This window comes from Saccharopolyspora antiqui (assembly GCF_052246905.1).
Taxonomy (GTDB): domain Bacteria; phylum Actinomycetota; class Actinomycetes; order Mycobacteriales; family Pseudonocardiaceae; genus Saccharopolyspora.
The window spans coordinates 1-56,455 of record NZ_JBQQBO010000015.1; the positions used below are offsets into that span (position 1 = coordinate 1).

Annotated in this window: 54 protein-coding genes and 1 pseudogene (1 of these 55 cut by a window edge); 34 read left to right on the forward strand and 21 right to left on the reverse strand. The window is 67.7% G+C overall.

The genetic code is table 11. The features are described from left to right. Positions 1-232: 232 nt before the first annotated feature. Positions 233-466, reverse strand: a complete 234-nt coding sequence (locus ACTWQN_RS22665) for a DUF397 domain-containing protein (RefSeq protein WP_443205549.1) — start codon at positions 464-466, stop codon at positions 233-235. A 425-nt stretch (positions 467-891) separates the two neighbouring features. On the opposite strand from ACTWQN_RS22665, the gene ACTWQN_RS22670 reads away from it, so the two are divergent. After that, positions 892-1,098 (forward strand): HC3 family zinc finger protein, encoded by a 207-nt coding sequence (locus tag ACTWQN_RS22670; RefSeq protein WP_443205550.1) that lies wholly within the window; start codon positions 892-894, stop codon positions 1,096-1,098. Between the two features lie 224 nt (positions 1,099-1,322). Here the strand turns inward: ACTWQN_RS22670 and ACTWQN_RS22675 are convergent, their stop codons facing one another. Next, entirely contained in the window at positions 1,323-2,186 is an 864-nt protein-coding gene (locus ACTWQN_RS22675; RefSeq protein WP_443205551.1) for an SAM-dependent methyltransferase, read from the reverse strand. 288 nt (positions 2,187-2,474) lie between these two features. Continuing rightward, a complete protein-coding gene (locus ACTWQN_RS22680; RefSeq protein ID WP_443205552.1) occupies positions 2,475-3,929 on the reverse strand; it encodes a helix-turn-helix domain-containing protein in 1,455 nt (484 codons plus the stop codon). A gap of 42 nt (positions 3,930-3,971) precedes the next feature. Between ACTWQN_RS22680 and ACTWQN_RS22685 the strand changes: the two genes are divergently transcribed. The 5 genes from ACTWQN_RS22685 (at position 3,972) to ACTWQN_RS22705 (ending at position 8,346) form a co-directional block, all read left to right on the forward strand. Beyond that, a complete protein-coding gene (locus tag ACTWQN_RS22685; protein WP_443205553.1) occupies positions 3,972-4,607 on the forward strand; it encodes a hypothetical protein in 636 nt (211 codons plus the stop codon). Positions 4,608-4,641: 34 nt separating this feature from the next. After that, complete coding sequence (locus ACTWQN_RS22690) at positions 4,642-6,498, forward strand: WXG100 family type VII secretion target (protein ID WP_443205554.1); 1,857 nt, start codon at positions 4,642-4,644, stop codon at positions 6,496-6,498. 17 nt (positions 6,499-6,515) lie between these two features. Continuing rightward, entirely contained in the window at positions 6,516-7,265 is a 750-nt protein-coding gene (locus ACTWQN_RS22695; protein ID WP_443205555.1) for an ESX secretion-associated protein EspG, read from the forward strand. A 124-nt stretch (positions 7,266-7,389) separates the two neighbouring features. Next, positions 7,390-7,668: a hypothetical protein gene (locus ACTWQN_RS22700; protein WP_443205556.1), complete on the forward strand. Its 279-nt coding sequence runs from the start codon at positions 7,390-7,392 to the stop codon at positions 7,666-7,668. A 63-nt stretch (positions 7,669-7,731) separates the two neighbouring features. Then, positions 7,732-8,346, forward strand: a complete 615-nt coding sequence (locus tag ACTWQN_RS22705) for a helix-turn-helix transcriptional regulator (RefSeq protein ID WP_443205557.1) — start codon at positions 7,732-7,734, stop codon at positions 8,344-8,346. A gap of 53 nt (positions 8,347-8,399) precedes the next feature. Here ACTWQN_RS22705 and ACTWQN_RS22710 read toward each other — a convergent pair whose 3' ends face one another. Continuing rightward, positions 8,400-8,762: a hypothetical protein gene (locus ACTWQN_RS22710; RefSeq protein ID WP_443205558.1), complete on the reverse strand. Its 363-nt coding sequence runs from the start codon at positions 8,760-8,762 to the stop codon at positions 8,400-8,402. Between the two features lie 145 nt (positions 8,763-8,907). Between ACTWQN_RS22710 and ACTWQN_RS22715 the strand changes: the two genes are divergently transcribed. The 4 genes from ACTWQN_RS22715 to ACTWQN_RS22730 all read left to right on the forward strand — a co-directional run bounded on the left by ACTWQN_RS22715 (position 8,908) and on the right by ACTWQN_RS22730 (position 12,760). Beyond that, positions 8,908-9,591 (forward strand): helix-turn-helix transcriptional regulator, encoded by a 684-nt coding sequence (locus ACTWQN_RS22715; RefSeq protein WP_443205559.1) that lies wholly within the window; start codon positions 8,908-8,910, stop codon positions 9,589-9,591. A gap of 663 nt (positions 9,592-10,254) precedes the next feature. Beyond that, positions 10,255-10,764: a YbaB/EbfC family nucleoid-associated protein gene (locus tag ACTWQN_RS22720; protein WP_443205560.1), complete on the forward strand. Its 510-nt coding sequence runs from the start codon at positions 10,255-10,257 to the stop codon at positions 10,762-10,764. Next, a complete protein-coding gene (locus ACTWQN_RS22725; RefSeq protein WP_443205561.1) occupies positions 10,764-11,087 on the forward strand; it encodes a WXG100 family type VII secretion target in 324 nt (107 codons plus the stop codon). Before ACTWQN_RS22720 ends, ACTWQN_RS22725 begins: the two co-directional genes overlap by 1 nt. Further along, on the forward strand, positions 11,084-12,760 hold the full coding sequence (locus tag ACTWQN_RS22730) for a WXG100 family type VII secretion target (RefSeq protein WP_443205562.1): 1,677 nt from the start codon (positions 11,084-11,086) through the stop codon (positions 12,758-12,760). The genes ACTWQN_RS22725 and ACTWQN_RS22730 overlap by 4 nt, the downstream gene beginning before the upstream one ends. Positions 12,761-13,033: 273 nt before the next feature. On the opposite strand, the pseudogene ACTWQN_RS22735 reads toward ACTWQN_RS22730, so the two are convergent. Continuing rightward, a pseudogene (locus tag ACTWQN_RS22735) lies at positions 13,034-13,123 on the reverse strand (DNA-binding response regulator); the annotation flags it as partial. Next, entirely contained in the window at positions 13,108-16,572 is a 3,465-nt protein-coding gene (locus tag ACTWQN_RS22740; protein ID WP_443205563.1) for an ATP-binding protein, read from the reverse strand. The pseudogene ACTWQN_RS22735 and the gene ACTWQN_RS22740, both read right to left, overlap by 16 nt. 613 nt (positions 16,573-17,185) lie before the next feature. Here ACTWQN_RS22740 and ACTWQN_RS22745 point away from each other — a divergent pair. Together ACTWQN_RS22745 and ACTWQN_RS22750 are read left to right on the forward strand one after the other, a co-directional pair. Then, a complete protein-coding gene (locus tag ACTWQN_RS22745; protein WP_443205564.1) occupies positions 17,186-17,983 on the forward strand; it encodes an acyltransferase family protein in 798 nt (265 codons plus the stop codon). A 124-nt stretch (positions 17,984-18,107) separates the two neighbouring features. Next, entirely contained in the window at positions 18,108-18,497 is a 390-nt protein-coding gene (locus ACTWQN_RS22750; protein WP_443205565.1) for an alanine racemase, read from the forward strand. 26 nt (positions 18,498-18,523) lie between these two features. Here the strand turns inward: ACTWQN_RS22750 and ACTWQN_RS22755 are convergent, their stop codons facing one another. Beyond that, complete coding sequence (locus ACTWQN_RS22755; RefSeq protein ID WP_443205566.1) at positions 18,524-18,760, reverse strand: hypothetical protein; 237 nt, start codon at positions 18,758-18,760, stop codon at positions 18,524-18,526. Between the two features lie 119 nt (positions 18,761-18,879). On the opposite strand from ACTWQN_RS22755, the gene ACTWQN_RS22760 reads away from it, so the two are divergent. Next, positions 18,880-19,215 (forward strand): DUF1622 domain-containing protein, encoded by a 336-nt coding sequence (locus ACTWQN_RS22760; RefSeq protein WP_443205567.1) that lies wholly within the window; start codon positions 18,880-18,882, stop codon positions 19,213-19,215. A gap of 217 nt (positions 19,216-19,432) precedes the next feature. Here ACTWQN_RS22760 and ACTWQN_RS22765 read toward each other — a convergent pair whose 3' ends face one another. Continuing rightward, the gene (locus tag ACTWQN_RS22765; RefSeq protein ID WP_443205568.1) at positions 19,433-19,786 is read right to left on the reverse strand and encodes a hypothetical protein; all 354 of its coding nucleotides are present in this window, start codon (positions 19,784-19,786) and stop codon (positions 19,433-19,435) included. Positions 19,787-20,361: 575 nt separating this feature from the next. Between ACTWQN_RS22765 and ACTWQN_RS22770 the strand changes: the two genes are divergently transcribed. Beyond that, positions 20,362-21,540: a Cmx/CmrA family chloramphenicol efflux MFS transporter gene (locus ACTWQN_RS22770; RefSeq protein WP_443205569.1), complete on the forward strand. Its 1,179-nt coding sequence runs from the start codon at positions 20,362-20,364 to the stop codon at positions 21,538-21,540. 128 nt (positions 21,541-21,668) lie between these two features. On the opposite strand, the gene ACTWQN_RS22775 is transcribed toward ACTWQN_RS22770, so the two are convergent. Next, positions 21,669-23,438 carry a hydantoinase B/oxoprolinase family protein gene (locus tag ACTWQN_RS22775; protein WP_443205570.1) on the reverse strand — a complete coding sequence of 590 codons (1,770 nt, stop codon included), beginning with the start codon at positions 23,436-23,438 and terminating at the stop codon, positions 21,669-21,671. 138 nt (positions 23,439-23,576) lie between these two features. After that, complete coding sequence (locus tag ACTWQN_RS22780) at positions 23,577-25,670, reverse strand: hydantoinase/oxoprolinase family protein (protein ID WP_443205571.1); 2,094 nt, start codon at positions 25,668-25,670, stop codon at positions 23,577-23,579. 116 nt (positions 25,671-25,786) lie between these two features. On the opposite strand from ACTWQN_RS22780, the gene ACTWQN_RS22785 reads away from it, so the two are divergent. The 3 genes from ACTWQN_RS22785 (at position 25,787) to ACTWQN_RS22795 (ending at position 28,571) form a co-directional block, all read left to right on the forward strand. After that, positions 25,787-26,527 carry a GntR family transcriptional regulator gene (locus ACTWQN_RS22785; RefSeq protein ID WP_443205572.1) on the forward strand — a complete coding sequence of 247 codons (741 nt, stop codon included), beginning with the start codon at positions 25,787-25,789 and terminating at the stop codon, positions 26,525-26,527. A gap of 96 nt (positions 26,528-26,623) precedes the next feature. Then, a complete protein-coding gene (locus ACTWQN_RS22790; protein ID WP_443205573.1) occupies positions 26,624-27,928 on the forward strand; it encodes an MFS transporter in 1,305 nt (434 codons plus the stop codon). 316 nt (positions 27,929-28,244) lie between these two features. Then, positions 28,245-28,571 (forward strand): PadR family transcriptional regulator, encoded by a 327-nt coding sequence (locus tag ACTWQN_RS22795; RefSeq protein WP_443205574.1) that lies wholly within the window; start codon positions 28,245-28,247, stop codon positions 28,569-28,571. Between the two features lie 60 nt (positions 28,572-28,631). Here the strand turns inward: ACTWQN_RS22795 and ACTWQN_RS22800 are convergent, their stop codons facing one another. The 3 genes from ACTWQN_RS22800 to ACTWQN_RS22810 all read right to left on the reverse strand — a co-directional run bounded on the left by ACTWQN_RS22800 (position 28,632) and on the right by ACTWQN_RS22810 (position 30,281). Beyond that, the gene (locus ACTWQN_RS22800; protein ID WP_443205575.1) at positions 28,632-28,844 is read right to left on the reverse strand and encodes a TOBE domain-containing protein; all 213 of its coding nucleotides are present in this window, start codon (positions 28,842-28,844) and stop codon (positions 28,632-28,634) included. Between the two features lie 139 nt (positions 28,845-28,983). Next, positions 28,984-29,490, reverse strand: a complete 507-nt coding sequence (locus ACTWQN_RS22805) for a molybdopterin-binding protein (RefSeq protein WP_443205576.1) — start codon at positions 29,488-29,490, stop codon at positions 28,984-28,986. A 212-nt stretch (positions 29,491-29,702) separates the two neighbouring features. Then, a complete protein-coding gene (locus ACTWQN_RS22810; RefSeq protein ID WP_443205577.1) occupies positions 29,703-30,281 on the reverse strand; it encodes a PadR family transcriptional regulator in 579 nt (192 codons plus the stop codon). 477 nt (positions 30,282-30,758) lie between these two features. On the opposite strand from ACTWQN_RS22810, the gene ACTWQN_RS22815 reads away from it, so the two are divergent. The 10 genes from ACTWQN_RS22815 to ACTWQN_RS22860 all read left to right on the forward strand — a co-directional run bounded on the left by ACTWQN_RS22815 (position 30,759) and on the right by ACTWQN_RS22860 (position 41,945). Next, a complete protein-coding gene (locus tag ACTWQN_RS22815; RefSeq protein ID WP_443205578.1) occupies positions 30,759-31,127 on the forward strand; it encodes a hypothetical protein in 369 nt (122 codons plus the stop codon). Positions 31,128-31,162: 35 nt separating this feature from the next. Next, entirely contained in the window at positions 31,163-32,512 is a 1,350-nt protein-coding gene (locus tag ACTWQN_RS22820; protein WP_443205579.1) for a Rieske 2Fe-2S domain-containing protein, read from the forward strand. Between the two features lie 196 nt (positions 32,513-32,708). Further along, positions 32,709-34,334 (forward strand): ABC transporter substrate-binding protein, encoded by a 1,626-nt coding sequence (locus ACTWQN_RS22825; RefSeq protein ID WP_443205580.1) that lies wholly within the window; start codon positions 32,709-32,711, stop codon positions 34,332-34,334. A gap of 125 nt (positions 34,335-34,459) precedes the next feature. Further along, positions 34,460-36,025 carry an ABC transporter substrate-binding protein gene (locus ACTWQN_RS22830; RefSeq protein WP_443205581.1) on the forward strand — a complete coding sequence of 522 codons (1,566 nt, stop codon included), beginning with the start codon at positions 34,460-34,462 and terminating at the stop codon, positions 36,023-36,025. 46 nt (positions 36,026-36,071) lie between these two features. Continuing rightward, the gene (gene fdxA, locus ACTWQN_RS22835; RefSeq protein ID WP_443205582.1) at positions 36,072-36,416 is read left to right on the forward strand and encodes a ferredoxin; all 345 of its coding nucleotides are present in this window, start codon (positions 36,072-36,074) and stop codon (positions 36,414-36,416) included. An 8-nt stretch (positions 36,417-36,424) separates the two neighbouring features. Further along, positions 36,425-37,483, forward strand: a complete 1,059-nt coding sequence (locus ACTWQN_RS22840) for an ABC transporter permease (RefSeq protein WP_443205583.1) — start codon at positions 36,425-36,427, stop codon at positions 37,481-37,483. Continuing rightward, positions 37,476-38,360 (forward strand): ABC transporter permease, encoded by an 885-nt coding sequence (locus ACTWQN_RS22845; RefSeq protein WP_443205584.1) that lies wholly within the window; start codon positions 37,476-37,478, stop codon positions 38,358-38,360. Before ACTWQN_RS22840 ends, ACTWQN_RS22845 begins: the two co-directional genes overlap by 8 nt. Next, entirely contained in the window at positions 38,360-39,490 is a 1,131-nt protein-coding gene (locus ACTWQN_RS22850) for an ABC transporter ATP-binding protein (protein WP_443205585.1), read from the forward strand. The genes ACTWQN_RS22845 and ACTWQN_RS22850 overlap by 1 nt, the downstream gene beginning before the upstream one ends. Continuing rightward, the gene (locus ACTWQN_RS22855; RefSeq protein ID WP_443205586.1) at positions 39,487-40,518 is read left to right on the forward strand and encodes an ABC transporter ATP-binding protein; all 1,032 of its coding nucleotides are present in this window, start codon (positions 39,487-39,489) and stop codon (positions 40,516-40,518) included. Before ACTWQN_RS22850 ends, ACTWQN_RS22855 begins: the two co-directional genes overlap by 4 nt. Before the next feature lie 125 nt (positions 40,519-40,643). Next, positions 40,644-41,945, forward strand: a complete 1,302-nt coding sequence (locus ACTWQN_RS22860) for an MFS transporter (protein WP_443205587.1) — start codon at positions 40,644-40,646, stop codon at positions 41,943-41,945. A gap of 219 nt (positions 41,946-42,164) precedes the next feature. On the opposite strand, the gene ACTWQN_RS22865 is transcribed toward ACTWQN_RS22860, so the two are convergent. Next, on the reverse strand, positions 42,165-42,776 hold the full coding sequence (locus ACTWQN_RS22865; protein ID WP_443205588.1) for a carboxymuconolactone decarboxylase family protein: 612 nt from the start codon (positions 42,774-42,776) through the stop codon (positions 42,165-42,167). Positions 42,777-42,970: 194 nt separating this feature from the next. On the opposite strand from ACTWQN_RS22865, the gene ACTWQN_RS22870 reads away from it, so the two are divergent. From ACTWQN_RS22870 to ACTWQN_RS22890, 5 genes are all read left to right on the forward strand, one after another. Further along, entirely contained in the window at positions 42,971-43,753 is a 783-nt protein-coding gene (locus ACTWQN_RS22870) for an SDR family NAD(P)-dependent oxidoreductase (RefSeq protein WP_443205589.1), read from the forward strand. A 58-nt stretch (positions 43,754-43,811) separates the two neighbouring features. Then, entirely contained in the window at positions 43,812-44,759 is a 948-nt protein-coding gene (locus ACTWQN_RS22875; RefSeq protein WP_443205590.1) for a thiamine pyrophosphate-dependent dehydrogenase E1 component subunit alpha, read from the forward strand. Continuing rightward, positions 44,752-45,747 carry an alpha-ketoacid dehydrogenase subunit beta gene (locus tag ACTWQN_RS22880; protein WP_443205591.1) on the forward strand — a complete coding sequence of 332 codons (996 nt, stop codon included), beginning with the start codon at positions 44,752-44,754 and terminating at the stop codon, positions 45,745-45,747. The genes ACTWQN_RS22875 and ACTWQN_RS22880 overlap by 8 nt, the downstream gene beginning before the upstream one ends. A gap of 64 nt (positions 45,748-45,811) precedes the next feature. After that, on the forward strand, positions 45,812-46,693 hold the full coding sequence (locus ACTWQN_RS22885) for a sugar phosphate isomerase/epimerase family protein (protein ID WP_443205592.1): 882 nt from the start codon (positions 45,812-45,814) through the stop codon (positions 46,691-46,693). A gap of 160 nt (positions 46,694-46,853) precedes the next feature. After that, a complete protein-coding gene (locus ACTWQN_RS22890) occupies positions 46,854-47,660 on the forward strand; it encodes an IclR family transcriptional regulator (protein ID WP_443205593.1) in 807 nt (268 codons plus the stop codon). A gap of 49 nt (positions 47,661-47,709) precedes the next feature. On the opposite strand, the gene ACTWQN_RS22895 is transcribed toward ACTWQN_RS22890, so the two are convergent. The 3 genes from ACTWQN_RS22895 to ACTWQN_RS22905 form a co-directional block, all read right to left on the reverse strand. Beyond that, the gene (locus tag ACTWQN_RS22895; protein WP_443205594.1) at positions 47,710-48,498 is read right to left on the reverse strand and encodes an IclR family transcriptional regulator; all 789 of its coding nucleotides are present in this window, start codon (positions 48,496-48,498) and stop codon (positions 47,710-47,712) included. Positions 48,499-48,541: 43 nt separating this feature from the next. Continuing rightward, the gene (locus ACTWQN_RS22900) at positions 48,542-49,333 is read right to left on the reverse strand and encodes an SDR family NAD(P)-dependent oxidoreductase (RefSeq protein ID WP_443205595.1); all 792 of its coding nucleotides are present in this window, start codon (positions 49,331-49,333) and stop codon (positions 48,542-48,544) included. Positions 49,334-49,515: 182 nt separating this feature from the next. Beyond that, positions 49,516-50,421 (reverse strand): amidohydrolase family protein, encoded by a 906-nt coding sequence (locus tag ACTWQN_RS22905; RefSeq protein WP_443205596.1) that lies wholly within the window; start codon positions 50,419-50,421, stop codon positions 49,516-49,518. A gap of 419 nt (positions 50,422-50,840) precedes the next feature. Here ACTWQN_RS22905 and ACTWQN_RS22910 point away from each other — a divergent pair, with 419 nt between their 5' ends. After that, positions 50,841-51,866: an LLM class flavin-dependent oxidoreductase gene (locus tag ACTWQN_RS22910; RefSeq protein ID WP_443205597.1), complete on the forward strand. Its 1,026-nt coding sequence runs from the start codon at positions 50,841-50,843 to the stop codon at positions 51,864-51,866. 39 nt (positions 51,867-51,905) lie between these two features. After that, on the forward strand, positions 51,906-52,766 hold the full coding sequence (locus tag ACTWQN_RS22915; protein WP_443205598.1) for an LLM class flavin-dependent oxidoreductase: 861 nt from the start codon (positions 51,906-51,908) through the stop codon (positions 52,764-52,766). Between the two features lie 139 nt (positions 52,767-52,905). Here the strand turns inward: ACTWQN_RS22915 and ACTWQN_RS22920 are convergent, their stop codons facing one another. The 4 genes in view from ACTWQN_RS22920 to ACTWQN_RS22935 are tightly spaced (at most 42 nt apart) and all read right to left on the reverse strand, a layout consistent with a single transcriptional unit that may run on beyond the window. Continuing rightward, entirely contained in the window at positions 52,906-53,745 is an 840-nt protein-coding gene (locus ACTWQN_RS22920) for a carbohydrate ABC transporter permease (protein WP_443205599.1), read from the reverse strand. Then, the gene (locus tag ACTWQN_RS22925; protein ID WP_443205600.1) at positions 53,745-54,857 is read right to left on the reverse strand and encodes a carbohydrate ABC transporter permease; all 1,113 of its coding nucleotides are present in this window, start codon (positions 54,855-54,857) and stop codon (positions 53,745-53,747) included. Before ACTWQN_RS22925 ends, ACTWQN_RS22920 begins: the two co-directional genes overlap by 1 nt. 11 nt (positions 54,858-54,868) lie before the next feature. Then, entirely contained in the window at positions 54,869-56,110 is a 1,242-nt protein-coding gene (locus tag ACTWQN_RS22930) for a sugar ABC transporter substrate-binding protein (RefSeq protein WP_443205601.1), read from the reverse strand. 42 nt (positions 56,111-56,152) lie between these two features. Next, positions 56,153-56,455: the end of a LacI family DNA-binding transcriptional regulator gene (locus ACTWQN_RS22935; protein ID WP_443205602.1), read on the reverse strand. The gene runs 708 nt beyond the window's last position; the window shows 303 of its 1,011 coding nt (coding positions 709-1,011); the start codon falls outside the window, past its right edge; it ends in the stop codon at positions 56,153-56,155.

Here is a 56,455-nt window from a genome sequence, read left to right on the forward strand (position 1 = left end):
TGCCTGTTTTTGAAGTGGTCGTGTCGGGCCGTCCACCTCGGGTGAGGTGGGCGATTTCGCGCGAAATCGCCGTCTCCCACGCGGGGCGGGTGGCGATTTCGCGCGAAATCGCCAGGTCTGCCACCCGTGCGAGCTCTTCGGAGCAGGAGGCCGAGTCGTCGCGGCCCGTTCAGTTGTGTGCGGGCTCTTCGCAGGTGCCGGAATAATCGTGATTCGGCCCGTCGCGATCGATCTACCTGCGGTCGAAGCGTCCGGAACGCGTTGCGTCTAGGAAGGAAGTCCATGTCGTGGTGTCGAAGTCGAGCACGACATCCCCGGTGAGGCCCTTGCTGTCGCGGACGCCGACACGCGGGGGGACGGACCGGTTCACCTCAACGCAGTTTCCGCCGTTGGGGCCGCATGACGAGGTGGCTCGCCACGCCTTTTGGTCGAAGGAGGGCCTCGACGCCGACTCGCGGTGGCACATGGGTGCGTCCTCTCTGCTAGACGGCGAGATCAGGTTGAGGATACGATTAATCGCGGAAACCTGGGAGGTGTCTATGCCGCTCGGCCCTGCCGGGAGCGTGTCCTGCGAGAGTCGCCACGAGGAGTCGGCTGTCGCGGATCGTGTGTGGGTTTTGCTTAGGAGTGCGCGGGTGACGCGGCGTCAGGCACACGCGATCGTGGCCGTGGACTGGCAAGCGGGCGTTGCCCGTGCGGCCTGCGGGCTCGTCTTGACTCCCGAAGCTATCGAGAATATTCCGCCTGGTGGTTGCATGCCGTGCGAGCGGTGCCTCGGCGCGACACGGGTTTCCACGGCTCCGGCAATCGCTGCGGGCGCCTGATTACACTCGCGGCTCGGTCATGTCGAGGCCTTCCCAACGGGGCGCGACCAAAGGTTAGGAGAGTTGGATGCATCCATTTCATTGGGTTCCGGCCAGCGGAGAGCGTCATGCCAGCACGGCTCCCCGACCTCATGGTGGCTACCCGGCCGGTACGCCCTTGACGACGTTGTGCGAACAGCGGATCCACGCCGAAGTCGGCGACATCCCATGGCTGTGGAGCACGTGCGTCAGCTGCAATGCCGAGGCCCACCGGCTCGTCGGCGCAAGCCGATAACTTCGCCTTCTCCCCGAACATGCTGCGTGGCTGGACGATCCACGAACGCGTTCGAACCAGCCGCGGCAGCCGCCCGTCCCGGTCGTCCTTGCGGATCTCCACGATGCCGGGCGGCACGGATCAAGGGCTGACCGGCACCGCATCGTCGGTGGCCCGCTCCGGCCATGCCCGCGCAACTCCGCTTTCTGTCCGGAGTTCCGCAGGCGGCCGATCTGGTTGTTCTGTCAGGGTTTGCGGGCCATGCCCACCCAGACCACCGAATCGTTGGGGCTGTCGAACTCGATGACCGGTGCGTTCTCGCCGCTCTCCTCGGGGTGCCACAACGGCGTCCAGGTCATGCCCGGTTCGACCAGCGGTAGATCGCCGAAGAACTTCTCGATCTCGTCGTGCGGTCGCCAGAGCACCGGTGTCGCGGACTTGTCGTACATCTTGCCGAATTCGGCCATTTCGCGTTTGCGGACTTCCGGCACTCCGTCGGCCGTGCCGTGGGAAATCGCCAGGTACGAGCCGGAGGAGAGGAGTTCCCGGTAGCGGGCCACTGCTTGTGGTCCGATGTCGGCGCCGTCGGGTCCGGGTTGGGTGACGTGCAGGACGGCCATCAGCAGCAGTGCGACCGGTTGGTCGAGGTCGACCATGCCGGTTTCCTTCACCCGGCGCCACAACAGGTCTGGGTCGCGCAGGTCGGCGTGGATCACGGCGTGGCGGGCGGTGACGTTTTCGCGTTCCAGGAGGATTCGCGAGTGCGCGACGGCGACCGGTTCGTTGTCGATGTAGACGCAGTTGGCGTCTGACACGAGTTCGTCGGCGACTTGGTGCGTGCTGCCCATGGTCGGGACGCCGGAACCGATGTCGACGAACTGGCGCACGCCCTGCTTGATCAGGTAGCGCACGACGCGGTGCAGGAACAGGCGGTTGGCTTTGGCCGCGGGGCGCACGAACGGGAACTTGGCGAGTGCCTGTTCACCGAAAACGCGGTCGATGGCGTAGTTCGCCTCTCCGCCGAGGTAATAATCGTAGACGCGGGCGACGTTGGGGTGCTCCAGGTCTACACCTTCTAGCGGGAAGGCATCTGCCTCCGGCTGGCTCACGACGTCAACCCCTTCTGCAGTACCGGCGATCGGCGCTCATCGTAGCGATCATTGCACTGAACGTTTGCGCAGCAGTCTGCCACCGGTGGTCCGCGCGGTCACGAGCTGATCGGTTTTAATCACCTGTCGAGCTGCTGACTGCGGTGTTCGGGGCTTACGACCTGGGTGTGCCGTACCAGCGCCACGTGGTGAGACTGGGATGCCCGGCCAGTTCGGCGCGTCCAGTGGCCCACAGCAAGGTGGGCCGCGGGGCGTTGCGAGCAGCACGTTGCCCCATCGTCCGGGTGGTCAGGAAGGAGCTCGGGGTTCGGCGGCATCCAGTCCTGGTCGTCCGTCTGCCGCCGGGGTGAGGGTCCGGCCCAGCGAGCTCAGCAACACGGACGTGTCATCTCGGCTGCTGGTGGAATCGGATGCGTGCCGCAGCCAGTCGAGCATGCGATCGGTGGCCGAATCCCGCGCGGCCGGGATTTCTTCTTCGGACAGCAACTCGGCGGCGAACGAACGCAGCAGGCCGTGCAGCCGGTATCGGCCGGTGGTGGCGGCGCGCTGCAATAGGCTGGCGTCGGCGAGCTCGGTGAGCGCGTCCCGCGTCGTCGCCAGGTCCAGATCCACCGTTGCGGCGGCCAGCGGGGCGGCGAAGTCGGGGCGAGGTATCAGCGCGAGAAACCGGAAAACGCGCCTGGTGGTCGGGTGGAGCTGGCGGTAGGACTGCGCGAAGAGGGGGCGGAGGTGCACGTCCCCCGCGGTCAGCGTGGACAGCCGCCGGTCGGAGAGCTGTGTTGCCAGTTCGCGGATCGCCCACTGCGGCCTGGTGGCCATCCGGTTGCCCGCGATGCGCAACGCGAGCGGCAGATTTCCGCACAGCGCCGCGATGTGCGCCACCGCTGCCGACTCGGCCGTCGCTCGCCGGGCACCGATGATCTCGCTCAGCAGCGAGACCGCGTCGTCGCCTTCCAGCACATCCAGCGGCAGTCGGTGGGCGGCGTCCAGTCCGGCCAACGTGCGGCGTGCGGTGATCAGCGTCAGGCACCCGCCACCGGTCGGCAGCAGCGGACGCACCTGCGCCTCGTCGGCGGCGTTGTCCAGCACGAGCAGCACACGGCGCTCCCGCGTGACGGTCCGCCACAGCCCAGCCCGCTCATCGAACGACGGCGGCAGGGCGGCTTCCGCGACGCCGACCGCGCGCAGCAAGCGTTCCAGGGCGGCGGTCGGGGACAGCGGCTGTTCGTCCATGCCGCGCAGGTCGAGGAAGAACTGACCCGCCGGGAACTCCTTCCGCAGCAGGTCGGCCGCCGCCACCACCAGGCTGGTCTTGCCGACTCCCGCGAGCCCGCTGATCACCGCGATCGAGTCGGTCCGGGATTCCGCGGTCGCTCGCAGCAGGTCGAGTTCGGCGCTCCGGCCGAGGAAATCCGTCGTCTTCCTGGGGAACGCGCACACCGCGCTGGCCTGTCGGGAAACCGGGTCGGTGCCCCGCCGTCGCCCGTGTCGTGCCGAATCGAGGAAGCGGTCGCGGTCGGCTCCCACCAAACCCAGCGCATCCGCCAATGCTTCGGTGGACCGCTGCTGCGGGCCGCGGGTCCGGCCGCGCTCGATGTTGCTGATGGCCCGGATGCTGACCTGCGCGGCATCGGCCAATTCCTCTTGTGTCCAGCCCGCAACCCGTCGATATTGGGTGAGCAGTGCGCCGAAGTCGATGGCTGCCACTGCGTCGGTACGCCTCGGATCCAGGCCCCTGTCCATGGGGCTTGCATATCAACGGGGGCTGGGTTCGACCGCTGCGGTATGCCCGAAAGTACCTTCGCATTGCCCGATCGGCACAACCGGCAGAAGTGCGGCCGGTCATTTGTGCCGGTTGATGTTCCTGGTTTTCCGCCCTCGCCGCGAATAGCCTTCGCTGACGTCACGGGCTTTGGCAGCAACGTGGGCTGCGGCGAGGTCGCCGTGCCGCGTGATCGATTCCGGTCGCGCGCATCCACCACTGGCCGGGCTGATCGACTCGGGGGTTCGATGTATCTCGGATCGGAAGAACAGGCCGCTCCGGCCGTGCGGGCGGCCGTCTCGGGGCCGACCGGCGGGGCTTTCGGCGAGCAGGTGCGTTCCGGCGGAATCGTGCTTGAGCCGGGAGTCGGCGAGCGACTGCTGGCCGCGCTGGACGATTACATCGCGATGGCTGACGAGAGCCTGGCGAAGGCCCGCACCATGTCCAGAGCGGCGCCGCTCGGCGACAATCCGGTGGCCCATGCGATGGCGGAGAAGTTCAAGCAACGCGCCGACGGCGGCGCCGGGTCTCTGGTTGACTCCCTCGACACCTACCTCGCTTCCCTGACGGACGCGCGCGATGCGGTGCAGGAGGCAATGCGCCGCTACGCCGACGACCAACAGGCCCAAGCAGCAGAATTGCGCCGAATAGCCCGCTGACCGGATTTCCCGGCGACCCTCGAAGGACGTTTTCGTGAGCGATGAAGCTGTGGTGCAGCGCCCCGGCACGGTTGGCACCACGGAGGCGGCACCGGAAGTGCCCGAACCGGACCGGGTGCTCACGGACCCCATCAACTGGGCCGCGATAACACACCGCGACCTGTTCATGTCCGTGCACAAGGACAACGAACCCGCGAAGGCGCAGGAGCTGGCGCGGGAGTGGACCGGTCTCGCCGACACCGTCGACGAGGCCGCCACCGGTTTCGAGGACGCGGTGCGGCAGAGCGGGGCGGGATGGCAGGGCGAGGCCGCCGAGGCCGCCCGCGCGCACCTGCTGGAGCTGGTCCGGCAAGGTGCGGACCTCGCCGCCACCAGCCGTGGCATCGGGGCCTGCCTCGTCGAGCAGAGCACCGTGATGGAGCGGGCGAAGCAGGCGATGCCCGAGCCGCTGAACTTCGATCTCGATCAAGCGATGCGCACCGGCTTCACCTCGGGCGGACTGCAAGGACTGACCATGTCGGCGGTCGCGCTCAAGTCGCTCAGCGACGCGTCGAACGCCCGGCACCAGCAGGCCGTCGATGTGATGACCACCATGGAGGCCGATTCGCGGACGGTGGACGGGAAGGTGCCGGGCTTCGCCCAGGCCGGGCTGCGGACCCGGTCGCAGCTGGCACCGGAGCCCGTGCTCGCGCCGGAAAACGCGCCGCAGAAAGCGGAAACCACGCCCCGGGAAGCGGCACAGCCGCTGGTCTCGTCGGGCGCCGCGGCTGCGCCGCCCGCGGATCCGCCGACGCTCGCCATGCGGCCGGTGGAGAGTCCGGCCGCCGGTGCTCCGGTGCCGTCCGATGTTCCCCCGGCGGTGCCAGCCGGGACCACGGCGGCGTCCGCCGCGACCGCACCGCCCCAGTACACAGGGCCCCAACACACAGGGCCCCAATACACAGGGCCCCAATACACAGGGCCCCAATACACGTCGCCGCAGTCCGCACCACCCCAGTACGCACCACCTCAGTACACCGGGATGTCCGGCAGCGTGCCGAACGCCTCCACACCGATGTCCTACGGTGGTGGGGCGGCACCGGTTGCGAAGCAGTGGGCCCAGAACCCGTCGGCGCCGAGCGGCCAAAACCCGACCCAGGCACCGCCGGGCAACGCGGTGAGCGGCACCGTGCGCATGCCCAGGCCTGGTAAGCCGACGCAGTCGACGGACGCGCCGACCAAGAGGCTGCGAGTCCAACGGTCGGGGTCCGACCAAAGCCAGCCCGGCATGCGCCCGGAGGACTTCGTCCCCGGCAGCCCCATCCCCGGTGGACCCATCCCCGGTGGGCCCGGTGCCGAAGTACCGCATTCCGGTGGCTATCGCCCGGACGGCTTGCCGCCCAACAACTTCCGACCCGATGGCCTTGGCGTGCAGGCTGGCGGGCCGCCCGGTCTGCCGGTCCCGCCGCCGCCCGGTTCGCCGGTCCCGCCGGGCATGGGTTCGCCGGTCCCGCCGGGTGGTGAGCCGCCCAAGGTGCCCTTCAACGGGAGCGCGGGGGCGACGTTCTCACCAGGTGGTGGCGCGTCGGCGTTCTCGCCGGAAAGCAGGCCGCTCGCGCCGGGCGGCACCAGCGCGGCGACCCCCGGTGTCGGCACCGCGGGCGCGGCTGCCGCGGCAGCATCCCAAGCCGGAGCACCCGGTGGCGGTGGTGCGCCGGGTACGACTGGCCAGGGCGGTGGCGCTTACGGCATGCCGATGGGGGGTGGGGGTGCGCCGGGTATGCAGCAGCAGGGCAGCAGGGACGCCGAACGGCAGTCCCGGAGCTACCTGAAGGAAGAGGGGATCTTCGAGCACCCGGATCGTGGCGCGCCCGTGGTGTTCGGCGAGAAGTTCAAGAAGAAGCAGGACTAGCGGCGGTGGGAAACGAGATGGGATCAGCCGACTTCCTGCTGTCGACGCGCGAGTACGACGTGCTGTGGTCCGATTTGGGCTGCGGGCCCGCGCCGTACCCGCTGGCAGTTGCCAGTCACGGTGCGACCGAAGCGGAGCGCGCCGAGATCCGGGCCGACGAGCACCGCGCGCTCAGCCGCCGCGGACTGTTCGGCAAGTCGGCGGGCGCCGAGTTGGAGAGCCTGCTGCGGCTGCTGGCCAGCCCGCGATTCCTGATCGATTCGGCGGGTTTCACCGACCAGCCGATGCGCGCGGTGGCGGCGGGCAACGGCCGGTCGGCGGTGCTGGCCGAGCTGTCCGAGCGGGGTCTCGCGCTGACCTCGATCCGGCCAACGGCGTTGGCCGGTGAACTGGTCGGCCTGCTGCCGGACGCCGAACCCGGCCGTGGCCGGTCGATCGCGATCCGCCACAGCGACCTGCGGCGGGCCACCGACGAGGACGAGGACGATCCGCTCGGACCGTTCGACGAGCGGGACGCGCTGCTGCGTGCCGGGGTGCCCGTCGAGGACGCCAACCGGCTGTTGCAGTTGGCCGAGAACCGCACCTGCGGCGGCCAATTCGGGGTGAGCGTCGCCGCCGAACGCTCGTCGGTGCTGGTCACCTGGTTCGACAGCGAAGGCGGCCGCTACCTGATGGTCCGCGACGGCGACTGGCTGAGCATCGCACCCGCCGACCGCGGCAAGATCACGCAGCGCCTGGACGAGGTGCTCGCCGCACACACCCGGTAGTCGCGTCGGCGGCAGCACCTCTGCCGAGGTTCGCGCGAGCAGCACGAGCGCCAGATCGTCGACGGCCCTACCACCCGGGCAATCCGTGTTGGCCGGATGGTCGGTTCCGGGTGGGGAAGGGCTGGTGTCCGGCTGGGTTTGCGGCATGGTGGGTCGACCGGATGGTGTGGCGGAGGTGGCTGTGGCGGCCGGAATTCCCTCGGATTCCGAGGCGATGTTGCGGCAGTTGGAGGTGGAGATGTCGGCTGCTCGCTCCTACGTTCTCCAGCGCCGCGCGGCGGGGGATGAGCGGGCCGCTCAACTCCACGTCGTGTGGATCGATCTGCTGCTGGACGAGTGGATTCGCTGTCGGCTTCCGGCCCACGTCGCTGACCAGGGCAGAAGTGGCGTAGAGATGGCGTAGAGAATGTGTGAAGCCCGCCTCGGCACACTGGGACCACAATGTCATGGAGTGTGGGGGATCCTGATGGACCGAGTGCGGGTGGTCGTGCAGGCCGAAGACCCGATCACCCTGGCCGGTTTGGCGAGTTGTCTGAAATCGGGGGCGGGACTGGCCGTGGTGTCCAACCCGGACGCGGCCGATGTGATCGTGTTCGCCGCGCCCCGCGTCAACGCCAAGGTTTTGGCTGACCTGCGGCAGTCGGCGCAACGCGTCGCCGCGCCCCGGGTGCTGGTGACCGACGAACTCGACCCCGCCGACGTGCGCGGTGCCGTCGAGTCCCGCGTGGTGGCAGTGCTGCCGCGCGCGGCCGCGACCGGCGCGCGGTTGATCAACAGCGTGGTCGCCGCGGCCAACGGCGGCGTGCTGTCGCCGGACCTGCTGGGCGAGTTGGTCAAACAGGTCGACGACCTGCAACGGGAGACGCTGGCACCGCGCGGTCCGAACGCTGCCGGGCTGACTTCCCGGGACGTTGACGTGCTGCGGTTGATGGCCGACGGGCTGGACACCGCGGAGATCGCGGAGAAGTTGTGCTGCTCCGAACGGACCGTCAAGAACGTGATCTACGGGATCACCAGTCGGCTCAACCTGCGCAACCGGCAGCACGCGGTGGCCTACGCCGTCCGCACCGGAGCGATCTGAACGGGGAACGGGCGCCTGAGCGGGCCGTTCTCGTTCGCGGTTCCGGAGGGCGGTCATCGGCGGCGGTTTCGGTGGTGCTGGACGATCAGGATGCCGCCCAACGCCATGGTGGCCAGCCCGAACCCGGTTGCGATCAGGATGCTGAGGTTTGAAATCCTGGAGAACACTGCGGTTCCGGCCGCGCAGATCACGAGCGCCAGCCAGATCAGGGGGCAGGGGCCTGCACTGCGTCCTTCGGCTGCACGGAGCTTCCGAGGCACGTCGGAAGGCGACGTGCCGTCGCAAGAGTCGGTCATCGGGTGCTCGGCAGGTCTGTGGCCGCCATGCCATGCCGACGTTAGGGAGCTGACGTAGTCCGTCGCGATCCCGCGAACCTCGACAGCGGCTTGTAGCGTGCGGATCAGTGGATTTGCCATGGGGAGACGGCGAAGACACATCATGGGTTCGCGCTTCGGCTGAACCGGTGCCGCGCAGTTCACGTGTTCCCCGTGAGATTTGATGACAGCACCAGGGGTGCGGGTAGTGCCCGCTTGCAACGTATCGTTCGGAGGGGGAATTCGGATGACGGCCGAAGTCGAATCGATAGGGAGCTCGATGGACCTGTCGATGGAGAGGGACCAGGAGAAGCGGTTGCGCGTGGCCGTGTGGGCAACGGATCCCATCACGCTGATCGGACTGACCGAGACGCTAACGGACAGCCTGGAGGTCTTCGTAGCGACGGACGAGTTCGCCGACGAGGTCGATGTGCTGCTGTTCGCCACCGACCGAGTCACCCCGGAAGCCCTGGCCAGGATGCGCGAAGCAACTACCCGAACCACCGCTCCGGCAGTCCTGGTGACCAGCGGAATCGGCCGGTCCGACCTGCTGCGGGCAGTCGAGTGCCGGGTCGTCGCGGTGCTGCACCGCAGTGCGGCCACCACCGAGCAGATCGTCAACTCGATCCGAGTCGCGGCCGCCAACGGCGGGATCCTGCCGACGAACCTGCTCGGGGAACTGCTGCGACAGGTGCAGACGCTGCAACGCGAAGTCCTGGCGCCGCGCGGGCTGAACTCCGTTGGTCTCACCCCGCGCGAGATCGACGTGGTGCGACTGCTGGCCGAAGGATGCGACACCGAGGAGATCGGAAAACGGCTGTGCTATTCGGAGCGCACCGTCAAGTACATCATCAACGCGATGTCGAGTCGCCTGAAGGTGCGCAATCGCCCGCAGTTGGTCGCCCATTGCCTGCGGGCCGGAGTTATCTGAGCGTTTTCCGGGAATCCGGGAATTTCACGTGCTTTCCTGCGTATCGACCAACAGCGGGTACACCTTTTGACACCTGGCGCTGATAAATCACGCGCAGTTGTACTCGCCCGATCTCGTTCGCTGTCATTGCTCGAATGGCTCTGATGCCCGGAAATACTTGTACGCCTTACGTTTTCCCCGGTGGACTCCTCATCGAAATCGACCGTCCAGACGGCGGCGTCAACGCCCGGGTTCTTGTGACACCTGCACCGGGGCGGGCTAGGGCCGCAGCACCCGTGAGCACAACGGGAACGTGGGAACAGCTCGATCAGCTGCCCGGTGTGGCCAACGACACCACTCAAGCTCTTCGGTCGGTGGCGGCGGTTCTGAGCAGCTCTGGGCCCGACCCTTGCCGCAGCGGACTTGCCCGAAAGTCCGCTCGGTCTGCACGTATGTTTCTTGCGAACATCGCCGAGCTTCCTCGAAGATCGGTTTCGAATGCCCACGATGAGAGCAAGGCCTGGACTGCTTGCCTGTCGCACCGACTGGTCTCCCGGTAGATGTCACTGCTTGTACCGATCTGGTTTCAGGCGGTCCGAAACGGCTCGATCTCGGCAACTGGCCGCTGCCGCGTTCGGTAAAACTTGACCCGAAGATCAGTTCGCCTCACTCCAAGTAGGACGTATGAGCAACCCCTCTAGTCGACGCGCGGAGCTCGAAGCCCGCAACGCCGCCATGCGCGAGAACATGACCTCGCTGCTGGAAGGTATCAGCCGCCAGACCGAACAGCTCAAACAAGCTCAGGAACAGGCCGTTGCGACGACCGGGAAAGCCTCCTCGGACGATGGCCTGGTCACCGTCCAGGTCAACTCGGCGGGAATCGTCACCGACCTGCAACTGAGCTCGTCGGCCTTCCGGTCCACCACCCCGCGGAAGCTCTCCGAATCCATCGTGCTCACCATCCAGGCGGCCGCCCGGAACGCACGCGCGCAAGCCGACGAAGCCTTCACACCGATCCTGGCGAACATGCCGGACCTTCCGGACTTCTTCGCGGACGCCCCCTCGCTGAAGGATCTGATCCCGGCGGCACCGGAAGTTCCCTCCGGTGTCGCCGACGATGCCGACGACGATGATGACGACGAAGACGTGGAAGACGAGTTCTTCGCGTCCCGGCGGGAGAACGGAAACTACTGATGGCCGATGGCATGAAGGTGGACCCCGAAGCCCTGCGGGCGAGGTCGCCGAAGTTCGCCGCTGCCGCCGACAAGCTCAGCAAAGCCTTCGAGGACCTCAAGGTCGTGCAGGATGCCGAAGGCCCGTGCTGGGGCGACGACGAGCCCGGCACGCAGTTCAACACCGAGTACACCAAGGCCCTCGACGAAGTGAACAAGGGCCGGGAGTTCCTCGTGAAGAGCCTCGACACGACGAAGGACGAGCTGGACAAGACCGCTGACCAGTGGCAATCGGACGACGAAGGCTCCGCCGAGAACATTGACAACGCGGGGAGTGCGATATGACCATCACGATGCCTTCCGGCCTGCAGGAACTCGCCTCGGTCGTCGTGGGCGCGGACTTCCCCCAGGGAGATGAGGACGCCCTGCGGCGGCTCGCGGACGCCTGGGCGAAGTGCGCCGACGAGGTGGAGTCGGTGCTCGGTGATACCGAGGCCGCAGTCAAGGACGCGCTGAGCACGATGGAAGGGCAGACCGCCGAAGCGTTCAAGAAGTACGGCGACAGCCTCAGCCAAGGCGAGGAAGCTCCCCTGGTGGTGCTCCAGACGCTGTGCGAGAAACTCAGCGAAGCCTGCGACAACGTCGCTCTCGAAGTCGAGTACACCAAGATCAGCATCATCACGGCGTTGGCGTTGCTGTTCGCCCAGATCGCCGCGATGCTGGCCCTCGCCGTCGTCACCTTCGGCGCCAGCACGGCCGCGATCCCCGCCGCGCAGGCCGCGACCCAGACCGTGGTGCGCGCCATCATGCAGGCTCTGTTGAAGATGATCCAGGAGATCATCAAGCAGATCGTGATCAACCTGGGCGTCAACCTCTTCATCGACGGGGCCATCCAGGTCGGCCAGATGGCGGCGGGCGACCGGAAGGAATGGGACACCAGCAAGACGGGCGCAGCAGCCCTCTCCGGTGTGGCCGGTGGTATCGGTGGCGGGATCGCCAGCGGTGTTTTCGGCGGGATCGCGAAGAACTTCGGCGGGAAGATCTTCGACGACGTGATCAAGCCCATCTCCGACAAGTCCCCGGGCCTCGGTGGCAAGGCGGATTGGGGCGGCTCCATGCTGGGCGGCATGGCCGGTGGCACCGCAGGCGGTGTGATGGGCGGTGCGCTGAACAACCAGTTCCAGGGCAGCGAGCACAACGAGCAGTCCCTCGGTTCCGCGGCGCTCGGTGGCGCCATCGGTGGTGGCCTAGGCGCGGCCGCAGGCTACAAATCGGGCCTGGAGGGCAACACGCCCACCGGTTCATTCGATTCCGCCCCGGGGCAGACCCCCGGCTTCAACGCACCGGACTCCAACACCAACACCGGCGGCTCGACACCCGACCCCGGCAACGCGCCGCCGCAGAGCGGTCAGTCTGGGTCTGATTCGAGTGCGAATACGTGGCAGGAGTGGGATGAGGCTCCGCCGTTGGATCCGGAGGGCACGCCGTCGCAGTCCGGGTCTGATTCGAGTGCGAATACGTGGCAGGAGTGGGATGAGGCTCCGCCGTTGGATCCGGAGGGCACGCCGTCGCAGTCCGGGTCTGATTCGAGTGCGAATACGTGGCAGGAGTGGGACGAGGCGCCGCCGCTGGATCCGGAGGGCACGCCGTCGCAGTCCGGGTCTGATTCGAGTGCGAGCACGTGGCAGGAGTGGGATGAGGCTCCGCCGTTGGATCCGGAGGGCACGCCGTCGCAGTCCGGGTCTGATTCGAGTGCGAATACGTGGCAGGAGTGGGACGAGGCGCCGCCGCTGGACCCCGAGCCCACGCCCGAGCCTGGCGCTGGCAACACCCCGGTCCAGGATGTCGGTTCCACACCGGTGAACAACCAGGGTGGTTGGGAGGACTGGAAGAACCCGGAGGAGTGGAAGACACCGTTGACCGGGCTCCCGCTGCACATGGTCAATCCGGGTGATGAGCAGTACACCGTGGATACCGATGACCTCGATCTGACCGAGCCGCCGAAATCCGGCTCCTAGGAAGCCGGGAAGCCCGTGAGGACGAACTTCTAACCGATCGGAACGCTTTCCAGCGGAACTCCACCACGACCAGCCCAGCCCCGGAAACGACTCCCGCGGAGGACGTTTCCGGGGCTGAGCTGGCTACCCGACCGTGCCCACGGTCACTGCCCCTTTCCTGGAACCCGTTGCGCGGTAGGTCACCGCGCCGTCGCGGACGGCGCCATGGCCGGGGCGGGGGAAGAACATCGCGCTGCGGTGGACAGTGCGGGTAGCTCGCTCGGGGGACAGCCGTCAGCGCGGCGCCACCAGGCCGGTGCGGTGGGCCAGCACCACCGCCTGCACCCGGTCGCGCAGGTCGAGTTTGGTCAGGATGCGCGACACTTCGAAGGCGAGCTGGCGATTCCCCTGTCGGACTGGATGTTTCGCGTCATCGCGGGATCGCACCACTCGGCGAGAGCGCCGTTGTCCGTTGGGTCTCCGGTGCTGTGCCGGAAGCGGTCGTGCCGGGTGCTGAACTGGCTCATCCGGGCCTCGGCGCGCCGAAGGTCCCAGAACGCTCCTATCCGGTTGTAGGTCGAGAGCGGGGACGCCAGCGCGGCCCGGGCCTCGTCGGGCAGACCGCGTTCCGCGAGGAGGAGCGCGGCATCCTCCTCGACAGCGGCGAGATCGATCACGCGCCCGACACGCCGGTAGTGGTCTGCTGCGGTGAAGATGTATTCGAGGTCGCGGGTGAGAAGTCCCCGGCAGTGCAGAGCCGCGGCCGCACGTGCCAGGGACGGGGCGTCGCTGGCCTCGGACTCGCACACCCGCAATGCGGCCGCGGCCCGCTCCGAATCGCCCAGCCGCAACGCCAACCGGACCAAGCCGGGCAGCCACCGGTACCGATGCGTCATCGGCGCGAAATCCGGTTCGAGGAGGGGAGTGAGCCAGTCCAGCGCCTCCGGCAACCGGCCCTGCTGTTCGGCCAGCAGGGATCGCGTCACGAGCACGAAATCGCCACCGGGCTGGAAACGGAGCACGCGATCCGGCGACCACTGCCCAGCCGAGTGCAGATGCGCCAGCGCCGAATCCTGGTCGTCGCGGCGTGCGGCGATCAGCGCCGCGACTCCTCGCACGATCGCGGAAGCACCTGGCCGAGCCAGCAAGTAGGATTCGTTCTCCTGCGCGCATTCGGTCACCGCGCTGACCCTGCCGAGTGCGTCGTCCCACATCCCCAGCCAGTAGTAGTGCACGGCGGCGGTGATGGACACCTCACCGGGCAGCGCGTGCGATGTCGCGTAGTGCTCGGCAGCTCGCAGCGCTCCCAACGGATCGTCGAGGTGGTCGAGGCTCTGCAGCGCAACCAGCGTGTCGTTCAGGGCCAACTGCCACAGGTCGGTCAGTTCGGGCACCGAGGTGAAGGCGTCCGGCGGTCCGTCAACCGGTTGCGCATCCGCGTGTTCGCCGCAGTCCCCGGGATCCAAGGCGGCGAGCAGTGGCCGGTACCGGTTCTTCCACGTGGCAGGAACGCGGTTGTCCCGCATGGCCGGACGGATCTCGCGGAGCGCCGCACCGAAGTGGCCCTTGCGGTAGCGCACATAGCCGAGGACCAAGCGCATCTCCGCCGCGAGCAAGCTATCGCCGGTGTGCGCCAACACGTACTGCGCCACGTTCTCGAACACGCGGCCCAGCGAGAACATCAGCCTGACGAAGATCGCCGCGAAGCGTTCCCGCGCCGCATCGGGTACTGAGCTGCGATTGAGCACGGCGCGCAACAAGGTCGTCGCGGTGTGTGGTGCGGTCTTGGCCAGGTCAGCGGCATTGACCAGCAGCCAGTCGACCAGCCAGGAGTCCGCCGTCTCCGGCCCCGCCAACAACTGGTCCGCGACCCGCGCGGCGGGCGCACCGGCCTTGGCCAGAACTTCTGCCAGCTGCCGGTGCAGCGCCAGCCGCACCGCCTTGGGGATCTTGGCGTAGAAAACCTGGTGTACCACGGGGTACCGAAAAGCGAGGAGATCGCCGGATTCCTCCAACAGCCCGGCGGCGCAAGCTTCGTCGACCACTCCGTTCAGTTCCGAGGCCACCTTGCCGAGCGCGGTCGCGACATCGATCAGCGAGAACCGCTCGCCGAGCAAAGCCGCCCACCGCAGGAATTCCACGGCGGGGTTGGACAAGCACGGCAACTGGCTCGCGACAGCCGACAGCGCGGCATCCGGAACCACCTCGCCCAGCGCGGGATCCGCCGCTGCTCGGCTGTCGGTGAAGCGGATCGAGCCCGAACGCAGCAGACCGTTGACGATCTCCCGGGCGTACAAGGGGTTGCCCCGCGCGCCGTGGACCAGCTTCCGCAACTTCGCGTTGACCGGTAGCCCGACGATCTTCTCGGCGAGTTCGCAGACCGCCGACTCCGGCAAGGGCCCGAGCGGGAGCACTTCGGCCTCGGAGCGGGCCCGGAGTCGTTGCAGTTCGGGCCGCCACGGTGTGGGTCGGCAGGCCCCGATGAGCAACAGCGGCAGCCGCCGACTGGCTTGGCGCAAGCGTTGCCAGACCAACAGGGTCGCGTCGTCGGCCCATTGCAGGTCGTCGAGCACCAAGATCAGCGGTGCGTCCGCGCACAGCTCGCTGGTCAGGGAAAGAAGTCCGTACACCGCGGCCTGCACGCGATCGGCGCCAACCAGGACACCGCGCGCGCCGTCGCCCAGTTCGGCGGCGACCGAGGCACGCCGGGGATCGGGCGAGTTCGCTTCCACCCCGAAGCATTCCAGCAGGACGCGCAGCGCGGCTGGCTGGTCGATCTCGTCGCACCCGCCCCAGAGCACCTGGCAGCCGGAATCGGCGGCCCCGGCGAGTCCTTCGGCCAGCAGCCAGGACTTCCCGACACCGGGCAGTCCTTCGACCCGTATCGACTGCCCATGTCCGGCAAGGACCCGGGACACAGCATTGCGCAGGATGGCCACCTCGTCGGTTCGGCCGACGAACTGCTCGGGCTTGCTCGGCTGCCGGGCCTCGGCACACGGGGCCTCGGCACACGGGGCCTTGGGCGGTGTCGGCTTCGCGGCAGAACCCTGAGTCGTGGTGCGGGTGAGCGCCGGATCATCGGCCAGGATGCGCCCGTGCAATTCGCGCAGCCGTTGCCCTGGTTCGGTACCCAGCTCCTCGATCAGCGTCCGGCGGGTATCGCGGAAAACCGCCAAGGCGTCGCTCTGCCGACCGCACCCGTAGAGCGCGAGCATCAGCAGACCGCGCAGCCCTTCGCGCAACGGATGTTCGCGCGCCAGCACGGAGAGTTCCGCGACGATGTCGGCATGTCCTCCGGTGGAGAGCATGATCTCGGCGCGCTGTTCCTTCGTCGTGAGGCACAGCTCGGTGAGCCGGGCTCGCTGCGAGGTGGCGAATGGGCCGCCAACACCGGAGAGCGCCTCGCCCTTCCACAGGTCCAAAGCGGAGTTCAGCATCTCGATGGCGCCGCTGGCGTCCTGGCGGGCCCAGCGGTCTTGGGCGCGTTCGCGGTAGTCGGTGAAGCGGTGCGCGTCGCACGCCTCGCGCGGAATTTGCAGGCAGTAACCGGACCCAACGGAGGTCACGAGTTGGGCGGAGCGTCGCGAGCGCCCGGGCTCAAGTGCGCGGCGGATGTCGGAGATGTACGTGTAGATGCTGCCTTTGGCGCTGGCCGGGGGAGTTTCGCCCCACACCGCGTCGATGAGCTCCTGCCGCGAGACGGTGCGGTTGGCGTAGGTCGCCAGCACGGCCAGGACCGCCCGGCGGTGGGCCGAACCGAGCGGGAGTTCATCGTTGCCCCGCCAGGCTCGTACCGGGCCGAGCAACTCGATGTTGAGTCCGGCCATTGTCATCGGATCCCCCCGGGTCCTCGACCAATCACCTCTGCGCGCGAACCATACTCCTGAATGGCGGCGGGTTCTGTGACGGCGGGTTAACGGATTCGCCGAAATACGATGTCCGATAAGCGAACCCAGTTTGAAAAAGTGCTCGTTTGAGCATGAATCGTCGCCATCTGCTCGTATGAGCACGAATTGTCGACGGTGCTGTGCCTGGTCGTGGCGACCGACCCGGCACGATTCACGACAGTTCGGCGCATGCCACGATTTTGGGCCGGTCGGATCGACCCGTTCGCAACTCGGCTTTTCCTGTTGTAATTTCCGCGGAATTCGGAGAACATCCTTTGTGGACTTGTGGATTCCCTGTGTTCCGCTGGCTGTCCACGGGAGTTGAATTATCGGAAATGGCCTGATTTCACGGCGCTTCCGCGAGTTGGAACTTTCGGTTCTTTCGGGCAACGGCTTGCACGGTTCAGGCAAACGAGGACCACGATTCTTGATTCCGTTGGCGCTGATCGTGAATCATCGGTGGCCGGGAGATTCCCATGTAGACGGTGGAGTGGGCGCGCGTCAGCAGCTCCTCGCGGAGTTCCACATTCCGAGGCAACCAGCGAAGAAGACAAGATTCATGAGACACAGCGGAGGTAGTCCCGCTCCCGATCGCGGGTCGATCACCGAACCTCCAGGTGGACGCCCCGCTCGACTGCACGAGATCGATCTGCTGCGGATCACCGCAGCCCTCGCGGTGGTGTTCTACCACTACACCTTCTCGGGATTCGGCAAGGGTTTGACCGAGGTCGACTTCCCGAGCGCGAGTGAGTTCACCAGGTACGGATACCTCGGTGTCGACCTGTTCTTCGTGATCAGCGGGTTCGTCGTCCTGATGAGCGCGTTGAACCGCAAACCCGAGCAGTTCGTGATATCGCGGATCGTGCGGCTGTACCCGGCGTACTGGGTCGCGGTCACCCTCACGTCGATCGTGTCGGTTCTGTTCAGTCCCGACCTGTTCCCGGTCTCGCCGGTCCAGTACCTGGCCAACATGACGATGTTCAACTCCCCGCTCGGGGTCGCCAGCGTCGATGTCGTGTACTGGACGCTGTGGGCGGAGCCGCGGTTCTACCTGCTGACCTACCCGCTCTACCTGGTCCACGTCCACATCGGTTTCATCGTCTTCGGGATGCTCCAGGACGTGGTCAACCCGTACGTGCTGCTCTTCGGAACGGTCGCGTTGATGTGCCTTGTCGCCACCGTCCTCCACCGCGCGGTGGAAAAGCCGCTCGCGCCGTTGCTCAAACGCCAGCTCGAACGCCCGGCCAAGGCGGTCAGGAACCGCCTGTCCCGCAACGGCTTCGACCAGCCGACCGTTCCCATCGCCGCGCCGAGTCCAATCCGGGATCGCGGCCACGCCGACCGGACAGGCACCTGAACGGGGCCACCACGACTGAACCGCAGATGAGCCACCAGCGCGCCGACTCACCCCGGGGGATCCCATGACCGTGCCCGGCCCGCCCTCGACGCGAGCGAGGTCAGCAGGCACGTCGCGAGGTGCCGTGAACGCCGAGGCGGTCGTCGACCTCGACGCCATCGCGGAAAACACCGAGTTGATCTCCAGTGCGGCTGGGGCCGCCGTCATGGCGGTGGTGAAGGCGGACGGCTTCGGCCACGGCATGGTGCCCGTCGCACGGACCGCGCTGGCGCACGGAGCGAGCTGGCTCGGTGTCGCCACCACCGCGGAGGCCCTCCAACTCCGCGGCGCGGGCATCACCGCCCCGGTGCTGAGCTGGTTGCACGGTCCCGACGAGGACTTCCGCCCGGCGATCCTGGCCAACGTGGATCTGGTTGCGCGCCGAATTCGGGGCGGTTCGCTGGTGGGGGCCTACTGGAGCACGTCGTCGACGATCTGCTTGGTCGACGGCACGGAATGGGCGAGGAATCGGTAGTTTCGGGGCGGTTCGCTGGTGGGGGCCTACTGGAGCACGTCGTCGACGATCTGCTTGGTCGACGGCACGGAATGGGCGAGGAATCGGTAGTTGATGATCGCCGCCTCGTAGCCGTCGCCCCAGTCCGGATGCCGAGGTCCAGCGGTGGCGTCCTTGACGAAGGGTGCGCCGTTGTCGTTGTTCGTGACTCCACGCTGCGCTGCGACAACGGGTACCCGTTGCGTGCTGGCGGAAACCGCCCGGCGAGTCGTGGTGGATGGCATGCGGGCGGTGCCGTCTCGGGCCTGGTCGGCGAGCGTGCGCGCGAGCTCGCGCGCACGCTTGGCCTCGGTGGTGGACGCGGCTGGGTGGCGCGGGCCCCGGGGGAGGCAGAGGAGGAGCGGTGGAGTTCCAGCACGTCGTCGAACTGGTGGGCATGGTCGTCGACGCGATGGGCGTGGCGGTGATCGTGGTGGGAGCGGTGGTGGCGACCGGCCACGCCGTTTTCCGACTGTCCCGACGGCAGGCGGCCGTTTACCGTGCCTACCGCCGTCGGCTGGGGCGGTCGATTCTGCTGGGATTGGAGTTCCTCGTCGCGGGCGACATCATCCGGACCGTGGCGGTCTCACCCACGTACGCAGGTGTTGGGCTGCTCGCGTTGATCGTGGCCATCCGTACGGTCCTGAGTTTCTCGCTCGAACTGGAGATCACGGGCCGGTGGCCCTGGCAACGACGTTGACGACATGTCGGAAAGGCTTGGCGGAGCGACGTACCACCGCGGCCTCGGCGGCCTGCGCATCGCGATGTTCGCCAGCCCGAAGAATGCACGGCCGCTCCGCGCGGCACTTCGATTGGATTTCCGGGTTTTGATCCTCAGGATTTAGGGACTTTCGCCCCTGTGTGGACGCTGATTTGGAGTACGCAATGGGCGGGCCGCTGGCCCCTGCGGTGGGTTGTCACTGGGGGGCTGCGCGGCCGCGGTGGGTGGGGATGACATGGTCAAGCACGCCGCTGGTCACTGCCCAGGTGATCAGGAAGACCGCCTCCAGCGCCATCGAGACGATGCCCGCTGTATCCCAGTCGCTTTCCCGGTATCCCGGTAGCCCCGTGGTGCGGCTGAGGATGAAACCGACGAACATGCCCGCGTTCACCAAGCCGCCGAGCAGCCACGGCAGGAACGAGGGCCGGTAGAGCAGCATGACCGCCGCATACAGCAGCACGACCGCGCCGACGATGAACAGGATTCCCACGTAGAACGCCTCTTCCATGACTTCGGACGCGTAGAGGGCGTGGATCAGCGCGACGATCACTGCGGATGCAGCCGCAACGGTGCACATCCAACGCATTGCGGGCCCCCTTGTCGATGTGGTGATCGCAGATCACCGGCGCGCGATGTCTTCGGCGCCGTCCGGCGACGGCTTCAGGCTGCGCGGGCTGCTCCGCAGTGGTCAGGGCCTTAAGGCCCGAATCCCGATCGTCGTCCTCGGTCGAGTTCGGCACAGACGCGGATCGCCTGGTCAACCGGCCGCCGGTAACCGGTGGGACCCAAGTGCCGGTGCTCGGACTGCGGAGCAGCCCTGTGGCCGGGTTGCCTTCACCCACGTGCTCACCGGCGTGGGGCCCGCGGGGCGGAACGTTGGTGACGCAGCGATGACGCCGTCCGGAGCCGGTGCGACCGGCATGGCGCCGGGTGGGTATGGTGCGTGACGTGTCGAGTCCAGAGGCATCCAGGGTGGGGGCTTTCGGTCACCCCGTCAGCCCCCTGAATCACTGAATCTCGAAGGCCTGTCCCCCTGCTCGATGCAGGGGAGTGACAGCAGTGTTGGGCCGCTGACCGGCGGTGACGAGACGTTCATCCGATCTCTCATCACCCCGGAGTTGTTCGATGCCTCTGCCTATTTATCTGCTCGCCGTGGCCGTGTTCGCCATGGGAACTTCGGAGTTCATGCTCGCCGGTCTGCTGCCGGACATCGCCGCGAGTCTCGATGTTTCGGTAGCCACGGCGGGTCTGCTCACATCGGCCTTCGCGATCGGCATGGTTGTGGGTGCCCCACTGATGGCGGGACTTGCCCGCAAGTGGCCGCGACGGTCCAGCTTGGTGGGTTTCCTCGGCGTGTTCCTGGCCGCGCACGTCGCCGGTGCGGTCACCGAGAACTTCACCGTGCTGTTCGCTACCCGAATCCTCGCGGCTCTGGCCAACGCTGGTTTCTTGGCGGTCGCGCTCACCTCCGCCGCTGATCTCGTCCCCGCCGACCGGAAGGGCCGCGCCCTGGCGGTCCTGCTGACGGGTACCACGGTCGCCACCGTCGTCGGCGTGCCGGGCGGTGCGCTGCTGGGGACGCTGCTCGGCTGGCGCGCCACGTTCTGGGTGGTTGCTCTGCTGTGCCTACCTGCCGCGTTCGGGGTGATCCGTGGCGTTCCCGCTGGAACCGGACCACTCGACGACGCGGGCGGCCCGGATCTGCGTCGGGAGCTGGCGCAATTGCGGCGGCCACGGCTGATCCTGGTCCTGCTGCTCGGCGCGCTGGTCAACGCTGCCACCTTCGGCAGCTTCACCTTCCTCGCTCCGATCGTCACCGATGTCGCCGAGCTCGGCCCCCTGTGGATTTCGATCGTGCTGGTGCTGTTCGGTCTGGGGTCCTTCGTCGGCGTTACCGTCGCCGGGCGGTTGTCCGACCATCATCCCGGCGTCGTCATCGCAGCTGGCGGGCCGCTGCTACTCGGCGGCTGGGTCACCTTCGGCCTAATCGCCTACCAACCGGTGGCCTTGCTGCTGCTGGCCTTCATCCAGGGTGCGCTCTCCTTCGCTGTCGGGAGCACCCTGATCGCGCGGGTGCTCTACGAAGCCGCGGGCGCGCTGACGATGGCAGGCTCCTACGCGACCGCGGCCTTGAACGTCGGAGCGACTGCCGGTCCCATCATCGCTGCCGCCACGCTGGGCACGGGCTTGGCCGAGCTCGGACCCGTCTGGGCCAGCGGCACCCTCGTCGCCGTCGCGCTCTTCCTCGCGCTGCCGTTCCGCCATGCCCTCGCGCACAGCGCACACGAAGGAACCAAGCGATGACACGACGTTCCGTTGAGCGTTGCGAAAGTTGGTGCGGACCAAGGGAATCCAGCCCGGTTTGCCAGGCACGTGACCGAGCACGGATCCGGACCGGGCGTGTACCGCTACGTGGTCGAGCAGCCATCGCCCTACCGCACTTTGTCACCTCCGGTCCGGTGGTCCGTGGCGCGTAGTGCGCGGGTGCGTTCCTCGTCGATTCGGTAGGAGCTCGGGGGACGCACCAGTGCATCGGGTGGGCCGATGTAGTCGATGACCACCCCGTAGTGCTCGCGGGCGGCGTCGATGCCGACGTATCCGTTGACGACGTCGTCCAGCACCCGCTGCACCGGCCGCCGCAGCGGGTCGCCGAAGCCGCCCCCACCGGGGAACCGCAGCCGCACGAGGGTTTCGGGTGCCAACCGCACGAGCTGCTTGCGCGGCAGGGCCTCGCCGGTGGTGAGGTCGACGAATTCCCCTGCCGCGCCCGCCTTTCCGCCTTCGGCACCCAGGGCGGGGTGCAGCACCCGGTCGACGTTGGCGTTGACGCTCCAGCCGGAAGAGCCGCGGCGGCCGACATCCACGACCTGCCCCAGCCCGCCTCGGTGCAGGCCGGGCCCGCCGGAGTCGGTGCGCAGCTCCCGCCGTTGCTGCACCAGCGGCGTCAACGCCTCCAACACCTCGGTCGGTGCGGCGCGCACCCCGGTGGGGAATCCGGTGGTGGTCAGCCCATCCTGACGCGGTCGACCGCCGCTGCCGCCCGCGCCGAAGACGGTCAGGGTGAACGGTTCCTCCTCGTCGGCGTCGGCTCCCCGCCACACCGTCATCCACAGGGCGTCGGCACTGGGCGCGGGCAGGCGGCCGCCCAGCGCTGGACGCAGCGCCTCGAACAGCAGGCTCGGCAGGAAGTGGCCGACCAGGTGGCGGGACGCGACCGGTGCCGGGTCGACGCAGTTGAGCACCGAGCCGCGCGGGGCGGTCACCTCGATCGGCCGGAAGGAACCCGCGTTGTGCGGAACCTCCGGGGCGAGTGCGGCCTTGAACGCGAAGGACGTGTACGCGTGGGTGTAGTTGAGCACCACGTTCACGCCGTAGCGCGACTGCGGTGAGGAGCCCGCGTAGTCCACTGTGGCCGAATCACCGTCGATCGTGACCTTGACCCGCAGGCGCAATTCCTCGTCACCGAAGCCGTCGGTGCGCAGTTGGCCGGTGTAGTCCCCGTCGGGCAGGTCGGTCAGCGCGGCGCGCAACGCCGCCTCCGAGCGACGCATGATCTCCGCCGCGACCTCGTCGACGTCGTCGAGCTCGAACTCGTCCATGAGCCGCAGCAGGCTTCGCGCCCCGACCTCGTTCCCGGCCACCTGCGCGTAGATGTCGCCCATCGTCTCGTCCGGGGTGCGGACGTTGCTGCGGATGATCTGCTCCAGCACCGGGTCCGGCCTACCCGCGTGCCGCAGCTTCAGGATGGGCAGCCGCAGGCCCTCCTCGAAGACCTCGGTGGCCGCGGCGGACAGGATCCGCCCGCCGATGTCCGGAGCGTGGCAGCAGCTGGCGAACCAGGCGACCAGCCGCCCGGCGCGGAACACCGGGGTCGCCACGGTTAGATCGTTGATCTGCCCGGAGGTCATCCACGGGTCGTTGGTGATCAGCACGTCCCCGTCGGCCAGCGCGTCGGGCGGGAAGGCGGCGGTGACGTGCCGCATGCCGGTGGCCATCGCGTTGATGTGGCCGGGGGTGCCGCCGGTGGACTGGCCGATCATCAGGCCCCGCGAGTCGAACACCGCGCAGGCCAGGTCCAGCGACTCCCGCACCACCGGGCTGAAGGCGGTCCCGACCAGCGCGGCTTGCTGCTCGTTGAGCAGCGAGTGCAGCCGGTTCGCGAGCAGTCCGACGACGATCGGATCGAGATGCCGGTGGGTCACGGGGCCTCCTCGGTGTTTTGCGGGACACCCGCACCCGGTCGGCCCCACGAGCGGGCGAAATTGTCACTCACGGGGCCTCCACGGTGTTTTGCGGGACACCCGCACCCGGTCGGCCTCGCGAGCGGGCGAAATTGTCACTCACGGGGCCTCCTCGGGCCGCAGTTCGATGACGATGCCGCCGTCCTTGCCGACTCGGCAGCGCATGCCCGGCGCCAGCACCAGGGTCGCCTCCCGCTCCTCGACGAGGGCTGGGCCGCGCAGCACCGAGTCCGGCGCCAGCAGGTAGCGGTCGTAGACCGGGGTGTCGACGTAGCCGCCGGACTGCGGGAAGTACGCGGCGCGGTGGCCGATCAACGCATCGCGGGAGTCGCCGGTGGGGCGCAGCCGCAGCCGCGCATCGGGTTCGGGTCCGCGGGTGGTCAGCCGCCAGGTCAGCACCTCGACCGCGACGTCGCGCGGCGCGACGTCGCCGAACCGGAGTCGGTAGTGCTCGGCGAAGTTGCGGCGCACCTGCGCGTGCCAGTTCGGGCCGACCGGCGGGACGGGCACCTCGATTTCGCTGCCCTGGCCGACGAACCGCATCTCAAGGCTGCGGGTGTGCGACATCTCGCCGTCGGCGACACCGGAATCCCGAAGGATCGCCGTGCCGTCGCGCTCCATCGCGGCGAACAGCTCCCGGGCCCGTTCGGTGCCGACGGTGGAGAGCTCGGCGTGCCAGGACGACACCAGGTCGATGGACATCGGCGCCGACAGGAAACCCAGTGCGCTGAGGACCCCGGCCGCGGGTGGCGCGATCACCGCGGGCGAACCGAGCGCGCGAGCGACGCCCGGTCCGTGCAGCGGACCGTTGCCGCCGGATACGAACAGCGCGAGCCGACGGGGGTCCTGGCCGCGCTCGACGGCGTGCACCCGGGCCGCGGCGGCCATGTTCTCGTTGACGGTGGCGTGGACCCCCCACGCCGCCTCGGGGACGGTGATCCCCATCGGTTCGGCGATCTGCTCCTCGATGGCGCGGGAAGCGGCCGCGGCGTCCAGCTCCATCCGGCCGCCGAGGAAGCTTTCCGGATCCAGGTAGCCGAGCACCAGGTCGGCGTCGGTGACGGTGCAGGCGGTCCCGCCCCGCCCGTAGCAGACCGGGCCGGGTTCGGAACCGGCCGAGTCCGGGCCGACGGTGAGCAGGCCCAGCGGGTCGACCCGGGCGATGGACCCGCCACCAGCTCCGATCTCGATCATGTCGATCACCGGCGCTCGCACCGGCAGCCCCGAACCGGCGCGCAACCGGTAGACGCGGTCGACCTCGAACGTGTGGGTCACCAGCGGGCGGCCGTCCTCGACGGTGCACAGCTTCGCCGTGGTGCCACCCATGTCGAAGGCCATCTGGTCGGGACGGTCGGCGGCCCGGCCGAACGCCACAGCGCCGAGCGCGCCCCCCGCCGGACCGGATTCCAGCATCCGGATCGGGAACCGCCGGGCGGTGTCCACTGTGGCCACTCCACCGTTGGACAGCATGATCAGCGGATCGTGCCGCAGCCCGAGCCGCCGCAGCCGGTGCCGCAAGTCGGCCAGGTAGTCGTCCACCAGGGCCTGCACGTAGACGTTCGCGATCGTGGTGGAGGTGCGCTCGTACTCCCGGATCTCCGGGTTCACCTCGCTGGAGAGCGCGATCTCCATGCCAGGCGCCACCTCGGCGATCACTTCGCGGGCCAGCCGCTCGTGCGCGGGGTTGCGGTAGCTGTGCAGGAACGAGACGGCGACGGCTTCGATCCCCGCCCGGGCCAGCTCGACGGCGAGCCGGGCGAGGTGGTCGGTGTCCAGCGCGGCAACCGCGGTGCCGTCGGCGAGGATCCGTTCCCGGACGCCGAACCGCAGGTGACGGGGCACCAGCGGGCGGGGCAGCTCCAGTTCGAGGTCGTACAGGTCGTAGCGGTGTTCGCGGGCCATCTCCACGACGTCCCGAAAACCTTCGGTGGTGATCAGCGCGGTGCGGGCGCCTTTTCGTTCGATCAGCGCGTTGGTGACCAGTGTCGTGCCGTGCACCACGGTGCTGACCGAGGCCGGGTCGAGGTCGTGCGCGGCGAGCGTGTCGCGCAACAGCGCCTCGACCGCGGCGGCCGGTTCGGCGTGCGTGGTGAGCGCCTTGCCGATCGCGACGATGCCCTCGTCGTCGAGAATGCACAAATCCGTGAAGGTGCCGCCGATGTCGACACCGACGCGCAGCTTCGGGAGGGACATGCGACTTCCGTCCGGCACGCGAGACATGAGCCCGAAGGTAAGGATCGTCGGACGATTCGGCAAGGCTCTGGGATAATCGTCGACGGCATCGAGGCTGGCCGAGTGGAGTGGCAGACGTGGTTTTCGACGGGGCGGCGCGGCCCAGCGGGACGACGGGAACCGGTGCGCAGGTGCGGTCCGAGACCGCCGGGCTGACGCGGGAGAGCAGCGCCAGCAGGGTGGCCGACGCGTTGCGCGCCGGGATCATCGAGGGCCGCTACGAGCCGGGGACCCGGCTGTCGGAGGAACGCGTCCGGGAGTACCTCGGCGTTTCCCGCAGCACCCTGCGGGAGGCGTTCCGGTTGCTGATCCGGGAGCGCCTGCTCGTGCACGAGCTCAGCCGAGGCGTCTTCGTCCGCCAGTTGAGCAGGGCCGACATCTCCGACCTGTACCGGGTGCGGCGGGTCGTCGAATGCACGGCGTTGCGGCAGGTGGAGGTGCTCACCCCGGCGGGCCTGCGGCGGATGAGCGCGGCGATCGAGGACGGTCGCCGAGCCGAGCGCGAGGGCCGGTGGCCGCAGGTGGCGGCGGCCAGCATCCGCTTCCACGAGGCGCTGGTCGGGCTGGCCGAAAGCCCGCGGCTGGACGGCCTGATCACCGAGGTACTCGCCGAATTCCGGCTCGCCTACGCCTTCATGCACGACACGTCGGCCTTCCACCAGCACTTCCTGCAGCGGCATTCGGCCATCGCCGACGCGGTGCGCGCGGGCGACCTCGACGGTGCGGCGGACCTGCTCGACACCTACCTGCGCGATGCCGAACGAGAGCTGCTGGGCAGCTACACCACCCCGGATCGCGGGGGCCGAAGTCGTCCATGACCCTTGCTGGATCGTCGGACGACAATCTAGGGTCCCGTGTGACCTGCGGCACGCCGATGGCGTAGTGCCGGGTTCCCCCAACCTCCGGGAGGTCCCGTGTCCGCCAGTTCAGCCGAAACGAAACTCGACGCGCCGGTATCGGCCGCGGTCCTGCGCCGCGCGACGCTGGGCGCCACCATCGGCAGCGTGGTCGAGTGGTTCGACATCGCCGTCTACGCATACCTCGCCACCGCGATCGGCACCGTCTTCTTCCCCGCCGAGGACCCGACGACGTCGCTGCTGAGCTCCTTCGCGGTGTTCGGATCCGCGTTCGTGGTCCGGCCGCTGGGCGGGATCTTCTTCGGTGCCCTCGGCGACCGGATCGGGCGGCAGCGCACCCTCGCATGGGTGATCATGGTCGTCTCCGGCGCGACCCTGGGCATCGGGCTGCTGCCCGGATACGCGGCCGCCGGTGTGGCAGCCCCGACGATGTTGGTGTTCTTGCGCTTGCTGCAAGGGTTTTCCGCCGGTGGGGAGATGGGCGGCGCCTCCGCGTTCGTCGCCGAGTTCGCCCCGGCCAGGCGGCGCGGCTACCTGGTGTCGCTGGTGGAGATGGGGTGCATCCTCGGCTTCCTGCTCGGCTCCGTCGTGGTGTTGCTGCTCAACGTCTGGCTCACCGACGAGCAGATCGCAGGCTGGGGTTGGCGCATCCCGTTCCTGCTCGCCGCACCTCTCGGGCTCGTCGGCCTCTACATCCGGTCGCGGCTGGAGGAGACGCCGGAATTCGTCGCGTTGCGCGGACGGGGCGAACTGGCCCGCAACCCGCTGCTGGAGTCGGTCCGGTACCACTGGCGCGCGATCCTGAGCGTGGCTGGGTACTCGTTGTTCCAGAACGCCGCGTTGTACGCGATCCTCACCTACGTCCCGAGCCACCAGTCCAAGATCCTCGGTTACCCCGCGGTCGTCGCTTCGGTGTCGTCCGTGGTCAGCATGTGCGTGATCTGCGCGCTCATCCCGGCGATGGGGGCGGTTTCGGACCGCTTCGGCCGCCGCCCGGTGCTCGGTGGGTCCTGCCTGGCGGCCGTGCTGCTGGCCTACCCGCTGTTCTGGTTGATGGGGCAGGACAACGCGGTCCTCGCGGTGCTCGCGCACATCGGGCTCGGGGTGGTCCTGGCGGTATTCCTCGGCCCGACGCTGGCGGCGATGAACGAGCTGTTCGCCACGCGGGTGCGATACGGCGGTTTCTCGCTGGGCTACAACCTCTCGGTGGCGGCCTTCGGTGGAACCGCTCCTTTCCTGATCACCCTGCTCGTGACCGGTTCCGGCAACCACGCCGCACCCGCGTTCTACATCATGGCCGCTGCCGTGGTGACGCTGCTGGTAGTGCTGGCGACGCGCGAGACGGCTCCGGCTCGGCACTGACCGTCCCGCGGTTGTTCGTCAGGGGTGGGTGCTGTGTGGTGCTGTCGACGCGGCGTCATCGATCCAACGGCGTTCCGGTCCGCCAAGCTGTCGGTTCCCGCGCGGCGCGGTGGCCGGTTCGGCGGCACCGCGCCCGATCTCAACCTGCCTGCCGCTATGAACGTGATTGGGCACTCGCGGCCAGGGAGGTAAGAGTCGACTGTGGACTGTGCGGCGACGGCGATCGCGTAATCGGCGTGGGAGCGGTGTCGCAACCTTCTTCGGGCCGGGTTCCGCTAGTCTCAGTGTGACTAGTCTGTGGCGAGAGGAGGCGCCGATGTGGCGGAGGCCCGCGACGGAACCCCTGCTCGATGTTCTGGAAGTGCTCGACCGGGCGTTTCGCCAGGACGTTCGGTTGCACGGGTGGGAGGTGGTGGAAGCGGCGATGCGATCCGGAGCCACGGTGCACGCGATCCTCGACCACCTTGAGGAGGCAGGTTGGCTCACGGGAACGTGGCAGGACCAGGACCGTGCCCGTCGTCGTTTCTACCTGCTGACCCCGCATGGTGCGGAGGCGGCTCGGAGGCTGCTGGCGACCTACCGCCCCGGGGTCGAAAGCGGGTCGCGGACATCGCCCGCGCCAGATCCGATCCTCCGGGCATGAGCCACGAGCCGCTGGTACCGAGACGGCGGTTGCTCGCCGAAGGCCGACGCCGCTGGGAGTTCAGTCGTCAACGCCGAGCATTACTTCGGTCGACTTGACCAGCACGGTAACGGGCTTGCCGACCGCCAGGGCGAGGTCCTCCGCAGCGTCTTTGGTGATGGACGCGACGACCTGCTGGCCGCCTTCGAGGGTGACCTTGACGACGGTCATCACCGCCCCTGGGTCGATCGCAGCGACGGTACCGCGCAGTTGGTTTCGCGTAGACAGGCGCATCAAGACTCCTCGGACGGCGATGTGCCTGCGCACGTTAGGTCGCCGAGCCGACATCCGCCACTCGGGCGGATCCTGCGACGAATCGCTACTCGAATTCCGGTGCGCGTGATCGATCTGGCGGTGACGCGGTGGGCGGTCCTCAGGTCGCCGACGCGGAGTCCACTCTGGACAACTGGAGGCAGCGGATGTTCCGCACGTAGCGGTTGGCATGCCTGTCGTGCGGAACGACCAACGTGGGGCGGGTGAGGATCTGCCCGTTGTAGCGGGTGGCCAGCAGCGCCGCACATGCACCGAGGTCGGGGGCGATCTCGGCCCAGGACAGCACGACCCGGTAGCCGTCCTCGGAACGGGCGAGGACCACGAAGCTGAGGTGGTCCTTCTTGCGGTGGTCGTCGGTCCGCAGGCTGACCTCGGCCAACACCCGGTGCAGCGGCACGCCTTGGACCTGGTGGACCTCGTGCACGTGGCGGGTGACGTAGTGGACGTCGATGACTTCTTCCGCCTGGGCGTGCAAGTCGGCGGTCAGAATTGTGCCGTCCTGGGCGATGTCGCCGGTGATCAGCACTTCGCCGGGGCGCAGCGGTAGCCGCGGCGCCGGGATCTCAACCCCGTGGATACCGGGCGCCTGCGACGGCGGTGTCTCCATGACCTCACGCTAAATCTGATGCGGGTTCCGCAATATCCTCCATCAGGTGCTATCTCGACGGCGCAGATGCGGATCAACGGGCATTGTTGATCCTTGTCTGCGGATCAATATCATCATTTGATCCGCTTTTGCGCGATCCTTAGAAATGCTGCGCACGACGCTTCGCCGTCCCGTGCCGAACCTCGGTGGGCTGAGCTGGCGACCGAGCGCGATCAACCACCATCCTGGCTTCGACGCCGTGCCGGACGATCAGCATGACCCCGGCCCCCGGTCCCGCCAGGTTCCCCGGCGATCAGGTCGTCGACGAACTGCAGTGCCGCGCTGGCACTCCGGTGCCGCCAGGCCAACAGGACCGCGTCGAAGCCCTCCCGGCGATCGAGTTCGGCCGCCATCGCCGCCACGATCGGCTCCAGCACCACCCGCTGGGCCCGCAGCAAACCGCGCGGATCGAGCCCGCGGCGGTCCAGCAACGCCAGCTTCATCAGCAGGTCCGAGCGCAGCTGCCGGACATGCTCGCTGGGTTGCCGCAACCATTCGTCGACCGCTGCACGGCCGCTGTCGGTCAACCCGTAAACCGTCCGCTGCGGCCCCCCACCGGTCTCGACCGCCAGCGGCTCGATCAGACCGGCGGCCTCCAACCGGCCCAACGCGCGGTAGATCACCGGCCGGGGAATCTGCCAGACTCGCCCCAGCGGACCGCCCGACGCGGTCAGCGCGGCAATGGCGAAGCCATGCCTCGGCTCCTCCCGCAAAACCGCCAGCACCGTCCACTCCGACAACGCCCATCGCACAGCCCCGAGCGTAAGGCGTCGACCGGAACACGCTCCGCGAGCCGACCGGCACCCGCATTGCCCTGATCGGCGACGCGGTCGCTCGCACCGCACGCGAGGCCGTAGCGGCACCTGCTCGGGCGGCGGCAGTCCGAACCGGGCGACTGCATGATCGTGCGCCAGATCGGCCGTCGGGGTCTGGCGCGCACCGGCGTCTGGAGTCCTGCTCGGATGGCCGGACGAGGCCAGTCCTCGGGCAGCGGCGTCGTCTCCAGCCCGGGGCGAGGCCATGTGCACGAACCGGCGCTGGAGCAATCGGGTGGTGCTTCCCGACGACGGCGGCGGATCTTGTTCCGGAGGACAGAATGTCCGAAGTAGACGGTTCTGCACCGTTGTCGGTCGTGGCTGCCATTTCCTCCTTGACGCCCTTGTCGATACGTGATTACGCTCGTTCATCAAGTGATTTCTCTCTTCATAATATGAAGAAAGAGAGTCGCCGTGAACGAGAATGTCCCACCGGTCCTCCGCTCGGAACACAACCTGGACGAGCTCGTCGCATGCCACGGCGACCAGCCGCGTGGAGTGGTGTCCTGCCAGCTCATCGCGGGTGCGCTTGATCTGGCCGGTGACGATCGGCAGGGCGGGCCACGGGTGCGGAATGTCGCGCTGCGCCCACTGGCGCCCCCGCCGATGCAGGGCTGTTTTCCGAACTACCGCGCACGCGGCCCAGCGCGCTGCGAGTCCGGCCGCGATGCCGCAGCCGATCGCAGCACTGAGCAGCGCCAAGCAGTGCTGGCGGACGGCGCGCGTCAGGCCAGGGACTTCGAACGACAGCGCCGGAAACCACTCGCCGCCACCGACCACTGACGTCCGTCCACCACGACGCCGGAAAGAGGATGACAATGCTGTCAGAACAGGACAACGAGCTCCTGACCCGAGTCGGCCCCGGTACCCCGATGGGCGATCTGCTGCGCCGTTACTGGACCCCGGCGCTGCTCGTCAGCGAGGTGCCGACACCGGACAGCGACCCGGTCCGGGTGCGGCTGCTCGGTGAGGACTTGGTGGCGTTCCGGGACACCAACGGCCAGGTCGGGCTGGTGGGGGAGAACTGCCCGCACCGCGGTGCCTCCCTCTACTTCGGACGCAACGAGGAATGCGGGCTGCGCTGCCCGTACCACGGCTGGAAGTTCGATGCGAGTGGCGCATGCGTCGACATGCCGAGCGAGCCCCCGACAAGCGTGTTCAAGGACAAGGTCCAGCTGAAGTCCTACCCGACGCACGAGTCGGGCGGCATCGTGTGGACCTACATGGGACCTGCGGAGAAGATGACGCCGTTCCGGGACTTCGGCACCGAGACGCTCGCTCCGGAACACGTCTCGGCCACCAAGCTGCACACCACGTGCAACTGGGTGCAGGCCATGGAGGGCAACCTCGACACCTCGCACATCTCCTGGCTGCACCAGTTCAACGGCGTCAAGGACATCCAGGACGACGGCAGCGACAAGCCCGGCTATCCGTCCAACCCGATGTCCTGGAAGTTCTGGGCGCACGACCGCGCGCCGCGGCTGGAGGTCGAGGACACCTGGTACGGGTTCAAGTACGTCGGGATCCGGACCACCCCCAACGGTTTCACGCACGTGCGGATGAGCGCGTTCTGCTACCCGTACCACACGGTGATCGCGACCGTGCCGTTCGGCTGCAGGCAGGGCCTGTTCGTGCCGATCGACGACGAGAACTGCTGGCGGTACAGCTTCACCAGCCGGAACGTCGAGAACCCGCAGGGGATCGGCGGCGCCAACCTGTTCTCGGTGGCCCCGTTCAAGTTCGGCCGCGCCGAGGTGAACGGCAACGGGATCATCCCGCGGGAGTACACCGCCGAGAACGACTACGGCATCGACCGCGACGAGCAGCGCCACCGGACCTTCTCGGGTGTCGCTGAGTTCGTCAGCCAGGACCTGATGGTCACCGAGTCGATGGGCCCGATCTACGACCGCACGCAGGAACGGTTGGGCACCAGCGACAAGGCGCTCATCAGGATGCGTCGGCTGCTGATCGCGGCGGCGAAGAAGGTCGCCGAAGGTGGCGAACCGCCAGCGGTCGACCCCGACCTCGACTACCGCAGCATCCGATCCGCCGAGAAGATCCTTGAAGAGGGCGAGGATTGGCGCATACTGGGCACCAACGACGACCCGCTGGTGCAAGAGATGGACGTCGACGGAATCCCCGCGTCCACCCCGACCACCCGATCCTGACGCGATAGCCCGTCCCGCACGGGCACGCTGGCGAACGCATGCCCGGCTCTACCCAGTCGGGTCCATGCGTTGGCCCAACACCGACGCCTCCCGCGTGCCGCGGTTGATTCGGCGCCCGAGGCCCCGGCATCGCTCCGCGTTCCAGCCACCCGTGCTGGAGCGCGGAGCCGGTCGAAACTCAATGAGGAGTTTGCAGATGTGGATGCGATCACGCCTGTCGGGGGCCGTCACAGCCGTGGTGGTCGTGCTCAGCGCAGCGCTGGCGATGAGCGGTTGCGGTGCGGTGGGCCAGAACAGCGAGGCCAAGGAGCGGACGGTTCAGTCCACCAACCCCTACGGCGGCAACTTCGCGGCGGAAGGGACGCCGAAGCGCGGCGGAACGCTGTTGTTGGGCGAGGATCGGGAAATCGTGAGCTTCGACCCGACGGTCCAGAACACCAACATGGCGGCCAGTGCGGTCTACGACTCGCTGATGAAGCTGGGACCAGGCGGAAAGGTCGAGCCGTACCTGGCCCAGTCGATGGATAGTCCGGACGGCGGGTTGACTTGGCGGCTGGTGTTGCGGCCGGGGGTGAAGTTCTCGGATGGCACTGATCTGGATGCCAATGCGGTGATCGTGAACGTGCAGCGGCACATCGACAAGGTGTCGTCGCCAGCCCACGCCCTGGCCGAGCGGATCAAGTCGATGCGTGCGGTGGATCCGCTGACCGTCGAGTTCGTTCTGGTGCAACCGACGGGTGAGTTCCCCACGGGCTTCGCCCAGCCGTTCTTCTCCGGGACGTTGGGGATGATCGTTTCTCCGGCGGCGTTGCAGAAGTACGGCAAGGACATCGGGAGCAATCCGGTTGGTGCTGGTCCGTTCCAGTTCGTCAGTTGGGTGCGGGATTCGAAGCTGGTTTTGCAGCGCAATCCTGGTTATTGGCAGGCGGGCAAGCCGTATTTGGACGGGTTGGAGTTTCGGCCGTTGCCGGACACGGAGTCGCGGTATGCGTCGATCCAGAACGGCGATGTGGACCTGATCTTCGGCGGCTACATCACGGAGCTGTCGCGGGCCGCGGAGAACCCGAATCTCACCGTCTACTACGGCTCGGGCAACGGCGCGGAATGGGTGTACTTCAACTTCACGCGGGCGCCGTTCAACGACCGCCGAATGCGCGAGGCCATCATCAGGGGCCTGGACATCAGGGCGTTGAGCGCCAGCCAGTACCGCAACCAGTTGGAGCCAGCGGCCAGCCTCTTCGGCGACGACAGCCCCTACCACACGAAGGCGGCCTCGGACGCGTGGCCGACCTACGACCCGGAGAAGGCCAAGCAGCTGATCAAGGATTACGTCGCGACGGGCGGAGATCCGAACTTCACGTTCAAGACGACCAACGCGCCGAACCGGGTCGCGTTCGGCGAGTTCGTCCAGGCGCAGATGGCCGCGATAGGCGTCAAGGTCGACCTGCAGTACTACGACCTCGCGCAGTTCTCCTCGTCGGTGGTCCAGAGCAGCGACTTCCAGTTGACCAGTTGGGTCGGCGGGCCGTTCGACTCGGCTTACCCAGCGGCGCAACGGCTGTTCGGCAGCAGGGGCAGCGGCAACTACGGCAAGTACTCCAACCCGAAGATGGACGACCTGCTCAACCAGGCGATCTCGACGAGCGACCCGGCCCAGCGCAACCAGATCTACCAGCAGGTGGAACTGCTCGCGAACCAGGACCTGGCCCTGGGTTGGTACAGCCGCGGGTACCTGTCAACGATCACCAAGCCCGAGGTCAAGGGCATCGACCGGTACGTGTCCCGCGACATGTTCTACGCGACGACGTGGCTCGACCGGTGACGTTCACCGGCGGCCGGACTCCGCCGACAGCGCGGTCAACGTGGACCGCGGTCCTCAAGACGATGAGGTATTCGACGATGGGTTTGCGAAGTTTTCCATTGCGGGCGGCCTGTGCACTGGCAGTCGTGCTCAGCCTCGCCCTGGTGGCCTCATGTGGCGCGGTCGGCAAGAACCGGAGCAACGACGCCGCCCCGCTGGCGGCGATCAATCCCTTCGGCGCCGACCTGGCCGCGGAAGGCACGCCGAAATCCGGCGGGACGCTGCTGCTGGGGATGGACCGGGAGGTCGTCAGCTTCGACCCGACCGTGCAGAACTCGAACATGGCCGCCATGGCCGTCTACGACTCGCTGATGAAGCTGACGCCCAACGGGTCGGCCGAGCCGTACCTGGCCCGGTCGATGGACAGCCCGGACGGTGGGATGACGTGGCGGCTGGCGTTGCGGCCCGGGGTGAAGTTCTCCGACGGCACCGATTTGGACGCCAACGCGGTGATCGTCAACGTGCAGCGGCACATCGACAAGGCGTCGTCGCCCGCCCACGCCTACGCAGCGCAGATCGCGTCCATGCGCGCGGTCGACCCCACGACCGTGGAGTTCGCGCTCAAGTCGCCGTCGGGAGCGTTTCCCCTGGTGTTCGCCCAGCCGATCACCTACGGCAGTCTCGGCTTGATCGTTTCTCCGGCGGCGTTGCAGAAGTACGGTGCGGACATCGGGAGCAATCCGGTTGGTGCTGGTCCGTTCCAGTTCGTCAGTTGGGTGCGGGATTCGAAGCTGGTTTTGCAGCGCAATCCTGGTTATTGGCAGGCGGGTAAGCCGTATTTGGAGGGGTTGGAGTTTCGGCCGTTGCCGGACACGGAGTCGCGGTATGCGTCGATCCAGAACGGTGACGTGGACCTGATCTTCGGCGGCTACAACGACGAGTTGGTCCGCGCCGTCCAGGACCCGAAGCTGAAGGTCTACTACGGGCCGGGCAACGCGGGCGAGTACCTGTACTTCAACTTCAACCGGGCGCCGTTCAACGACCGCCGGATGCGCGAGGCGATCATCCGCTCGCTGGACCTCAACGCATTGGGTGCGAGTCAGTACAACGGCCGACTGGTCCACGCGGACAGCCTGTTCGACGCCGACAGCCCGTACCACACGCAGGCGGCATCGGACGCGTGGCCGAAGTTCGACCCGGAGAAGGCGAGACAGCTCATCCAGGAGTACAAGGCAAGCGGAGGGAATCCGAACTTCACCTTCAAGACGACGACGGCGCGACGGCCGTTCGCCGAGTTCATCCAGGCGCAGCTGGCCGCGGTCGGCCTCAACGTGAAGGTCGAGTTCTACGACCTGGCGCAGTTCTCCTCGTCGGTCGTGCAGAGCAACGACTTCGAACTCACGACCTGGGTGGGGGCGTTCGACTCCCCATACCCCGGTGCGCTGCGGCTGCTGCGCACCGGCGCGAACACGAACTACGGCAAGTACTCGAATCCCCAGGTGGACGCCCTGCTGGACCAGGCCGCGAGCACCACCGACGAATCCGTGCGGAAGCAGGCGTACCAGCAGGTCGAGCTGATCGCGGGAGGCGACCTCGCGGTCGCGTTCTTCAGCCGCAGCTACCTGTCCACCATCACCAAGGCCGACGTCAAGGGCATCGACCGCTACGGGTCCCGCGACATGTTCTACGCGACGACCTGGCTCGACCGATGACCACCGCCCGGCCCGACGGCCGGGGTATCCACCGATTGGAGGTCCGATGACCTACCTGATCGCCGAACCCTGTGTGGACCTGATGGACCGCACCTGTGTCGACGTCTGCCCCGTCGACTGCATCTACGAGGGTGCCCGCAAGCTATACATCAACCCGGCCGAGTGCATCGAGTGCGGCGCGTGCGAACCCGAGTGCCCGGTCGAAGCGATCGTGATCGAGCAGCAAGCAACCGACGAGGAGGCCGTCCACCTCGCCGACAACGCCGCGTTCTTCTACGACGTGTTGCCCGGACGCGAACAGCCGATCGGTGACCCCGGCGGAGCTCGCGAACTGGGCCCGGTCGACGCCGACACGCCGCTGGTGGTCGCCCTTCCACCGCGGTCGAGTTGAGGTCCACCGTGACAGACACGAGCCCGAAGACATCGGCGGGCGAAACGATCCCGGCGGAGGACGCCACCCGGCCCGCACCCGGCCCGGCTGAGGTACCGGTCCGGCGCCGTGGCGTGGTTGCCCGCCGCGTTGGCCGACGGTTGGTGCACCTGCTGATCGTGCTGTTCGCGGTGACGTTCCTGTCTTTCGTCGTCGTCGATCTGCTACCGGGCGATGCCGCCGTCGTCGTCGCCGGGGACAACGCGACGCCCGCGCAGGTGCAGCAGGTGCGGGTCGAGTTGCAGCTCGACCGGCCGTTGCCGGTGCGCTACGTGGACTGGCTCGGCGGAGTGGTGCAGGGTGACCTCGGGCGGTCGTTCCGCACCGGCCAGCCGGTGGTCGAGGCGCTCGCGCAACGGATCCCGGTGTCCTTCGAGATCGCGATCATCGCGCAGATCCTGGCCCTGTTGATCGCGGTGCCGCTGGCCGTGTACTCGGCCTACCGCCCGGGACGCCTGCTCGACAGGACGTCGATGACGCTGGGATTCGGCGCCGCCGCGATGCCCCAGTTCGCGTTCGGCATGGTGCTGATCGTGCTGTTCGCGGGCGGGATGACCAGCATCCTGCCCGCCACCGGCTATACCGCGTTCTTCGACGACCCGCTGGCCAACCTGCAGTCGATCATCCTGCCGTGCCTGACGCTGATGATCGCCGAGGCTGCCGTTTACCGACAACTGCTGCGCTCGGACATGATCTCGACGCTGCAGGAGAACTTCATCCTGATGGCCCGCTCCAAGGGGCTGAGCCCGCGGACGATCCTGCTGCGCCACGCGCTGCGGCCGTCGTCCTTCTCCCTGATCACCCTGTCCGGGGTGAACATCGGGCGACTGCTCGGTGGAACGGTGATCGTGGAGACCCTGTTCGCGATCCCCGGTCTCGGGCAGTTGATCGTGCAGGCCGTGTTCAACCGGGACTACATGATCCTGCAGGGTGCGCTGCTGTTCGTGGCGGTCGCCTACGTCGTCATCAACATGATCATCGACCTGGTCTACCTGGTCCTGGACCCCCGGGTGCGAAGAGATGCCTGAGACCTCCACCGCCGCGTCGGCGGAAGACGTTCCGGTTCCGCAGGCGGCCACGCGCCGCAACCGTGCTCGGACCCCGCTGGGCTGGTGGCTGAGCTGGACTTGGCTCGGCGCGGTCGTCCTCGCCGCGGTCCTGGCCCCCCTGCTGCCGCTGTGGGATCCGGCGGTGCCCGACTACGAGAACGTCTTCGGCGGGATCACCCCGCAACACTGGCTGGGCGGCGACACCCTGGGCCGCGACACCTTCTCCCGGGTCGTCTACGGTGCCAGGACGTCGCTGCTGGTCGGCATTTGCGCGGTGGGTCTCGGCGCGATCGTCGGCGGGACACTCGGCATGCTCGCGGGTTACTTCGGCGGCCGGACGGAACGGGTGCTGGCCCTCGTCACCGACATCGTGCTGGCGTTTCCGGGCCTGGTGCTGATGATCGCGATCGTGGCCATCCTCGGGGCCAACCTGACCAACCTGATCCTCGGCCTGGCGGTGCTGTCCGTGCCGACGTTCATCCGGTTGACGAGGGCGGCGACGCTGGTGGCGACCCAGCGCGAGTTCGTCCTGGCCGCGCGGGCGTACGGGAGCCGACCACTGCGGATCATCGCGCGGGAGATCGCCCCCAACGTCGTGCTCCCGGTCGCCGCGGTCGCCTTCATCATGGTCGGCACGTTCATCGTCGTGGAGGGTTCGCTGAGCTTCCTCGGTCTGGGCATCCCGCCGCCCACGCCCAGCTGGGGAGGCATGATCGCGGCGGGTCGCACGGAGCTGATCGACTACCCGCACATCTCGTTGTTCCCCGCCGCGGTCATGTTCCTGACCGTGCTGTCCATCAACTACATCGGCGAGCGCACCCGGAAGTTGTTCGAGTTCAGGGAGAGCAACCTTTGATGCAGCCATCGACGCAGACGACGAGCACGGCAGGACGGCGTGTCGACGACGCGGAGCCTGCCGCGGCCCAGGACCTCCTGACGGCCGAGGACGTCCGGGTCCGGTTCCACACCAAGGCGGGCGCGGTACACGCGGTTGACGGGGTCTCGCTCACCGTTCGCGTCGGCGAGGTACTGGCCGTCGTGGGCGAGAGCGGCTCCGGCAAGACCGTGCTGACCCGGCGGCTGATGGGCCTGATCTCCGGCGGTCGCGGCACCGAGGTGTCCGGCACGGTGACCTACGACGGCACCCGGTTGACCGACCTGGACGGACCCGGCCTCAGCCGGATCTGGGGCGCGGAGATCGCGCTCATCCTGCAGGACCCCATGACATCGTTGAATCCGGTGAAGCGGATCGGTGCCCAGATCACCGAGTCGATCCTGCTCCACCAGAGCGTGACCAAGCGAGCGGCGATGGCGCGTGCGGTGGAATTGCTCCGCTCGGTGGGGCTTTCCGAGCCGGAGCGCCGGGTGCGGCAGTACCCGCACGAACTCTCCGGTGGCATGCGCCAGCGCGTCACGATCGCGATCGCGCTGGCCAACAGCCCCCGCCTGCTGCTCGCCGATGAACCCACCACGGCGCTCGACGTCACGGTCCAGGCGCAGATCCTCGACTTGCTGGCCGACCTGCAGTCCCGTCTTGGCATGGCCATGCTGCTGGTCACCCATGACCTGCGGGTGGTGCGCAGCCGCTCGGACCGGATCGCGGTGATGTACGCGGGCAAGATCGTGGAGACCGCGCCGACGGCGGACCTCTTCGCCGCGCCACGCATGCCTTACACGGAGGCGCTGATGAACGCGGTGCCGCCGATCACGGGTCCCAACCACGTCCGGCTGCACGTCATTCCCGGACAGCCACCAGACCTGCTCGAACCGCCGCCGGGATGCAAGTTCAGCACCCGTTGTCCCTACGCGCAGCAGCGGTGCCTCACCGAGGATCCGCCACTGCGCGCCGTCGAGTCGGGAGACCACGCGTTCCGATGTTGGTATCCGCTGGGCAGCGCGGAAGGGGAGGACGCACGGCGCCGGAACATCGAGCGCGGTGCGACCGCGGCGGGCATGCCGGTCGACGAGAAGGCGGTGCTGTCTTGAGCGAGACGATCGACCCATCACCCGCGCGGGAGGCGGACGTCGTGCTCCGCCTGGAGGACCTCGTCGTCGAGTTCCCGGCCGACGACGGACGCACGGTGCATGCCGTGTCCGGGATCAGCCTCGACGTGCGCCGTGGCGAGACCCTCGGGCTGGTCGGTGAGTCCGGCTGCGGGAAATCCACCACGGGCCGGGCGATCATGCAGCTGCTCCGGTCGACCAGCGGCTCGGTGCACTTCGACGGTCGTGACCTCACGACGTTGTCTTCCGCGGAGATGCGCGAGGTGCGGTCGAAGATGCAAATGATCTTCCAGGATCCCATCTCGTCGCTGAACCCACGGCGCAAGATTCCCGACATCGTCGGTGATCCGCTGGTGGTGTGGGGCCGCAAGGAACAACGGTCCACAGTGGTGCCGGACGTGCTCAAAGCGGTTGGGCTGGACCCGAAGCAGGTGGCCGACCGCAGACCGCACCAGTTCTCGGGCGGCCAGTGCCAACGCGTGTCGATCGCCCGCGCGTTGGTGCTCGACCCCGAGGTGCTCATCTGCGACGAACCGGTGTCGGCGCTCGACGTGTCGGTCCAGGCGCAGATCCTCAACCTGCTCGAAGACATGAAGCGGCGCTACGGCCTCACGCTCGTGTTCATCGCGCACGACCTCGGTGTGGTGCGCAACATCAGCGACCGCGTCGCGGTGATGTATCTGGGGCGGATCTGCGAACTCGGCGACACCGAGGCGGTCTTCGACGAACCAGCGCACCCCTACACGCGGCTGCTGGTCTCCTCCATCCCGTCCGTGGAAACGACGAGCCACGGCGAAGTCGGCGCGGGCGAGATGCCGTCTCCAATGTCACCGCCCAGTGGCTGCCGGTTCCGAACGCGCTGTCCGCGGGCCACCGAGCGGTGTGCCACCGAGGTGCCGGAGATGCGCGAAGTAGCACCGGGTCGGCTCGCCGCCTGCCATCACCCGATCCTCGACGCTCCTGTCGCGGAGCGGGTGCCAGCGGCGCCGACACCCTCGGTGGGAGGCTGAATGCTGGCCCACACCGGCCTCGGACCGCGCACCGGCAGGACCCCGTCGCGATCACCAGCCGCCCGCGATGTGCCGTCGCGGGTCGGCGCTGCCCGCCCCAGCGCCATGCCGCGCGGCTCCCGGTGATGCGGGCTGGGGCGGCGCAGCAGCGACGGAACGGATCGCGGCGTAGCGGTTGGTGGGTCGTTGCGGGCGGCGCGATCCTGCTGACCCTGCAGAACGGCTTGATCATCAGTGCGTTCGGCGCGTACTTCGTCGCGATCACCGCGGACACGGGCTGGGATCCGCGGGTGATCGCCCTCGGTTTCGCGATTGTTCAGCTGGGCAACGGAGTTCTCTCCCCGGTGACCGGTTGGTGCTGCGACCGCCTCGGCACCCGCACCGTGGCGCAGATCGGCACGGCGGTGACGGCGGCCGGTTGCGCGCTGGCCAGTCAGACGGACGGGGGCGGGCTGTTCGTCGGGGCGGTGTGCGTGATCGCGCTGGGTTGCTCAGCGGCGGGCATGACGCCGCTGACCGTCGCGGTGGTCCAAGTCCTCGCCGAACGCCGGACTCTGGCACTGGGCCTGCTACCCAGCGGCGTGGCGCTGGGCGGGCTGCTGGTTCCCGCGGTCGTCTGGTCTCTCACGCTCATGGGCTGGCGCGCGACTTTCCTGACCGTTGCGGTAGCGATCGCGCTGATCGGCCTGGTCTCGGGTGCGGTTCTGCCGAACAACCGCGCTGGAGATGTCTCGCCGCCCGGCGACGTGTCGGCGGGCGACGAGGCGCCGTCCACTCCGGCATCGGGGCACGATCTGCGCAGCGCGGTGCGAACATCGGCCTTCTGGCTGCTCGTCGCGGGCCACGGCTCCGCGCTGATGGCGGTCGGAGCCGTGAACCTGCACCTGATCCCGCTGATGACCCGGGATCGGGGCTTCTCGCTGGCCGTCGCCAGCGTCGCCGTGGCGGCGATGTCCGTGGCCCAACTGGTCGGCCAGATCATCACCGGAATGATCGGAGACCATTTCGACAAACGGCGTCTCGCGATCTCGTGCATGGTGGTGCAAACCGCCGTGCTCGTCGGCATGGCCGCGCTGCCGGGCGCGGCCGTCATGGCGGTAGCGGTGGTCCACGGTCTGGCTTGGGGACTTCGAGGTCCCATCATGAACTCGCTGCGCGTCGATTACTTCGGGCTCGCCTCGTTCGGCACCATCATCGGCTGGTCCATGGGTTTCGTGTCGTTGGGCATGATGTCCGGACCGCTGTTGGCGACCACGATCGCCAACGGCGACGGCGGGTACCCGGCCGCATTCGGCACGCTGGCCACGATCACCGCGCTCGGCACGGTTGCTTTCCTGCTGTTGCGACCGCCCCGGCGGGCGAAGCCGGTGACCGCGGGCGTCCGAGCGCGGGTCGGATGCGAATGCGGCTCGGACTCGGGATCGTGAAAGCCCCGGCTCGGTTCCGTCTCGCGCGGGTTGAAACTCGGTTGAACCGCACGGGTCCCATGGGTGAGGGGCACCCGTGACCGAGTTAGTTGGTCACGGGTGCCCCTCACCCGGTGGCAACGATCAGCCCAGCGGTGGGCGACGGCACCGAGCGTCGCCGCGTTGCGCGCGACCGGATCGCGCGAGGAGGTGATGAGTAGCGAGTATTTCCGGCCAGGCTTACCTCTGCCGGTGTTTCCCGGTCTGTGACGCCGATGTCTGGGATTCCGGCTCCGCGTCGCGGCCGTCCGGGAGGGGAAAGCGATCGAGATATTGCTGGTATTCCGGTTCCACATCGATCTGGAGCCCTTCAAGGATCCGGACCACGCCGTTGTAGAAGGAAATGACCATGACGAGATCGACGAGTCCCTGGTGATCGAAATGCCGGGTCAGCGTTTCCCACGTGTCCTCGTCGACCCGGGTGCCGCCGGTGAGCTGGCGGGCGGCGGACAACACCGCCGTTTCCACCTCGCCCAGCCCGTGTTCGTTACCGGCGGTGGCCGCGATGAGTCCGTGGATATCGTCGTCCGTCACGCCGAATTGATGCCCGATATGAACGTGGTGGCTGAATTCATAGCGGCTTGAGGTCAGGTAGCCGACCTGCAGAATGGCCAGCTCGCGCAACCGAGGATCCAACTCGCAGTGCCAGCGGATCCATTCGCCGAGTACCGAATGACTGCGCAGCGCGCCGGGGCTGTTGGCGAGCGCGCGGAAGAGGTTGATCGGTCGTTTCAGCAGCGGTTGGTCAACCGCCGAAAGATTGGATTCGGAAAGGTACGGCACCAGTGCCATGGATTGGCGCTCCCTCGTTGGCAGGGACTGGACGACGGTTCTTGACGTGCTGCGAGACCATGATTACTGTCCTTCACGAAATGATGCAAGCATTCATAATATGAAAAATTCGCGGTCGATCTCGATGTCGGTGGCATCGGGCGGTGATGGTGTGCGAAGGGATCGCGATGAGTGGTCTTCGACTAACCGGCAAGGTGGCCATCGTGGTCGGCGCCGGGCAAACACCGGGGCAGACGATCGGCAATGGGCGGGCTACCGCCATCCTGTTCGCGCGTGAGGGGGCCCGCGTCGTCGCCGTCGATCGCGACCTCGATGCCGCTGCGGCCACAGTGGACCAAATCGACACCGAGGGCGGCGAAGCGTTCGCCGTCCGGGCGGATGTGACCAGCGAGGCGGACATCACGGCGATGATCGCCGCCTGTGTCGACCGCTGGAACCGCCTGGACATCCTGCACAACAACGTCGGCATCAGCATCGCGGGCGGGGACGCCCCGATTTCCGAGATCGAGGCAGCCGCCTTCGATCGCGTCACGGCGGTCAACCTCCAGAGCATGGTCATGAGCTGCAAGCACGCGCTGGCGGTCATGCGACGGCAGGGGTCCGGTGCCATCGTCAACATCTCGTCGCTGGCGGCCGTGATCAACTATCCGTTCGTCGCCTATCGCACGTCCAAGGCCGGTGTCATCACGATGACGCAGCACATCGCGATCACGAACGCGCGGTACGGCATCAGGGCCAACGTCATCCTCCCCGGGCTGATCGACACTCCGATGGCGATCGAGAACCGCGTCGGGCGCGGCGGTGCGACCAGGGAAGACGTCATCGCGGAACGAAATTCCCACGTCCCCTTGGGAAACAAGATGGGCACGGGCTGGGACGTCGCACGCGCCGCGCTCTTCCTGGCGTCGGAGGAGGCTTCCTTCATCACCGGAACCGCTTTGACCGTCGATGGCGGCCAGAGCCTGGTGACCGGCTGAAACGAGCCGGGGCCAGCAGGACACATGCGCGGCGGGGGCCGGGAAAGGGAGCAGGTTCATGGCCATGCGGGAACTGACAGACTTGCACCAGGTGTGGCGGATGCGGGCGTTCGAGGAGAAGGTCCGCGAACTCCGGCTGGCCGAAGAGGTGGTCGGCTCGGTGCATCTGGGGATCGGACAGGAGGCCATCGCGGTGGGTGCCGCGGGGCTGATCGGTTCGGACGACGCGGTGTTCGCCACGTACCGGGGCCATTCGTGGGCGCTGGCGTGCGGAGTGCCGCCGAAGGACCTGTTCGCGGAGGTGCTGGGCAGAACCAGCGGGATCAACGGTGGTCGGGGCGGTTCCGCGTACCTCACCGCCCCGCGATATCGCTTCTTCGGGGAGAACAGCATTGTCGGCGCGGGAACTCCGATCGCGGTTGGCGCGGCACTGGCTGGGCGCTACGACCAGAGCAACCGGGTCGTGCTCACGGTGTTCGGCGACGGTGCGATGAACCAGGGCGCGGTCCACGAGGCGCTGAACTTCGCGGCGGCGATGAACCTGCCGGTGGTCTTCCTGTGCGAGAACAACTCGTGGTCCGAGCTGACTCCGATCTCGGACATGGTGCGCGACGACAAGCTGTACCGCCGGGCGGCGGCGTACGGCTTGCCCGGCGAACGCATCGACGGCAACGACCCGGAGGCGGTCCGCACCCACCTCGCCAGCGCTTTCGAGCATGCCCGGACAGGCGGTGGCCCGACGTTGGTGGAAGCGATGACCGCGCGCTTGGTCGGGCACTACATCGGCGATGCCGAGCAGTACCGGCGTCCCGGCGAACTGGCGGAAGCGCGGCGGCACGAACCGGTGACCCGGCTGACCGAACAGGCACGTCGCAACGGCGCCGACGATGCCGATATCGAACAGGCAGAGCTGATGGCCCGCGAGGAAATGGACTCCGCCGCCGCCGAAGCGCTTCGGGCCGAACCGGCCGACCCCGCGACCGCGAAGGACCACCTCTATGCCTGACACAACGCTGGCCAGCGAGAAGTTGACCTACGGCGAGGCGGTCCGCGCTGCCTTGCGCCGCTGCCTGACCGAGTTGCCGGAGACGCTGTTCTACGGCGAGGACGTGGCCAAGCCCGGCGGGGTCTTCGGGGTGACCAGGGGACTGCATCGCGACTTCGGGGACCGCGTCTTCGACACGCCGATCAGCGAGTCCGCCATCCTCGGCTCGGCGGTGGGCGCGGCCATGCTCGGCCGCCGTCCGATCGTCGAGATCATGTGGATCGACTTCGCGATGGTGGCCTTCGACCAGATCATCAACCAGCTGGCGAACGTGCGCTACGTCAGTCAGGGACTGCTGCACGCACCGGTGGTCATCCGCACCCAGCAGGGATCGGCACCCGGGGCGTGCGCACAACACAGCCAAAGCCTGGAGGCGCTGTTCCTGCACGTCCCCGGGGTGCGCGTCTGTCTACCGTGGACGGCTCAGGACGCTTACGATCTGCTGGTCGCCGCAGTGCACAGCGACGATCCTGTTGTCGTCATCGAGAATCGGACGCTCTACAACGCCGGGAAACAGGAGGTCGTGCTGGCGGGCCCGGTGCAGCGGATGGGCGAGATCCGCGTGCGGCGGGTCGGCACGGACGTGACCGCGGTGACGTGGGGAGCCATGACCGCGAGAGTGCTGGACGCCGCTGAACTCCTTGCGGGGGAGGGGATCTCGGTCGAGGTGGTGGAGACGCCGTGGCTCAATCCGTTCCCCACCGACGCGGTGGCCGCCAGGGTGAGCGGCACGGGTCGGCTCGCCGTGGTGCACGAGGCGAACGTCACCGGCGGCTTCGGCGCCGAGGTGGTCGTCCGCATGGCGGAGGCGGGCGTCGCGTTGCGGTCGCCCGCGCTGCGGATCGGGCTGCCCGACAGCCGGGTGCCCGCCGCGCCCAGTCTGGTGGCCGGGCTCATCCCGGACGCACCGCGCATCGCGGAATCCTTGCGGAAACTGGTCCATTCGTGACGCACTGGGTCTCCCGCCGAGATCATCCGTCGAACCACCACAACGACGTGGAGGAACACAAGTCATGGAAGTTGTCTTAGGCGTAGACACGCTGTCCTACCACTGCCGACTGGAAGGCGGTGAAATCGCGCTCGAAGAGGTGTTTCGCGAGGTCGTGGACTCCGGCGCCAGCTTCGTTCAGCTCAACGCCCAGCACCTCCGCGATCGCTCGCCGGATCAACTGGACGACCTGCGCGCACTGGCCGCGGAACTGTCGCTGGGCCTGACCTTGTCGGGCGATGTGGTCGGTCGGGCGGCCGATGGCGACAGCGTCGAATCCGGCGTGCGCCGGGTGCTGCGCTGGGCGGAGCTGGCCGAGCTCCTCGGCAGCCCGTTCGTCCGCGTCTCCTCCGGATTTTACCGAAACGAACTGCTGGGATTCCCGGATCGGATTCGCGCCGAGCAACGCTACGTGACCGACGTGCTCGCGGCGTCGGCCGATCAGGCGCCGGGAAACGTGCGAGTTCTGCTGGAGAACCATTCCGACTTCACGCCGGAAGAATATGTGGAGATCATCGAAGGAGTCGGCTCCGATCGCGTCGCCGTGTTCCTGGACGTGATCAATCCGGTCAGCATGCTGCTGGATCCGCTTCCGGTCGTGCGCCAACTGGCTCCGTGGGCACCTGCGGGCCATGCCAAGGACTACCGACTGGTCTCCCACTACGTCGAGGATCGCTTCCACCGTCGAGGTTTCGACGTCCAGTACTGCTATCCGGGTGAAGGGGTCGCCGACCTCAAAGCCCTCCTCGGTGCGCTGGTCGCCACCGAGCAGGACGGGCCGTACCTGCTTTCCATCGAAGGGCTGGACAACCATCCCGGCGTCGCCGATCAGCGCGAGCGGCTGACCGCATCGGTGGCGTTCCTGCGGACGTTGCTGGCTTCGGCGATGTCGGGTGCAGCGGCGTGACGGGCAGGATGACGTCGGTCGCCCTCGCGTCCGCGTTGTCGCCGCAACGGGCTGGCAGCGTCGATGTGACCTGAGTGCGGACAGCACGATGGGACGATGGGCTGGGCCCGCCGCGTCTGCGGCATCATGCTGACTGCGGGCGGGTCACGATCAAGAGCCCGTGACGGTCGAACATGAGTGGGGCAGTGTGGTGGAAGAAGCGGCGGCCAGCGACGACAGGCGCGGAACCCGGATCCGCTCGGTGTCGAGGGCCGCGGAGCTGCTCATGCTGATCGCGTCGCTGCCCGAGCAAGAGCGATCGGTCAGCAAGCTCGCCGCCGCGCTGGGTACCTCGGTGCCCACGATCTACCACCTCCTCAACACGCTCGTCGACGCCAAGCTGCTGGCTCGGGACGAACGCAAGCAGTACCGGTTCGGGCTCGCCGTCGGTGTCCTCTCGGCCGCATACGCCCAGCAGACCGTCCCGCCTCCCGAACTGCTCGCCCCGCTGCGGAAAATCATCGAAGACACCGGGGAAAGCGCCTACCTCAGCGTGTGGCGCAACGGCAGTCCGGTCATGCTCGCGCACCTGGCGGGAACCCACGCGGTGCAGGTGACCAACCTGCATCCCGGGTTTCAGGGGGCGGCCAACGCGCGGGCGTCCGGCAAGGTGCTGTTGGCCTTCGCCGAACCTGCCGAGCGGAAGCGCTATCTGGCGATCCATCCCCTGCAACGCCGGACGCCCCGAACGATCACCGAGCCCGAGGTGTTCGAACGCGAGCTGCGCCAGGTCAGCGAAGACGGCTACGCGACCGAAGTCGAGGAATTCGCGGTCGGAGTCGCCTGCATCTCGGTTCCGGTGTGGAGTTCCGGAATTCTGATCGGCGCCTACACCATCTCCGCCCCGGTCCACCGCTGCCAGGAGAACAAGGAACACTACCTGGCCTGCCTCCGCGAGGCGGCGGCGTTGCTCGCAGTGGGCGAGTGAGCGACTGCCTCGCCGAACTGGACGCGCCCGCCGCCCGCCAGAGGAGTTCTCAAGTCGAGTCCACGGCGTCCTCGATCCGGCTCTGCTCCAGCATCTCGACGGCTTGTCGCAGGCAGGCGAGATAATGCGCCTGTTGTCGGCGATACCGCTCCAAGGGCCCGGCGATGGTGTACGAGCCGATCAGCACCCCGTTGCTCCAGATCGGTATCGCCAGGCACGCCACCCCGAGCGAGAACTCCTCGACATCGGTCGCGTAGCCCCGCGCCGCCACCTTTTCGAGCTCGTTGGCGAAGACCTCCGGGTCGACGATCGTCCGATCGGTCACCCGCTCCAGCGGGTGCATCGCCAGATACCGCTCCCGGTCTCCCGGCTCGGCGAACGCCAGCAGGACCTTGCCCGAGGCGCGAGCGTTGGCCGCGCCTCGATAACCCGGTCGAAGATTCGTCACCTGAACCGCGTGCGTCCCGCTCAGCTGTGCCAGCACGACCGGATTCCCACCGCGCCATGCCGTCAGGTAGGCGCTCTCCCCGGTGGTCTCGGTGATCCAGCGCAGCGGGGCGAGCAGTTCGGGCGAAGGCACCGTCTGCTGCGCATAAGCGATGGAGAGCACCTCCATGGCCAGTCCGAAGCGGTACCGCTTCAGTTCGTCCCTGACCAGCAGCTTGGCATCGACCAGCGTGTTGAGCAGGTGGTACACCGTCGGCAGCGAGGTGCCCAGTTCCTTGGCCAACCGGTTCACCGAGCGCTCGTGCTCGGGCAGCGACGCGATCAGCATCAGCAGGCGTGCGGCTCGCGACACCGACCGGATTCGCGTCCCCTTCGGACTGTCCTCACTCATCCCGTTACCACGATCCTCCACTGATGACGTTCCGACGACGCGATCATCGGTCCGGGCTGCGAATGGAGACCCCGCCATCGACCGGCAGCGTGCATCCGGTGACGTAGCGAGCCTCGTCCGAGACGAGGAACAACGCGGCGTACCCGACGTCCCACCCGCTGCCCTCGATGCCCAGCGGAGAGGCGGCCCGGCGGCGGTCCCGGAGTTCGGGATCCATCCCGTCGGCGTAGACCATCGGCGTGTAGATCGGACCCGGCGCGATGCAGTTCACCCGGATCCCCTGCCCGGCGTGGTCGATCGCCATCGCCCGGGTCAGCGCGATCACCGCTCCCTTGGCAGTCGTGTACGGCGTCAGGCCCCGCGGCCGGAACGCCGAGATCGAGGACAGGTTCACGATCGCACCGCCACCGGTGTCGGCCATCACCGGCACCACGGCCCTGCTCGCGAGCATGATCGTCTTGACGTTGACGTCGAGTACCTGGTCCCACTGCTGCGCGGACACATCGAGGATCGTGCCCGCGCCCTCGGTGCCGACGTTGTTGTCCAGGATGTCGATCCGGCCCCACCGGTCCACCGCGGCCTGGGCCATCGCCGCGCAGTCGTTGTCCGCGGTCAGGTCGGCCTGGTGCGCCACAGCCCGGCCGCCCTCTTCCTCGATCATCCGCACGGTGTCCCTGGCGGCGGCGATCTCCCGATCCACCACCAACACGCTCGCGCCGTGCCGGGCGAACAGCACCGCCGCCGCACGGCCGGTGCCGATGCCGGCGGCTCGGGAGCCCCCGCCGGTCACGATGGCCACCTTCCCGTCCAACCGTCGGGGATTCGGTTCCGTCATGCTGTACCGCCTCTCCGGGATTCGCTGTACCGCCTCTCCGGGATTCACAGTTGTTGCGTTCGCCCGGATCTCGCGTTTTCGTGGTTTCTGGTGGTCGGTTTGCGTCACGGTCCCCTGAGGTGCGGACGGGGCGGACTGCTGACGCGGAGGGGGTCATGCGTCCTCCTTGTCGGAGGTCGCGCTCATTCCAGGCCCATCAGGCGGGCCGCGGTGCCGCCGAGCATCAGTGCCACCTCGTCGTCGGTGACCTGCAAGCCGTGCCGTGCGGCGATCTCCGGCAGGTCCTGCCAGGTCCGCACCCATCGGTCCAGCGGCATCACGTCGGACACGCCGGGACAGTCGCTGCCGAACACCACCCGGTCCAGCCCGATGCCGTACTTGATCTCGCGCAAGTGGTGCACGAATCGGGCCTCGTCCTCCAGCAGAAGTCCCTGCCACAGCGACAGCTCCAAGTAAAGATTCGGCTTCCAGCGCGCGATGTCCAGCGCCAGCGAGAACCAGCACCGCTGCCCGGCGTGCAGCGCCACGAAGTTGGTGTCCGGGAAGTCGGCGGCGGGCTCGTCCAGGTAGATCGGGCTGGCAGTGGTGCTGATCAGCGGTGAGGCCATCGGCCCGGTGTGCACGGCGACCGGTACGCCGCGTTCGCCCGCCAGCTCGTACAGGGGTCGGCACACGGGGTCGTTGGGGTAGAAACCCGCGCACGGGTGCAGTTTGAGCCCCTTGGCACCGGCGTCCAGCGCATCGCGGAACAGCTCCGTGGCTTCCGGTCGGCGCGGGTCGACACCGAAGAACGCGATGAAGTGGTCCGGGTCGCCTGCTGCCAGGTCGGTCGCCAGTTGGTTCTCGGCCTGGATGGAGTGGTCTCCCTCGCCGAGGCGCAACCCGTAGTCGCCAAGCAGGAGGCAGGATCGGTCCACACCGGCTTCGTCCATCTCCGCGCGGATTTCCGCCGCGCGCTGGGCCACGTCCTGCACCGCGGCGGCCGAGTGCTGGTGCATGCCGCCGGTGCTGGCGCGAGCGGCGATTTCGCGGACCGCCGAGTATCGCTCGAAGATGGACCAAAGGTGCCGGTGCAAGTCGATGATCATCAGTTCCCTCCGGCTCTTCTCGGACCGTGCCGGACGGCGAACCCGGCGTGTGCTCCACGGCTGTGCGACGGCGGCTGATCTCTCTGCGGGCTGAACTCCCTGTGGAAGGCCGGGATACCGCGCATGACGACGTGCTCCGCGACGAGACCTGCACTCGGCCTTCGGCTTTCAAATGATGAAACATAAAGCAACAATGTGAAATAACACTAATGACGGGCGGTGGGGACGTCAATACCGCGGGCGGGCACTTTCCCGTCACCGCGCCCGGCGTCGATGCGGCGACGGAACTGCTTTCGTGGCACCGGCATCGGATCCACTCAGCGCGTGGCAACAGCTCGACGCCGAGGGCTTCGATGGCAGAATTTCAAATAGTGCCTACAAGTTTGCCAGGATGAACGACATCGTGTCAGTGTCCTGGTGTGGCGGCAACGACGACGGCGTTCGGGGTATCGCTGTTGGGGCTCACCCAGCAACCGGTCGGAGAGGACATGGCGGCGCGGTCGGCCGAGGCACTGCGTTGGGTGCATCACGCGCGCGATCACGGCTTCGACTACCTGACCACCGGTCAGCACTTTCTGACCACCCCGTTGCAGCAGTTGCAGGCCGTGCCGGTCCTGGCCCGGCTGATCCCGGAAAGCGGCCGGATGCGTCTGGCGCCGACTTTGCTCGCACCGCTGCACAATCCGGTGGACCTGGCCGAAACGCTGGGCTCGCTGGATGTGCTCTCGGGCGGCAGGCTCACGGTGTCCTTCGCGCTCGGCTATCGGGATGAGGAGTACCTGGCGTTCGGAGTGCGTCGCGCCGAGCGGGTCGAGCGGATGGGAGCGGTGATCCGCGTCCTGCGGGCGCTGTGGTCGGGGGAGGAGGTCAGCAGCGATGAGCCGTGGTGGCAGTTGCGCAATGCCAGGGTGACGCTGCGACCGGCGCAACGGCCGCACCCGCCGATCTGGATCGCCGCCAACGCCGACGCGGCGATCACCCGCGCGGCCCGCTGGGGACTCCCGTGGAACATCAACGCGCACGCCGACCTGACCACCGTGGCCCGCCAGGTCCGGTTGTACCGGGCCGCGGCCGCGGAGGCTGGACACGATCCGGACATCGCGTTGCCGATCGAGCGGGAAATGTACTGCGGCAGCAGTCAGGAAGCCGCCTTCCGGGAGGCCGGGCCCTACCTGGCGGCGAAGTACGACAGTTATGCGCGATGGGGTCAGCACAAGGCGTTGCCGGGACGCGACGACTTCACCGCGCCGGTGCGGGAACTGAGCCGGGATCGATTCATCGTCGGAGATGCCGAGCACTGCGCGAGCGAAGTGCGCAGGTACTTGGATCTGGGAATCGGGTACTTCCACTTCCGGATGAACTGGCCTGGGATGCCGCTTGGTCAGGCCATGGATTCCATGACGCGCTTCGCCGAGCAGGTCTTGCCCGAGCTCGCACCGCAGTAGCGTGACAACATCGCTTTCCCCAGGTATGGAGGCGTAACGGTGACGACCGCAAACACCCCTCTTGGCCTCGTGTTGCGCGATCTTCCGGCGTCGGACGTCGAGCGCATCGCAGCTCTCGCCGAGCAGGCCGGGTTCACCGACATCTTCTTCCCAGAAGGCGGTCATGCCACGGTCTGGCGGATCACCGGGCGCGATCCGTTCGTCCTCGCGGCGGCGGCCCTTCGAGCCACCAGGACGCTGCGCGCCGGACCCGGTGTGGCGGCCACGGTGATTCGGCCCCACTACAGCATGGCCATCACTGCCGCATCGCTGCACGAAGCTTCGTCCGGCCGCTTCGTGCTGGGTTGCGGGGTGTCCCATCCCGTGGCCATGCGGCGCCGCGGCGAGTCCTATCCGCCGTCGCCGCTGACGCACACCGCCGAATACCTGGACAAGCTGGCGGCGACCCGCGACCAGCTCACCTACGGTGCCGACTTCCCGGTTCGGCTCGGCGCGCTCGGCCCGAAGATGCTCGAACTCGCCGCGACCCACTCCGACGGCGTCATGCTCAACTGGATGACCGGCGCGACGGCCAAGTCCGCCATCGAGGCGTTCCACGCGTCGCGCCCGCCCGCCAAGCCCGCGACCACAGTTCTCTACCTGCGCACCGGCGCACCCGATGCGCTGCGAGCGGAGGCCGAACAATATCTCCGGTTGGACAACTACGGCCGCCATTTCGACCGGCAGGATCTCATCACGATCGACGAAGTCACCGCGGCGACCTGCCTGCCCAGCGATCGAGAGTCGATGCTCGACGCGATCGCCGGATACCGCAGCAGCGGGGTCGACGTGCCAGCCGTGTACCCGGTCGGAATGTCCCCGGATGAAATCTGTCGACTGGTCGAACAGCTGGCTGGCTGAGTCGGCGGACTCCACCACATCGGATGCCGGAACGCAACAGCCGCCGCGCGTCTCCACCGGTCGCCGTCTCGTCCGGCACACCTCCTGCGCTGCCGCGCTTCACCTCAGGTGCATGCCTTCGCGATCAGGAGGCCGCGGCTCACGTTTTCTCCGCTCCTTCTGTTGCGCCGCGGATGAAGTAGCGCTGGAACGTGAAGTAGACGATCGCCACCGGCACGGTCATCAGGACAGCCGCGGCGAGTTTCAGCGGGAACTGGTTGCCCTGGCCCAGTTGGCCGCTCACCAGTGCGGCGACACCGCTGGTGAGCGTGTTCAGGTCGGGGTCTTGGCGGGAGACGATGAAGTGCGGCAGTTCGTTCCAGGCGCCCTGGAAGGACAGGATCGTCACCGTGATCAGCGCGGGCCTGGCCATCGGCAGGACGACCGACCAGTACGTCCGGAATGGTCCGGCACCGTCGATCCGGGCGGCCTCTTCCACGCTGGGGGGAATGCTTTCGAAGAACTGCTTCATGATGAAGATGCCCGTCGCGTCCACCGCCAGCGGTAGGATCATCGCCAGGTACGAGTCGTACATGCCGAGCTGGTTGAGGACCAGGAACTTCGGGATCAGCAGGACCACGGGCGGCACCGCCATCACCCCGATGACCGCCGCGAACAGCACTCGACGGCCGCGGAAGTTGATGCGCGCCAGGGCGTAACCCGCCAGGGACGCGAAGAAGACCCGGCCGAGCGTGACGAAGATCGCGACGATCACCGAGTTCAGCGCCCAGCGCGGGAAGTTCTGCTCGGCCAGCTCGCGGAACGCGGCCAGCGTCCAGCTCTCCGGGATCGGGTTGAGCGGATGGGCGGTGGCGTCCGCGGCCGTTTTGAACGCGGTGCCCAGCTGGATCAGGAACGGATAGATGTAGAGCACCGCGACGGCGCTCAAGACCACGTAGCCGAACACCTTGGCCGGGCTGATCTTTCGGTGTTGCTTCATCACGTGGCGTCCTTTCCGCCCCAGCGGGATCCGGTGCGTTCCCGGAGCAACCACCGCTGCACCACCGTCAGCAGCACGATGAGGAAGAACAGCATGAACGCGATGGCGGAACCCTGTCCCCACTCCTTGTCGATGAACGACGTGCTGTAGGACAGGTAAGCGGGTGTCAGGGTGGTGTTTCCCGGCGCGCCCTTGCTCAGCACGTAGATCTGGTCGAACACCTGCCAGGTGGCGATCAGGCCCAGCGTGATCACCAGGAACAACGTGGGGCGCAGCATCGGGAGCGTGACGTGGCGGAACCGCTGCCACGGGCTTGCCCCATCGATCAGCGCGGCCTCGTTCACACCTTCCGGAATGTTCAGCAGCGCTGCGTAGAACATCAGCATGAAGGTGCCAGTGGTGGTCCACACGCACAGGATGATGACCGAGCACATCGCCACACTCGGCCCGGAAATCCAGTCGTAGAGCGGCAATCCGAGGAGTTCCGGACGAGTGAGCAGGCTGGGCGGGTTGTCCAGCGGGGCGATGCCCAGCGCGTCCAGGGCCAGGTGGAAGACACCGCGCCCGTCCGCGAACCAGCTGGGACCGTCCACACCGAACAAGGCGAGCAAGGCATTCACGGTTCCGGTGCTGGAGAAGAGGAACAGGAAAACGATCGAGATCGCCACCGAACTGGTGACGGTGGGAAAGTAGTACGCGGTTCGGAAGAAGTTCTTGCCCCGCAACCGCTTGTGGTTGAGCACCATCGCGAGGAACAGCGCGAACGCGGTCTGCAGCGGAACCACGAACAGCACGAAGTAGAAGTTGTTGCGCACGCTGGTGGCGAAGTTGGTGCGCGCCAGCCCCGGTTCGGAAAGCAGTGCCGAGTAGTTCTCGCCACCGACGAAGCAGACCTTCGACGAGAACGGGCTGCCCGTTCCGGTCCAGTCGCTGACACTCACCCATGCCGCCATCAGAATCGGCAGCAGCATGAACAGGCCCAGGATCACGACCGCGGGCGCGACGAACAGCCAACCGGCCAGGTTCTCGCGCCCGCGGGTTCCCGGCCCGCGGCGGCGCGGTGCCGGAGACGAGGTCGCCTCCGGCGCCGCGATCGTGGTGTTGACGGACATCGCCGCTCCTGTCAGGAACCCAACGCCGCGGTGGCGTTTTCCTGCAACTGCTCCAGGATCTGCTTCGGGTCCGCCCCTGGGAGCCCCTGCAAGCCGGTGTCGAACGCGGTGAGCACCGGGTCCATCTTGGGCAGCGTCACCGGACCGTGCGCGTAGTCCGCGCCGTCGAGAAACGCTTGCTGCTCGGGGAACTTCTGCGCGTACTCCGGCCTGGCCGAGATGCGGGAGGGCAGCACGCCGAACGCCTCGGCGAACACGATCTGCTGCTGCGGGGTCATCAGCGCGTTCACCAGGTCCTGCGCTTGCTGCTGGTGCTGGCTCTTCGCGGCGATTCCCCAGCACTGCGTGAACGACAGCGTCCCGTTTCCCTTCGGCCCGGCAGGCAGTGCGACCGTCCGGTACTTCACGTCGGGGTAGTCGGAGCGCATTCCGCCGACCATCCAGTTGCCCTCGATGGTCATCGCCGCCTTGCCCTGCCCGAACGCCTCGGTTCCGTCTCCGGCACCTATTTGCTTGGGGTACTTGGCGACCCCTTCGGCGAGCAGCTTCCGCACGTATTCGAGGGCTTGCGCGTTCTCCGGACTGTCGGCGATCGCGTGCGTGCCGTCCTCGCTCAGCACCCAGCCACCGGCCTGCGTCATGAACGCGCCGATTCGGTCCCGGGTGTTGTTGAACACCAGGCCGGTCTGGTCGCCGGTGGTGAGCCTGCGGGCAACCGACTCCAGCTGCTCCCAGGTCTTCGGGATGTCCGCGTCAGTCAGCCCCGCGCGCGTCCAGGCATCGGTGTTGATCTGCAGTGCGAGCGTGGAGAAGTCCTTGGGGGCGCAGTACAACTTGTCCTGGTAGGTGAACGTCTGGCGCAAGGTCGGGTACAGATCGTCCTTGTACGGTAAGGAATCCCCGTACGGAACCAGGTTGCCCGCCTGCGCGTAGGCGGCGAACTTGGTGGCGTCGACCATGAAGACGTCAGGCGGATTCCCGCTGGCGAAGCCCTGGCTCAGCTGTTGGTTCATGTCGTTGGCCGGATTCACCGTTACCGTCGAGCCGGTCCGCGCCGCCCACGCGTTGGCCGCGTCGCGCACCGCGTTCAAGTCGGCCGTTCCGGAGGTGGAGATCAGCACGGTGAGGTTGGCCGGGCCCGACTTCTGCTCGACCTGGCCGGGGTCGTCGAACCCGCTGCCGCAGGCGCTCGCGCCGAGCAGCGTCCCGGCGGTTGCCACCGCGGCAACGGCACGAGTCAGCGATGGTCGCATCGATCCTCCTTGATCAAGTGCTCTTCTCGCGGTAGGTCCTGATCAGCCAGAGGTCCCGCGAACGACGAGTCGAGGTGCCAGCAGCGCTGGCTCGGGGATGGCCGCATCACGCAGTACCGCTTGCAACTGGTGGATGCACTGCGCCGCGACTTCCACGATCGGCTGGGAGACGCTGGTCAGCCCCAACATCTCCGCGACCGGCGTATCGTCGAAACCCGTTACGGCGACGTCGGTTCCAGGATTCAGGCCGCGCTCGCGCAGCTCGCTGACAACTCCGAGCGCCAGTGAGTCGCTCGTGCAGACGAAACCGGTGGGAGGGTCGGCCGACAGCAACCGGTCCACGGC

Excerpts from the sequence above, each read along its gene's own strand:
- ACTWQN_RS22665 (WP_443205549.1), bottom strand. The coding sequence starts at position 466 with ATGTGCCACCGCGAGTCGGCGTCGAGGCCCTCCTTCGACCAAAAGGCG.
- ACTWQN_RS22670 (WP_443205550.1), top strand. The coding sequence starts at position 892 with ATGCATCCATTTCATTGGGTTCCGGCCAGCGGAGAGCGTCATGCCAGC.
- ACTWQN_RS22680 (WP_443205552.1), bottom strand. The coding sequence starts at position 3,929 with ATGGACAGGGGCCTGGATCCGAGGCGTACCGACGCAGTGGCAGCCATC.
- ACTWQN_RS22685 (WP_443205553.1), top strand. The coding sequence starts at position 3,972 with ATGCCCGAAAGTACCTTCGCATTGCCCGATCGGCACAACCGGCAGAAG.
- ACTWQN_RS22695 (WP_443205555.1), top strand. The coding sequence starts at position 6,516 with ATGGGATCAGCCGACTTCCTGCTGTCGACGCGCGAGTACGACGTGCTG.
- ACTWQN_RS22705 (WP_443205557.1), top strand. The coding sequence starts at position 7,732 with ATGGACCGAGTGCGGGTGGTCGTGCAGGCCGAAGACCCGATCACCCTG.
- ACTWQN_RS22710 (WP_443205558.1), bottom strand. The coding sequence starts at position 8,762 with ATGGCAAATCCACTGATCCGCACGCTACAAGCCGCTGTCGAGGTTCGC.
- ACTWQN_RS22715 (WP_443205559.1), top strand. The coding sequence starts at position 8,908 with ATGACGGCCGAAGTCGAATCGATAGGGAGCTCGATGGACCTGTCGATG.
- ACTWQN_RS22720 (WP_443205560.1), top strand. The coding sequence starts at position 10,255 with ATGAGCAACCCCTCTAGTCGACGCGCGGAGCTCGAAGCCCGCAACGCC.
- ACTWQN_RS22725 (WP_443205561.1), top strand. The coding sequence starts at position 10,764 with ATGGCCGATGGCATGAAGGTGGACCCCGAAGCCCTGCGGGCGAGGTCG.
- ACTWQN_RS22730 (WP_443205562.1), top strand. The coding sequence starts at position 11,084 with ATGACCATCACGATGCCTTCCGGCCTGCAGGAACTCGCCTCGGTCGTC.
- ACTWQN_RS22740 (WP_443205563.1), bottom strand. The coding sequence starts at position 16,572 with ATGACAATGGCCGGACTCAACATCGAGTTGCTCGGCCCGGTACGAGCC.
- ACTWQN_RS22745 (WP_443205564.1), top strand. The coding sequence starts at position 17,186 with ATGAGACACAGCGGAGGTAGTCCCGCTCCCGATCGCGGGTCGATCACC.
- ACTWQN_RS22755 (WP_443205566.1), bottom strand. The coding sequence starts at position 18,760 with ATGCCATCCACCACGACTCGCCGGGCGGTTTCCGCCAGCACGCAACGG.
- ACTWQN_RS22770 (WP_443205569.1), top strand. The coding sequence starts at position 20,362 with ATGCCTCTGCCTATTTATCTGCTCGCCGTGGCCGTGTTCGCCATGGGA.
- ACTWQN_RS22780 (WP_443205571.1), bottom strand. The coding sequence starts at position 25,670 with ATGTCCCTCCCGAAGCTGCGCGTCGGTGTCGACATCGGCGGCACCTTC.
- ACTWQN_RS22795 (WP_443205574.1), top strand. The coding sequence starts at position 28,245 with ATGTGGCGGAGGCCCGCGACGGAACCCCTGCTCGATGTTCTGGAAGTG.
- ACTWQN_RS22800 (WP_443205575.1), bottom strand. The coding sequence starts at position 28,844 with ATGCGCCTGTCTACGCGAAACCAACTGCGCGGTACCGTCGCTGCGATC.
- ACTWQN_RS22805 (WP_443205576.1), bottom strand. The coding sequence starts at position 29,490 with ATGGAGACACCGCCGTCGCAGGCGCCCGGTATCCACGGGGTTGAGATC.
- ACTWQN_RS22820 (WP_443205579.1), top strand. The coding sequence starts at position 31,163 with ATGCTGTCAGAACAGGACAACGAGCTCCTGACCCGAGTCGGCCCCGGT.
- ACTWQN_RS22825 (WP_443205580.1), top strand. The coding sequence starts at position 32,709 with ATGTGGATGCGATCACGCCTGTCGGGGGCCGTCACAGCCGTGGTGGTC.
- fdxA (WP_443205582.1), top strand. The coding sequence starts at position 36,072 with ATGACCTACCTGATCGCCGAACCCTGTGTGGACCTGATGGACCGCACC.
- ACTWQN_RS22845 (WP_443205584.1), top strand. The coding sequence starts at position 37,476 with ATGCCTGAGACCTCCACCGCCGCGTCGGCGGAAGACGTTCCGGTTCCG.
- ACTWQN_RS22850 (WP_443205585.1), top strand. The coding sequence starts at position 38,360 with ATGCAGCCATCGACGCAGACGACGAGCACGGCAGGACGGCGTGTCGAC.
- ACTWQN_RS22860 (WP_443205587.1), top strand. The coding sequence starts at position 40,644 with ATGCGGGCTGGGGCGGCGCAGCAGCGACGGAACGGATCGCGGCGTAGC.
- ACTWQN_RS22865 (WP_443205588.1), bottom strand. The coding sequence starts at position 42,776 with ATGGCACTGGTGCCGTACCTTTCCGAATCCAATCTTTCGGCGGTTGAC.
- ACTWQN_RS22875 (WP_443205590.1), top strand. The coding sequence starts at position 43,812 with ATGGCCATGCGGGAACTGACAGACTTGCACCAGGTGTGGCGGATGCGG.
- ACTWQN_RS22880 (WP_443205591.1), top strand. The coding sequence starts at position 44,752 with ATGCCTGACACAACGCTGGCCAGCGAGAAGTTGACCTACGGCGAGGCG.
- ACTWQN_RS22885 (WP_443205592.1), top strand. The coding sequence starts at position 45,812 with ATGGAAGTTGTCTTAGGCGTAGACACGCTGTCCTACCACTGCCGACTG.
- ACTWQN_RS22895 (WP_443205594.1), bottom strand. The coding sequence starts at position 48,498 with ATGAGTGAGGACAGTCCGAAGGGGACGCGAATCCGGTCGGTGTCGCGA.
- ACTWQN_RS22900 (WP_443205595.1), bottom strand. The coding sequence starts at position 49,333 with ATGACGGAACCGAATCCCCGACGGTTGGACGGGAAGGTGGCCATCGTG.
- ACTWQN_RS22905 (WP_443205596.1), bottom strand. The coding sequence starts at position 50,421 with ATGATCATCGACTTGCACCGGCACCTTTGGTCCATCTTCGAGCGATAC.
- ACTWQN_RS22920 (WP_443205599.1), bottom strand. The coding sequence starts at position 53,745 with ATGAAGCAACACCGAAAGATCAGCCCGGCCAAGGTGTTCGGCTACGTG.
- ACTWQN_RS22925 (WP_443205600.1), bottom strand. The coding sequence starts at position 54,857 with ATGTCCGTCAACACCACGATCGCGGCGCCGGAGGCGACCTCGTCTCCG.
- ACTWQN_RS22930 (WP_443205601.1), bottom strand. The coding sequence starts at position 56,110 with ATGCGACCATCGCTGACTCGTGCCGTTGCCGCGGTGGCAACCGCCGGG.